Genomic DNA, 57,155 nt, shown 5'->3' with positions numbered 1-57,155 from the left:
GGCGGCGAAGGGCAATGCCGCCAGGACGATCGGCACGTTGATCAGGAACACGGCGCCCCAATGGGAATGCTCCAGCAGGGCGCCGCCGACCACCGGGCCGAAGGCGGCGCCGCCGGACGCGACCGACGACCAGATGCCGATCGCGATCGCCCGCTCGCGCGGATCGTCGAAGGCCAGGCGCAGGATCGACAGGGTGGCGGGCATCATCATCGCCCCGCCGAAGGCCAGGAAGGCGCGGCCGGCGATCAGCCATTCCGGGCCGGGGGCGAAGGCGCAGGCGGCCGAGGCGAGGCCGAACAGGGCCAGCCCCAGCAGCAGCATCCGCTTGTGCCCGATCCGGTCGCCCAGCGTGCCGGCGGCAGGCAGCAGCCCGGCCATCAGCAGCGGATAGATGTCGATGATCCACAAGAGCTGCGGCGCGCTCGGCGCCAGGGCGAGGGTCAGGGTCGGCACGGCGATGTGCAGCACCGTGGCGTCGATCGCCACCAGCAGCAGGGCGACCGAGACCACGGGCAGGATCGCCCAGCGGTTCACGGGTCTGCTCATGGTCAGGCTCCGGGGGCCAGGTAGCGGCGGACCATGCCGGGCAGGGCGGCGATGCCGGCGGCGATGTCGAAATCCGGGTCGGTCGCCACCCGGGCGCTGAAGCCGTCGATCAGCATGAGCAGCCAGATCGCCGCCTGGTCGGGGTCGAGGGCCGGATCGGCCTGGCCGCAGGCGGCGGCGCGGCCGACCAGATGCGCCAACGCCGGCCGGACCTCGGCGTCGCTGCGGTCCAGCACCGCCTGGATCTGCGGGTTGCGCGCGCCCTCCGACAGGATCTCCAGCCACAGCCGGTGCCCGGCGGCGTCGGTGGTCAGGGTCAGGAAGCGCTCCAGGAGGGCGATGATCGCGGCCAGCGGGTCGTCGCTGTCCGCCACCTCGCGGAACAGCGCCGCCGTCTCCTCGCGCTCGGCATCGACCAGGGCGGCGATCATCGCCTCCTTGTTCCGGAAGTAGCGGTAGAGATTGCCGGCGCTCATCCCCGCCGCCTCGCAGATCTCGGCCATGCCGGTGCCGTGGAAGCCGCGCCGGGCGAAGCAGTCGGCCGCCGCCTCCAGAATGCGGCGGCGCTTTCCCTCGCGGCGGGACAGGAGGTCGGTGATGGGCTCGGACATGGCTCGATTCGTGAGAATGAACGTTCATTCTCGCTAATCTGCCCAGGATGTCAACGCGGGGACCGCAGCCGGTCGTGCCGCGATATCGGCTGTAAAGAAGCCTGCTCTATCCTCGCCCCGGCGTGGAGAGGGGGCGGACATGCTCAGGATCTTCAGGGGGGTCGGGCCGGCGCTCGCGATCCTGGCCGTCGTGCCCGGCTGGGCATGGGGCGCCGGCTACAAGCAGATCCGCGTGGATCGGCAGGTGTCGGCCGGAAGCACCGTCGACATCACGGTGCCCTGCGACGTCCCCGGCTCGGTCCTCCTCGGCGGCGGGTTCAACAGCAACCCTGGCGTCGGCGTGATCCAGTACAACACGGGTGCCGTCGGCATCGGAACGGTGGCGATCCCCGTCATCGTGATCTATCGCAGCCAGCCCGAAGACAATGCCTGGCGTATCCTCGGCTACGCCAATGCGAACGCGACCGTGAGTGCCTTCGCGATCTGCGGAACGACCTAGGCCGCGGTCCGGCCTCCGCCGGCATTGCCGCGCCCTGCCGGGCGGTGACACACTCGGCCGCTCTCAGCCGAGGATGCGATGACCGAGACCCCGATCCGATGGTTCCGCGACGGCAGGCTGGCGCGGCTGCGGTTGCAGCGGCCGGCGCGTCACAACGCCATCGATGCCGCGATGTGGCGGGCGCTGCCGGAGCTGTGCCGCGAGATCGATGCCGATCCCGAGGTCGCGGCGGTGATCGTCGAAGGGGAAGGCAGCCAGGCCTTCTCGGCCGGGGCCGACATCGCCGAATTCGGCGCGGTCTTCGCCGACGCCGACTCGACCGCGCAGTACAACGCCGCGGTCCGGGCCGGACTGGCCGCGGTCGAGGCCCTGGACCGGCCGAGCATCGCCCTGGTCCGCGGCCTGTGCGTCGGCGGCGGCTGCGGCCTGGCGCTGGCCTGCGATTTGCGCTTCGCCGGCGCCACGGCGCGACTCGGCATCACCCCGGCGCGGCTCGGTCTGGCCTACGGCTTCGCCGACACGCGGCGGCTGGTGGCGACGGTCGGGCCCGCCCGGGCCAAGGACATGCTGTTCTCGGGCCGCCTGCTCGACGCCGCCGAGGCGCTGGCCATCGGGCTGGTCGACCGGGTGCTGCCGGACGATGCGGCCGAGCCGGCGGCGCTGGATTACGCCCGCGGCCTCGCCGACCGGGCGCCGCTCAGCCTGCGCGCGGCCAAGCGGATGATCGAGGCGGTCATGGCCGGCGCCGACAGCGACACGGCCGAGACCGCGGCGCTGTTCGAGGCAGCCTATCGCAGCGCCGATTTCCGCGAGGGGCAGGCGGCCTTCGCCGAACGCCGCCCGCCCCGGTTCCGCGGAGTCTGAGCCTATTCCGCCGGCCGCATCCGGCCGGTGGGCGGCGCGGGCGGCTGGTGGCGGCGCAGCGCGGCCTGGACCACGAAGGTCATCAGCGCGCCCAGCACCATGCAGGCGGCCAGGAACCACATCGGCGCCAGCTGGCTGCCGGTGACGTCGCCGATCCAGGGCACCGCGTTCTGGGCGATGAAGCCGCCGAGATTGCCGACCGAGTTGATCGCGGCGATGCCGGCCGCCGCCGTGGCGCCGGTCAGGAAGCTCGGCGGCAGCGACCAGAACACCGGCTGCGGCGCGAAGATGCCGGCGGCGGCGACGCAGAGCAGCGCGAACTTCAGGGCGTTGCCCGGCACCACCACGCTCAGCGCCAGGCAGACCGCGGCGATCAGCGCCGGGATCACGATGTGCCAGGTCTGGTCGCCGGTGCGGGCGGCGTTGCGCGGGATCCACCACAGCGCCAGGGCGACGCAGGCCCAGGGGATGACGTTGAGCAGGCCGTTGGCCGTGTTCGACACGCCGAAGCCCTTCACCACGGTCGGCAGCCAGTAGCTGAGGCCGTAGGCGCCGAGCGGGAAGGCGACGTAGAACAGCGCCAGCAGCTGCACCCGACGGTCCAGCAGCGCCGCGAAGGGGCTGCCGTGCTGGGTCTTGCCCCGGGCGTTCTCGCGCGCCAGCACGTCGTGCAGCCACTTCTTCTCGCCGGCGTCCAGGAACGTCGCCGTCTCCGGCCGGTCGGGCAGGAAGAAGTAGGTGACGACGCCCATCACCACGGCCGGGATGCCGGTGGCGATGAACACCCATTCCCAGCCCTTGAGGCCGAGCAGGCCGTCGAGGTCCAGCAGCGCCCCGCCGACGGTGGAGCCTACGGCATTGGCCAGCGCGCTCCAGGCCATGAACAGCCCGACCATGCGGCCGCGATACATCTGCGGGAACCACAGCGTCAGCGCGAACAGCACGCCCGGGAAGAAGCCGGCCTCGGCCGCACCCAGCAGGAAGCGCAGGATGTAGAACATCGTCGCGTTCTGGGTGAAGGCCAGCGCGATCGTGACCAGGCCCCAGGAGAAGATGATCCGGGCCAGCCAGCGCCGGGCGCCGACCCGGGCCAGGATGACATTCGAGGGCACCTCGAAGATGAAGTAGCCGATGAAGAACAGGGAGGCGCCAAGGCCGTAGGCGGCCTCGCTGAGGCCGAGATCGCCGACCATCTGCAGCTTGGCGTAGCTGACATTCTGGCGGTCGATATAGGCGATCAGATAGAGCAGGCCGAGGAACGGCATCAGCCGCCAGGTGATCTTGGCGATCGTCTGCGGGCGGGACTCGGGCAACGCGTTCTACTCCCTCAAATCGTATGATGATTTGCTGCCTTGGCGCGCAAAGAAGCCGCTTTGAGGGAGAACGTCAACCCGCGCGATGCGGTGCCGCGGTCTCGGGAGGTTCATCGAAACGAAACACGGGGATCACGCGACTGTAACCGGGCTCTGTTAGGCCGTTCACGCCGAACGGCCCGTGGCCTCCTGCCGCGCGCCGCCCCCGATTCCACCGGAGCGCGCCTCATGGCCGAACTCGTGATCGAAGGCCTGACCAAGAGCTTCCGCGCCGTCAACGCGGTCGATGACGTCAGCCTGTCGATCGCCCCTGGCCAGATGGTCGGCGTGATCGGCCGCTCCGGCGCCGGCAAGTCGACCCTGCTGCGCCTGGTCAACCGCCTGGCCGACCCGACCGGCGGCCGCATCCTGTTCGACGGCGTCGACGTCACTCGGCTGAAGGGCCGCGCCCTGCGCGACTGGCGCGCCCGCTGCGCCATGATCTTCCAGCAGTTCAACCTGGTCACCCGGCTCGACGTGCTGACCAACGTGCTGCTCGGCCGCATCTCTCAGCACTGGACGCTGCCGTCGCTGTTCAAGCAATTCGGCGAGCGCGAGCGGGCCTTCGCCATTCAGGCGCTGGACCGGCTCGACATGGCCCATGCCGCTCTGCAGCGCGCCGACACCCTGTCCGGCGGCCAGCAGCAGCGCGTCGCCATCGCCCGCGCCCTGCTGCAGGAGCCCGAGGTGCTGCTGGCGGACGAGCCGATCGCCTCGTTGGACCCGCGCAACGCCAAGATCGTGATGGACGCGCTGCGCGCCATCAACCGCGAGGACGGCATCACCGTCCTCGTCAACCTGCACACGCTCGACACCGCCCGGCACTACTGCGACCGGGTGGTCGGCATGGCCAAGGGCCGGGTCGTCTTCGACGGCGCCCCCGAGGCGCTGACCATGGATGTGGTTGAGCGGATCTACGGCGTCGACGGCATGCGCGAGGCTCTGGACGAGCGCATCACCTCGACCGCGATCGAGCCCCGGACCGGCGAGCGCGAGCTGGTTCCGGTCTGAGCTCCAACCGACGGCTTCCGGCACGGCGCCGGACGGCCGAACCAAGTGTTCAGCAAAGGGGAAGACCCATGTTCATGCGGCGCACCATCCTCGCGGCGGCCACGGCTGCCGTCGCCCTTGCCGGCCTGGCCGGCACCGCCCTGGCCGCGGATCCGAGCTGGAAGAAGGACGTTCCGGTCATCCGCATCGGCATCCTCGGCGGCGAGAACGACGCCGACCGGCTGGCCCGCTACGACGGCTTCCAGAAGCTGCTCGAGAAGACCTTCAATGTCGAGGTGAAGCTGTTCCCGGCCACCGACTATGCCGGCGTCATGCAGGGCATGGCCGCGGGCCAGCTCGACCTCGCCGAGTTCGGCGCCTCGGGCTATGCCGGCCTGTGGCTGGACTGCAAATGCGTCGAGCCGCTGGTGGTGCCGAAGGAAGACGATGGCTCGACCGGCTACTACTCGGTGCTCTACGTCAAGTCGAGCAGCCCGTACCAGAAGCTCGAGGACCTGAAGGGCAAGTCGCTGGCCTTCGCCGACCCGAACTCGACCTCGGGCTACCTGATCCCGAACTTCCAGCTCAAGGACCAGGGCTACGACCCGGCCAGCTTCTTCGGCTCGACCGCCTTCTCCGGCGGGCATGAGCAGGGCGTGGTCGCGGTGATGAAGGGCCAGTACGACGCCGGCGTGACCTGGATCTCCGGCCAGGGCGACCCGGCCCAGGGCTACAGCCGCGGGGCGCTGCGCAGCATGGTCGACAAGAAGATGCTCGACATGAAGGACCTGCGCATCGTCTGGCAGTCGACCTTGATCCCGAACGGCCCGTGGGCGACCCGCACCGCCCTGCCGGAGGCGTTCCGCAAGGACATGCTCGACTTCCTGTCGAAGCTGCCGACCGAGCATCCGGACATCTACGAGGCGGTCGAGAAGGGCGCCGGCTCCGGCTACGCCCCGGTCAACCACGACTTCTTCTCGGGCATCATCAAGATGCGCGAGACGGAGATGACCGGGCGCCGCAGCTGATCAACCGCGTAGGTTGGGTTCGCCTCCGGGCGAACCCAACCTGACTCCAGACTCCCTTTCATTGTCATTGCCGGGCTTGACCCGGCAATCCAGAGGATGTCGGCAGTCTCTGGATGCCCGGGTCAGGCCCGGGCATGACAGTCTGGGGAAGACGTGCCGTAGACAGTTGCCGCGGTTGATTCCTCAATGACCTTTCTGTCCGAACACCGACCCGCCGATCCGGTCGCGGCCTTCGAGGCCGGGCGCCGGGCGCTGCTGCGCCAGCGGCGCCGCGCCTCGCTGATCGGCCTGGTGCTGTTCCTCGCCGCCGTCGTCGCCGGCGGGTGTATCGGCGAGTTCTACCCGTCGAAGCTGGCCGCCGGCCTGCCGCGGATCGGCGAGTATTTCGAGCGCACCCTGCCGACGCCGCACTGGGGCGAGCTGCTGTCCGACAGCAAGACCCAGGGATCCTTCGCCTATTGGTACTACCGCGCCGGCAGCTACCTGGTGCTGCTGTGGCAGACGGCGCAGATGGCGATCCTGGGCACGGTGCTGGGCGCCGCCGCGGCCCTGCTGCTCAGCTTCCCGGCCTCGCGCAACCTGGTGCGCAGCCACCTGATCTACCATCTCAGCCGTCGCTTCCTCGAGATCTGCCGCAGTGTGCCGGACATCGTCTACGCGCTGTGCTTCGTCTGGGCCTACGGCGTCGGGCCGCTGGCCGGCATCCTGGCCATGGCCGTGCACACCACCGGCGCGCTGGGCAAGCTGTTCTCGGAGGTCAACGAGGCGGTCGACGACAAGCCGCTCGAGGGCATCCGCGCCGCCGGCGGCACCTGGGTCCAGATCATGCGCTTCGGCGTGCTGCCGCAGGTGCTGCCCAACTTCCTCTCCTACGGGCTGCTGCGGCTGGAGATCAACATCCGCTCGGCCTCGGTGCTGGGCTTCGTCGGGGCCGGCGGCATCGGGCAGGAACTCTACTACATCGTCAGCTTCAACTATTACGAGGAGCTGAGCGCGCTGGTGCTGATGATCGTTGCGGCGGTGACGCTGATCGATCTCGGCTCGGAGCGGCTGCGCTCGCTCTTCCTGCCGCGGGAGGCGCATTGATGGGAGCCCGCTTCGCCCGGATCCGCCCGATCGACGTCGACCACGCCCGCGCCGCGATGCCGCGCGCCTTTGGCCGGCCGCCCGGCGAGCGGCTGGTCCGCGCCGCCCTGCTGCTGCTGGCCGCGGGCTATCTCGGCTACCTGCTCTGGACCTTCGATTTCTCGCCGGGCCGGCTCTATGAGGGGCTGGTCAGCCCGAACGGCCTGTTCGTCATCGCCGCGCAGATGGTGTCCTGGCAGGGCATGGACGAGTGGCAGTACGGCGAGATCTTCACCGCGCTCGGCCAGACCGTCGCCATGGCCTTCATCGGCACGCTGCTCGCCTCGGTGATCGCGATCCCGCTCGGCTTCCTCGGCGCCCGCAACATCGTGCCGATCGGCGTCCTGCGCTTCGGCTTCCGCCGGCTCTTCGACGGCCTGCGCGGGGTCGACCAGCTGATCTGGGCGCTGGTGTTCGTGCGCGCGGTCGGGCTGGGGCCCCTGGCCGGCATTCTCGCCATCTGCGTCTCGGACATCGGCTCGCTGTCCAAGCTCTATGCCGAGGCGATCGAGACCGCGGAGAAGAAGCAGATCGAGGGCGTGCGCTCGACCGGCGCCTCGACGCTCGCGGTGTTGCGCTTCGGCGTTCTGCCGCAGGCGATCCCGCTGTTCCTGTCGCAGGCGCTGTACTTCTTCGAATCCAACACCCGCTCGGCCACCATCCTCGGCATTGTCGGCGCCGGCGGCATCGGCCTGCAGATCTCCGAGCGCATCAAGATCCTCGCCTGGGACCAGGTCGCCTTCATCCTGATCCTGGTGCTGGCCGTGGTCGCGCTGATCGACACCCTGTCGAAATGGCTGCGGCTGAAGCTGATCGGGCGCGAGGCCGCGCGGGGTTAGTCCTCGACCTCCGCCGGTCTGGCGGCGGCGTCGCCCGGCGCTGCCGTCGCCGTCTGCAGCCCGGCCAGCCGGCGGGCGACGCTGGCCGTGGCCTCCTGCTCGATGGCGCGGAACTGCTCGACCAGCCACTGCCCGAAGGGGGTCAGCGCGGCGCCGCCGCCCTGCGGGCCGCCGTGCCGGGTCTCGATCACCTTCTCGCGGAAGCAGCCGTTCAGGCTGTCGATCAGCAGCCAGGCGCGGCGATAGGACATCCCCATCGCCCGCCCGGCGGCGGAGATCGAGCCGGTCTCGGCGATGTGCTCGAGCAGCCCGATCTTGCCGGGGCCGAGCTGCCGGTCCGGGCCGGCGGGGTCGAAGTCGATGCGGATGCGCAGCCTGGGCATGATCATGTCATGATACGGGCAGGCGGGGCCGGTTGGAACTCGGCACTGCCGGGTCCGTTATGACGGAAGGCGACCAAGGGAGGCCACGATGTCTGCTGCCGAGCCGCGCCAGGCCGAACCGGTGCCGGACGACAAGGTCGACGAGGCGGTCGAGGAAAGCTTCCCGGCCAGCGATCCCCCGGCCTATCCGACCGCCGCGACCAGCGGCGCCCCCAGCCACGAGGCCGCGGCCGGGCCGAAGCGCAACGCCCCGGTGGTGGCGGTCGTCGTCGTGGCGGCGGTGATCGCCCTGCTCTGGCTCCTGTTCGGATAACCAGCGATCAATTCCCCGGCAGCACCTTGCCGGGATTGAGGATGCCGGCCGGATCCAGCGCGCGCTTCAGCGCCTGCATCACCGCCACGCCGTCGCCGTGCTCCTGCTCCAGGAAGCGGATCTTGCCGTAGCCGATGCCGTGCTCGCCGGTGCAGGTGCCGCCCATCGCCAGGGCCCGCATCACCAGCCGATCGTGGAAGGCCTCGGCCCGGGCGATCTCGTCCGGGTCGTCCGGGTTCAGGATCATGCAGGTGTGGAAGTTGCCGTCGCCGACATGGCCGACGATCGGCGCCACCAGCCCGCTGGCCGTAATATCGGCCTTGGTCTCGACCAGGCAGTCGGCCAGGCGGCTGATCGGCACGCAGACGTCGGTCGGCATGCCGCGGCAGCCGGGGCGCAGGGCGATGCCGGCGTAATAGGCCTTGTGCCGCGCCTCCCACAGCTTCGTGCGATCCTCGGCCTTGGTGGCCCAGCGGAACTCGCCGCCGCCATTCTCCTGCGCCAGGGCCTTGACCGTCTCGGCCTGCTCGGCCACCCCGGCCTCGGTGCCGTGGAACTCGAAGAACAGCGTCGGCGCCACTTCGAGGTCCAGCTTCGAATAGGCGTTGCTGGCGCCGATCTGCACCTCGTCCAGCAGCTCGATCCGGGCCACCGGGATGCCGAGCTGGATGGTGGCGATCACCGTGTTCACCGCGTCGGCCACGGTCGGGAAGGCGCAGACGGCCGAGGAGATCGCCTCCGGGATGCCGTACAGCTTCAGCGTCCCCTCGGTGATCAGGCCCAGCGTGCCCTCCGAGCCGACGAAGAGGCGGGTCAGGTCGTAGCCGGCGGAGGATTTGCGGGCCCGGCCGCCGGTGCGGATGATGCGGCCGTCCGCCAGCACCACGGTCAGCCCCAGCACGTTGTCGCGCATGGTGCCGTAGCGCACCGCGTTGGTGCCGGAGGCGCGGGTCGCCGCCATGCCGCCCAGGCTGGCGTCGGCGCCGGGGTCGATCGGGAAGAACAGGCCGGTGTCGCGCAGATGCTCGTTCAGCTGCTTGCGCGTCACCCCGGCCTCGACCGTGCAGTCGAGATCCTCGGCCGAGACCCGCGTCACCCGGTTCATCTGCGACAGGTCGATGGTGACGCCGCCGCGCAGCGCCGCGATGCCGCCCTCGAGCGAGGTGCCGGTGCCGTAGGGCACCACCGGGACCTCGTGCTCGGCGCAGATCCGCACCACCGCCGCGACCTCCTCGGTCGATTGCGGGAAGGCGACCGCGTCCGGCGGCATGGTCGGGTGCCAGGTCTCCTCCCGCCCATGCTGCTCGCGCACCGCCGCGGCGGTGGAGAAGCGGTCGCCCAGCAGGGCGCTCAGCGCGGCGGCGGCGCGGTCGGAGAGGGCGGGGCGGGCGACTGGGGGGCGGCCATGATCGGGTTCAAAGATCGGACATAACGGAGGCCGTCGACCTTAGGCCTGCGCCCGCCGCGCGGCAAGGCCGCGCCGCCGGGGCCTCGCTGCCGCAATCCCGTGGCAGGGACGCCGTCAAGGCGACACAAAGACGGGGCATTTGACTTCCCGCACACGACAGATCAGCATTTGATGCAATTTTAGGTCCGGGATTGGCCGATATGAATAAGCTTGTTGCGATATGCGCTGCCGCCCTTTTCTCGATCCTCCTTTTCCCCTCCACCGCCTCCGCCCAGCTCGAAGGCCTGCTGCAGGACATCCTGACGACAGCCGCCGGTACCGGGGCCGGCAGCGCCCCCAGCCCGGTGACCGGCAGCGAACCGTCAGCGCGGGTGACGGCGATCAGCGGCGCCTCCGCGGCCGGGGTCGAGGTGACGGACGGCGTCTATCCCGGCCAGACCATCGATCTCGGCCGCAGCGGCCGGCTGACCTTGGCTTATGGTGACGGCTGCACGGTCGAGACCATCCGCGGCGGCATCGTCACGGTCGGCACCGCCTCCAGCCGCGTCGTCGGCGGCCAGGTGCAGACCAGCAGTGCCGCCTGCGGCCGCACCCAGGTCGCGGTCAACGCCCGTTCGGCCGAGGCCGGGGCAGGGGTCGGCCGGCTGGTCGGGGCGGAAGGCCGCCACGAAAGCCCGTTCGACGCGCAGCTCTGGGCCGAGACCACCGTCTCCTCCGCCCGGCCGCAATTCTCGGGCGCCGAGGGCGTGGTCCGCGTCGTGATGCTCGACGCGCCGGCGCCGCAGACGGTGTGGGAGGGCCAGGGCGGCAGCGGCTTCCGCTATCCCGCCGATGCGCCGAAGCTGCAGACCGGCGTGCCCTACCGGGTCGAGGCCGGCGGCCGGTCCGCCGTGTTCTCGGTCGATCCCGGCGCCAAGGGGACAGGCGGCACGGTGGTGCTGCGCTGACGCGCGGCCGGCGGCTCTTCCTCTCCCTCGATCATGCGAAGGCTCCGCCGCCTGGGTGTGGCGCTCGGCATCGGCATGGCCCTGGGCAGCGGCCTGCTGCTGCCCGGCGCCGACCTGCTGCAGCGCCAGGGCATCGACCTGCTGCTGTGGCTCGACCGTCCGCTCGGCTGGACCCGCCGGCCGCTGCCGGACCGGCCGCCGGTGGCCGTGGTGGCGATCCGGGAGGAGACGTATCGCACCCCGCCGCTGCAGAACCGGCCGAAGGTCGCCTGGACGCCGGAGCTCGGCTTCGTGCTGGCCGGGCTGGCGGAAGGCGGGGCGAGGGTGATCGGCCTCGACGAGATCTACCCGACCACGCTCGATCGGCCGGAACTCAAGCCCAACCACGACCGGCCGCTGCTGCGGGCGTTGGCCGCGCTCGGGCCGGAGAGGAAGATCGTGCTGGGCTTCGCCCAGTCGGGCGACCTCGCGCTGCGGCCGGACCAGGGGCAAGTGATTGCGGCCGGCGAGGCCAATCTGCGGCCGCTCAGCCTGCTGCGCGACCGCGACGACGTGGTCCGTCTGTATCCGGCCCGGCTGCCGCTGCGGGAGGGCGGCGACATCCCGACCTTCGCGGCGGAGCTGGCGTCGCGCGCCGGCCACGCGGTGCCGGACGGCGAGACGCTGGTCGACTTCACCATCGGGCCGCGGGACGTGCCGATCTACGAATTCGCAGACCTGGCCGCCTGCGCCAAGGCCGGCCGACTCGACTTCTTCCGGGGGCAGTTCGCCGACCGCATCGTCGTCATCGGCCCCGTCCTCGACGTCGAGGATCGCCACACCACCCCGCGCCGCGGGCTGGAGGAGGCCGCCGACCACGAGCCCGCGGCCCGCTGCACGGCGGCGCCGGCGCAGCCGGTGTCGATGCTGGGCCGCCGCACCACGCCGGGGGCGCAGATCCACGCCATTGCCGCCCTGACCTTCGCCCTCGGCCGGGCGCCGCAGATGCTGCCGCCGCCGATCGCGGCCGCGGTGGTCGGCGCCGCCTCGGCCGCGCTCGGGTCGGTGCTGTTCCTGCTGGCGCCGGTCTGGGGGCTTCTGGCCGCGCTGGCCGCGGCGGCCGCCGCAGTCCTGGTCTCGCTGCCGGCGCTCGGCGGCGGCATCGTCCCGCCGCTCTTGCCGCTGCTGCTGGCCTTCGCCCTGACCTACACCGCGGTCTATGTCTATCGCTTCGTGGTGGAGGATCGCACCCGGCGCCGGGTGGTCCACGCCTTCCGCCACTACCTCGCCCCGGCGCTGGTCGAGCGGCTGGCCGAGAATCCCGATGCCCTGACTCTCGCCGGCGAGACCCGGCCGATCACCATCGCCTTCTACGACATCGCCGGCTTCACCGATCTGAGCGAGAGGCTGGAGCAGGAGCCGGAGCGGCTGGTCGCCGCGGTGAACGGCCTGCTGGCCCGCGTCGCCGATGCGGTCGAGCGCCATGGCGGCTATGTCGACAAGTTCATCGGCGATTCGGTGATGGCGGTGTGGGGTGCGCCGCTGCCCGATCCCCGCGCCGCGGAGCACGCCGTCGCCGCGGGGATGGACGCCTTCGTGGCGCTCGGCCGGTACAACCGCGTGGTGATGCACGACGAGGGGCTGCCGCCGCTCGGCCTGCGCGCCGGCATCAACTCCGGCCTTGCCGTGGTCGGCAATGTCGGGTCGCCGACCCGGCTGAACTACACGGTGCTCGGCGACGCGGTGAACCTCGCCTCGCGGCTGGAGGGCGCCAACAAGCTGTACGGCAGCCGGCTGATGATCGGCGAGGCGACCTATCGCGCCCTGCCGCGGCGCTGGCTGGTGCGGCGGCTCGACTACCTGGCGGTCAAGGGCAAGCAGCGGCCGGTCCGGGTGTACGAGCCGATCGCGCCGCTGGCCGATGCCACGGCCGAGCAGGTCCAGGCCGTGCGGCGGGTCCACGCCGCGCTTGCCCTCTACTACCGCCGCCGCTTCGCCGAGGCGGCGGAGCGCTTCGCCGAGCTGGCCGGCACCGATCCGGCCGCCGCGCTCTACCGCGACCGCGCGCAGGCCTATGCCCGGACGCCGCCGCCGGCCGGTTGGGACCGCAGCCACAGCTTGACCACGAAATGAGGGGGAAATCTTGAGCACGCCATCCACAATCCTGGCCCGCCGCGGCTTTCTCGCCGCGGCCGGTGCCGGCCTCGCGACGCTCGCGCTCGGCGGCTGCCAGACCGCACAGGACTATGCCAACGATCCGGTCGGCGCGGCGAACACGCTCGGCCGGCTGCTCGCCTCCGACAACAAGGCGGCCTCGGTCGACGAGGCCGCCCTCGGCGAAGGGTTGTATCCGCGCCTGATCGCGCAATCGGGCGGTGCCTATTCCAACGCCAGGGTCCAGTCGGCCGTGCGCAGCTTCGCCGAGCCGCTGTTCCGGGTGTCCCGGCGCGGCTTCCGCTGGGAGATCACGGTGCTGGACGACAACAGCCCGAACGCCTGGTCGCTGCCGGGCGGCAAGCTGGGGATCAACAAGGGCATGCTGCGCTATGTCGCCGGCGAGGCCGAGCTGGCGGCGGTGATCGCGCATGAGATGGGCCATGCCGAACTCGGCCACCAGGTGGCGGAGCTGGACGGCAAGGGCTTCGCCGACAGGTTGAGCGACTTCTTCAAGGAGGTGGCCCAGCGCGAGATCGATGCCAAGGTCTCCGGCCTGCGCGAGATCACCGGCCCGGCGCTGGATGCGATCGCGCCGGAGATGGGCCGGCTGATCACCTCCGGCTATTCGCGCGGGCATGAGCGCGAGGCCGACGCCTATATCCTGACCGTGTTCCGCGCTACCGGCTACGATCCGCGCCAGGCCTCGGCGGTGTTCCGGACCCTGGATTCGCTGGTGCCGCCGGGAACGGAGAAGACGACCTCGCTGTTCTCCACCCATCCCGACACGCGAGAGCGGATCGAGCTGCTGGACGAGCAGGCGGCGCGGCTCCCGGCCGGCGGCGGGTCAGCCGGATCGGCGGATTTCGCCACGATCAAGGCGGTGTTCCCGACCCGGCGCTACTACCTGCGCAACCCGGCGGAGGCCAGCTGAACTGCAGGATCCGCGTCATCGCGGCCCCTCCGTTCCGCCGCGCGACCTGTTATCATGACGGCCAAGGGGCGGCGTATCGGCGGACGGAACGAGGGATGAGCGGCATTTGGGGCAAGATCGTCGGTGCGGCCGCGGGGCTGGCCATCGGCGGCCCGATCGGGGCGCTGCTGGGCGCCGTGGCCGGCCATGCGGTCGACTGGTATCGCGGCCAGCCGCCGGCCGACGGCGACGCCACCCAGCACATCGCCTTCACCATCGGCGTGATCGCGCTGGGCGCCAAGATGGCGAAGGCCGACGGCGCGGTGACGGCGGCGGAGGTGACGGCCTTCCGCCAGGTCTTCCGCGTGCCGCCGGAGGAAGAGGCGAATGTCGAGCGCCTGTTCAACCTGGCGCGCCGCGACTCCGCCGGGTTCGAACCCTATGCAAGGCAGCTCGCCGGCATGTTCAAGGACCGGCCGGAGGTGCTGGAGGAGCTGCTGCAGTGCCTGTTCACCATCGCCAAGGCCGATGGCGACGTGAAGCCGGCGGAGCTCGACTATCTGCGCGCCGTGTCCGGCCTGTTCGGCCTCGCCCAGTCCGACTTCCACCGGCTCTGCGCCGAGGAATGCGCCGGCTGCGACGTCGATCCTTACGGCGTGTTGGGGGTCGAACCGCAGATCGACGACGAGAGCCTGAAGGCGGCCTATCGTCGGCTGATCCGCGAGCACCATCCGGACCGGCTGGTCGCCCGCGGCATGCCGGCCGACTTCATCGCCGTCGCCACCGACAAGATGGCCCGGATCAACGCCGCCTACGACATCATCCGGCGCGAACGGAAGCTGGCCTAGCCCGGATCTCTCACACCCCCTACGCCCTGCGTCGCCTTGCGGCGAGTCGGATGCGGGGGCGGGACGCGAAAAGCGTATAGGGACATACGGTTGAGCGGCCCGCCCCCGCAGGCGGCCGCCGCAAGGCGACCCTTCGGGCCGGTTGAACATGCCGACAGGGTGCGTCGAACGGCTTGCCCGATGCAAAGGCATCGCGCTGCGCCGCTCTCCTGCCCCGTCGGCATTTTGAACCGGCGCAGGTCGCAGGGGGTGTGAGAGATCCGGGCTTGGGGCAAGACGGCCGACTCGCACCTGGAGCGGTTACACCACCGGCTTCGTCAGCATCAGCCAGAAGATCACCAGGACGGCGATGAAGGCGGGCCAGCCGAGCAGGAACCAGAGGCGGAGAATGCGGTGATAGGCCGGCGGCAGCGGCTGCCCGGCCGCCGCGGCCTGTTCCGCCAGCCTCGCGGCCCGGACCTGAAGCCAGACCACCGGCAGCCAGCACGCGCCGGTCAGCACATAGAGGCCGAGCGAGAGGGCGAGCCAGCCGTCGCTGGCCTGAAAGCCGGCCAGGTGCATCATCGCGGCCCCCGACAGCGGCTGCACGATCACGGCGGGCGTGGTGAAGATCCAGTCGGCGCGGACGACATTCCGCGCCACGACTGCGATGGCGCGCACGTCGCCGCGCCGATGCGCCATCCACATCTGGAAGGCCGTGCCGAGACCGGTGCCGAAGATGATCGTCGAGCTGATCACATGCACATATTTGAGGGCCATGTAGAGGTCCATCGGGTCAGCCCTTTCTCGGGGAGTCCGCCTTGGCCAGCATGGCCACGCCGAGCGCCGCGGCCGCCAGCGGCAGCCCCTTCGCCGCCGGCCCGAGCGGGTGCAGCCACAGCTCCGGCGCGCCGAAGGTCATGACCGCGACATAGGCGACGGTCACCGCGACCGCGGCGAGAGAGGCCGGGTACTGCGTCGCGCGCGGCAGCATCGCGGCGCCGATGACGATGTCGAGGACGCCGCCGGCATAGACCGAGGCGACGGCGAGGGCGTCGGGCACGCCGGCCTGCCTTGCCATCTCGGCGCTCTGGTCGACCGGCCACAGCCAGACCGAACAGAGCCCCGACCAGATCCAGAACGGCGCGAGGCCGAGGACCAGGAGCCAGCGCAGCACCGGCGACGCCGGCATCAGGCCGCCCGCGGCGGCTGCCAGAGGCCTCGGCGTCACGCCGGTTCGCCGGGGCAGCGCCTTGGGATCGCCATCCGCGCCGGCGCGGAGGAGCTGGAGCATCGCATCGCCGGCGAGCGGCAGGCGAAGCCGGCCGGCGAGCCGGAAGAGCAGCCGCTCCAGCCCGTTCGGGACCGGCAGCGGCCACGCGCGCCGGCCTTCCGGCTCGAAAGCGCGGAGATAGCCTTCGAGATCGACCCGGTCCGGACCGCAGGCGTCGACCGCGGCCTCCCCGGTCCGCGGCGAGGCCAGCAGCCGGACCACCGCCTCGGCGAGATCGTCGACATGCACGGGCCGGATCGGGCCGGACCGGATCCGCGGGCGCAGCGGCAGGCTCGCGAGGCTGGCGAGCAGGCGCGAGCTCGCGCCGCCCGGCCCGCAGACCAGCGATGGCCGGACGATCGTCCAGTTGGGCGAGGGGTTGCCGCGCCGATGGTCGAGCAGGGCCTGTTCCTGCGCGGCCTTCCCGCGCAAGGATGCGAGCGGCGCCTCGGGATGGGCGCCGATGCTGGAGATCAGCACGAGGTTGGGGACCCGGGTCGCCGCGGCCCGGTCGAGAAGGGCGGCGATGCCCTCGGTCATCCGGGCTGCCCTCCCGCTGTCATCGGTCAGATCCCCGGCGGCGATGACGATGCCTTCGGCGCCTGTAAGCCGCGGTGCCGCGCGATCGAACGAGGAGGCATCTTCGAGGTCGTAGCCCTGGTCCCGGCCGAGCGGGGCGACCTGATGGCCGCCACGCGCGAGGGCGGCGTGGATCGCCTTCCCGAGAAATCCGGTGCTGCCGACGAGGAGAACGCGCATGGCTGTCGAAGTCCTTTGAGGCACAACGGCGTCAGCGATGCCGTCGGTCCCTCGACGCTCCGGAATTGACGGGTCGAACTCGGCCTTGCCGGTCGTATCCGGCTTTTGCGGCCGCCGCATGGCGCTGCTTGTGGTCTCCAAGGCATCAAGCCTCTCGCCCACCGGCGTATATCGCTCTATATAACGAAGCGGCACGGGAGCTGGAGGTCCGCATGGTGCGCGAGGACGAGATCCGGGCGGCCGAACGCGCCGTCGAATGGTCCGGGGCAGGCGATGCCGGCCTCGTCTTCATCGGCCGCATCCGCACGCCCTGGACCGACCGCATGGACTGCCCGCGCCAGGGCCGGCGGGACGGGCCGACCTGCCGGATCGAGGTGTTCCCGCCCTGGGATCAGGCGCTGGCCGGCGTCGGCGAATACCAGACGCTGGAGATCCTGTACTGGCTGCACCGCTCGCGTCGCGACCTGGTGCTGCAGAGCCCGAAGGACGACGGCACCACCCGCGGTACCTTCTCGCTGCGCTCGCCGGTGCGGCCCAACCCGATCGGCACCGCGATGGTGGCGCTGCTCGGGATCGAAGGCTCAACCCTGCTGGTGCGCGGGCTCGACTGCCTCGACGGCACGCCGCTGATCGACATCAAGCCGGACCGCTGCGCCTTCACGCCGCTGGCCCCGCCGACGCCGGGCGATTCCGATGTGGGGGACCCGTGACCATGTTCCGCCGCCGCGGCGCCCTGGCCGCCCTGCTCGCCGCTCTGGTCCTTGCTGTCGCGCCGGCCTGGGCCCGCACCGTCACCGATTCCGCCGGCCGCCAGGTCGACATCCCGGATCACGTCACCAGGGTCTTTGCCGCCGGCCCGCCGGCCTCGGTCCTCCTCTATATGCTGGCGCCGCAGACCATGACCGGCTGGGTACGCGCGCCGCGGCCGGAGGACAAGCCGTTCCTGCTGCCCGCGGTGCGCGACCTGCCGGAGACCGGCCGCCTCACCGGCCGGGGCGACACGGTGAACCTCGAACAGCTGCTGGCCGCCAGGCCTGACCTGATCGTCGATTTCGGCACCATCGGCGACACCTACATCTCGCTGGCCGACCGGGTGCAGCAGCAGACCGGCATCCCGTATCTGCTGATCGACGGCAGCTTCGGCAACACCCCGGCGGCGCTGCGCCTGTTGGCCGGCATTCTGGGCGTGCCGGAGCGGGGCGAGGCGTTGGCCAAGGCGGCGGAGGAGATCTTCGGCCAGCTCGACGCCGTCCTGGCCAAGGTGCCGGCCAACCAGCGCCCGAAGGTCTATCTCGCCCGCGGCCCGGAAGGGCTGGAGAGCGGATCGCGCGGCTCGATCAACACCGAGATCATCGAGCGCGCCGGCGCCGTCAACGTGGTCGAAGGCCTGCGCGACAAGGGCGGCCTGGTCACCGCCTCGCGCGAGCAGGTGATCGCCTGGGCGCCGGACATCATCATCGCACTCGACCGCCGCTTCGGCCACGGTGTCGCGGCGAATCCGGACTGGCAGCCGGTGCCGGCGGTGAAGGCCGGGCGCGTGTTCCTGTCGCCGGGCCTGCCCTTCGGCTTCGTCGACGTCCCGCCCTCGGTCAACCGGCTGATCGGCCTGACCTGGCTGCTGCACACCCTCTACCCGGAGCAGGCGCCGGGCAGCCTGCGCGACCAGGTCCGCGGCTTCTACCGCCTGTTCTACCAGGTCGACCTGACCGATGCCGACCTGGATCGCCTGCTCGACGGTGTCGGGGGCTGAGGCCGGCTTGGTGCGCACGGCCACGGTCCTTCTGGTCCTCACGCTCCTGCTGATCGCGACGGCGCTGGCCGCCGCCGGCATCGGCCCCTACCGCATCCCGCCGCAGGAGGTGGTGGCGGCGCTCTGGCGCCGGCTGGCCGGCGCCGCGGTCGACCCGACGGTGGAGACGGTGCTGTTCCGCATCCGCCTGCCGCGAGTGCTGGCGGCGATGCTGGTCGGCGCCGCGCTCTCCGCCGCCGGCGCCGCCTATCAGAGCCTGTTTCGCAACCCGCTGGTGTCGCCGGACATCCTCGGCGTTTCGACGGGCGCCGGCTTCGGCGCGGTGCTGGGCATCCTGCTCGGCCTGCCGGTCGTCGCGATCCAGCTGCTCGGCTTCGGCGGCGGGCTGGCCACAGTGGCCGCGGTCGGCGCCCTGGCCCGCGCGCTCCGGGGCGGCGGCGACGTGCTGGTGCTGGTCCTGGCCGGAATCGTGGTCGGCGCCCTGGCCGGCGCCGCCATCTCCCTGGTCAAGGTGCTGGCCGACCCCTACGACCAGTTGCCGGCGATCACCTTCTGGCTGCTCGGCAGCCTGGCCGGGGTGAAGGTGGACGACGTGGCGGCAGTGCTGCCGGCGGTGCTGGTCGGCCTCGTGCCCCTGCTGCTGCTGCGCTGGCGCATCGGCGTGCTGTCGCTGGGCGAGGACGAGGCGCGGGCCCTCGGCGTCGACGTGCCGCGGCTGCGCCTGCTGGTGATCGGCGCGGCGACGCTGGTTACGTCCGCGGTGGTCGCGATCTCCGGCGTCATCGGCTGGGTCGGGTTGATGGTGCCGCATATGGCGCGGCTGTTGGTGGGCCCGCGCTTCGACCGGCTGCTGCCGGCCGCGATCCTGCTGGGCGCCGCCTTCATGCTGGCGATCGACACGCTGGCGCGCTCCGCCGCCGAGATCGAGATCCCGCTCGGCGTCCTGACCGCCGCGATCGGCGGCCCGATCTTCGTCTGGCTGCTGGCGCATGGCCGGCGGAGGCGGCTGCCGTGACCGCGCTGTCCGCCGAAGGGCTCACCATCGGCTATGGCGGCACCGCCGTCGTCGCCGGCATCGACCTGGCGCTCGAGGCCGGCACCGTCACCTGCCTGCTCGGCCCCAATGGGGTCGGCAAGACCACCCTGTTCAAGACGCTGCTCGGCCTGATCCCGCCGCTGGCCGGCACCGTCCGGGTCGGCGGAGAGGCGCTGGACCGGCTGCGGCCGGCAACCGTCGCCCGCCGCGTCGCCTATGTGCCGCAGGCCTATCCCGGCGACTTCGCCTACACCGTGCTCGACCTCGTGGTGATGGGGCGGACGGCGGCGCTCGGCGCCTTCGCCGTGCCCGGCAAGGCCGATCTCGACATCGCCATGCGGGCGCTCGGCGCCCTCGGCATCGCCGCGCTGGCGCCGCGGGACTCGACCCGGATCTCCGGCGGCCAGCGGCAGCTGGCGCTGATCGCCCGCGCCTTGGCCCAGCAGGCCGGGGTGGTGGTGATGGACGAACCGACGGCCAGCCTCGACCTCGGCAACCGCCTCATGGTTCTGGACCGCATCCGCGCCCTGGCCGCGGACGGGCTGGCGGTGCTGGTCTCGACCCATGAACCGGAGCACGCCTTCGCCGTCGCCGACCGGGTCGCGGTGCTGGAACCGGGCGGGCGGTTCGAGGCAGGGCCGGTCGAATCGGTGCTGACGCCGGACCGGCTGACCCGGCTCTACGGCGTGACCCTCACGGTCGAGCGCACGGCGACCGGCCGCTTCGTCGTGAGTCCGGTATGTCCAAACCGGGGTAGCCAAGCCCGGTCATAGTTGCGACAAGGGCGGCCTCTCTCGGATCCTCGGCGCATGACCCTTCTGATCGGCCTCCGCAACGCCGCCGTCACCTTCGGCGGCACGCCCCTCTGGACCGGCGTCGACCTGGCGCTCTCGGCCGGCGACAAGGCCTGCCTGGTCGGCCGCAACGGCAGCGGCAAGTCGACCATCCTGAAGGCCCTGGCCGGCGCCATCGACCTCGACGGCGGCGAGCGCTTCGTCCAGCCCGGCGTCCGCATCGCCTATCTGGCGCAGGAGCCGGACCTGTCCGCCCACGCCACCGTGGCCGACTATGTCGCCTCGGCCCTGCCCGCCGACCGCGCCCATGACCATTGGCGGGTCGACCAGGTGCTGGCGGCGGGCAAGCTCAAGGGCGACCGGCCGACCGGCACGCTGTCGGGCGGGGAGGGGCGGCGCGCCGCCATCGCCGCCGCCGTGGTCGGCGAGCCCGACGTGCTGCTGCTGGACGAGCCGACCAACCATCTCGACCTGCCGACCAGCGAATGGCTGGAGGGCGAGCTGAAGGCCTGGCGCGGCGCGCTGCTGCTGATCAGCCACGACCGCGCCTTCCTGAACGCGCTGGTGCAGCGCGCCTGGTGGATCGACCGCGGCGTGCTGCGGCAGATGGACAAGCCCTTCGCCCAGTTCGAGGAGTGGACCGAGACCATCCTGGCGCAGGAGGAGGCGGAGCGGGCGCGGCTGGACAAGAAGATCGCCACCGAGACCACCTGGTCGCGCCAGGGCATCAGCGCCCGCCGCAAGCGCAACCAGGGCCGGCTGCGCGCGCTTTATGCCATGCGGGCCGAGCGGCGGTCGCAGATCGCCCGCCAGGGCGTGGCGGCGCTCGGCATCGCCGAGGCCGCCCGCGGTGCCGCGAGGGTGATCGAGGCCGAGGGCGTGTCCAAGGCCTTCGGCGACACCGTCATCGTCCGCGACTTCTCCACCCGGGTGCTGCGCGGCGACCGGATCGGCGTGATCGGCCCGAACGGCGCCGGCAAGTCGACCCTGGTCAAGGTGCTGACCGGGGCCGAGCCGCCGGATTCCGGGACGGTGCGGCTGGGGCCGGGGGTGGAGGCCGCCTATTACGACCAGACCCGCATCGCGCTCGACCCCGAGGCGACGCTGCGCGACGTGCTGCTGCCGCATGGCGGCGACCACGTCCAGGTCGGCGACCAGAAGCGGCACATCGCCTCCTATCTCGGCGACTTCCTGTTCGATTCCTCGCGGATGTTCAGCCCGGTGAAGAGCCTGTCGGGCGGTGAGCGTGGCCGGCTGCTGCTGGCCAAGCTGTTCGCCCGGCCCAGCAACCTGCTGATCCTGGACGAGCCGACCAACGACCTGGACCTGGAGACGCTGGACCTCCTGGAGGAGGTGCTGGCGGATTTCCAGGGCACGCTGATCCTGGTCAGCCACGACCGCGACTTCCTCGACCGGCTGGTGACCTCGGTGATCGCGGTCGAAGGCCAGGGCCGGGTTACGGAGTATGTCGGAGGCTACACCGACTATCTGCGCCAGCGCCCGGCGCCGGCCGCGGCGCCCGCTCAAGCCGCCAAGCCGGCCGCGGCGGCCAAGCCGTCGGCCCCGAAGCCGCGCACCAAGCTCAGCTTCAAGGATCAGCGCGAGCTCGACCTGCTGCCCGGCAGGATCGAGGCGCTGACCGTCGAGATCGCCCAACTCGGCAAGGCCCTGGAGGATCCGGCCCTCTACGCCCGCGACCCCGACGGCTTCGCGAAGAAGACCGCCCGGCTGGCGGCGGCGCAGGCGGAGAAGGAGGCGGCGGAGGAGCGCTGGCTCGAGCTCGCTTCCCTGGCGGAGGAGCTCGGCGCCTGATGATGCGTCCGCTCGACCTGCTGCTGGCCCTCGGCGTCATGCTGATCTGGGGCTACAACTTCGTGATCGCCAAATACGGCCTCGCGGAGCTGCCGCCGCTGCTGTTCATGGCGCTGCGCTTCGGCCTGGTGGCGCTGCTGCTGGTGCCCTTCGTGCGCATGCCGCGCGGGCGCTGGCGCGACGTGCTGATCCTGTCGGTGATGCTGGGGCTGACCCATTTCTCGCTGATGTTCACCGGCCTCGCCCATGTCGACGCGGCGGTGGCGGCGATCGTCATCCAGGTCCAGGTGCCGGCCTCGGCCGCCATGGCCATGCTGTTCTTCGGCGACAGGATCGGCTGGCGCCGGGCGCTCGGCATGGCGGTCGCCATCGGCGGCGTCGCCATCCTGGCCGGCGAGCCGCGGCACAGCTCCGCCCTCTGGGCGATCGGGCTGATCGTGCTGGCGGCGATCGTCTGGGCGGCCGCCAACATCCAGATGAAGCGGATGGCGGATCTCGACCCCTCCACCATCAACGGCTGGATGTCGCTGTTCGCCGCGCCGATGCTGCTTTGCGTCTCGCTGCTGCTCGAAGACGGGCAATGGCAGGCGGTGACCCAGGCCAGCATGTGGGCGTGGATCGCCGTCGCCTTCCAGGCCGTGGTCGTCGTCATCCTGTCCTACGCCGTCTGGTACAGGCTGCTGCGCACCTATTCCGTCAACCAGACCATGCCCTATACCTTGCTCGTGCCGGTGTTCGGCGTGCTGTCGGGTGTGCTGTTCCTGGGAGAGCCGGCCAGTTGGACCCTGCTGCTCGGCGGCATCGCCACGCTGATCGGCGTCGGCATCATCATCCTGCGCCGGCCCAAGGTGGTCGAAGCCCAGGCGCAGGTCACGTGAGAGGAGAGCCATGGCCAAGCTGACGCAGATCGCACCCGACCTCTACGCGGCGGCGCAGGTGGACCGCGCGGCGATCGCGGAGATCGCGGCCTCGGGTGCGCGCACCCTGATCAACAACCGGCCGGACGGCGAGGAGCCGGGCCAGCTGCCGGCCGAGCAGGCGCGGGCGGAGGCCGAGCGGCTGGGCCTGACCTATATCCACATCCCGGTCACCTCCTCCTCGATCGCGCCGGGCGATGTCGAGGCGATGCAGCAGGCCCTGGCCGCGGCGCCGAAGCCGGTGGTGATGCATTGCCGCAGCGGCACCCGCTCGACCCTGCTCTGGGCCGCGGGCGAGGTGCTGGCCGGCCGTCGCGACGCCGGCGCGCTCGTCGCCGCGGCGGCGGAGAAAGGCTTCCAGATCGCCTCCCTGCCGGACCTGGTGGCACGGCTGCGCCAGGGGTGACGCGATGGCTGGCCGGCAGCCGGTCCGCGACCGCCCGGTCTCCTGGATCGACCTGATCGAGATCGGGCTCGACCCGGAGGACGGGCGGCCGTTGTTCCAGCAGCTCCACCTGGCGCTGCGCGACCTGATCGCCCGCCGGGTGGTGCCGGCCGGCACAAGGCTGCCGGCAACGCGAAGCCTGGCCGACCGGCTCGGCGTGTCGCGCACCACTGTGGTCGCCGCCTATGACCAGCTGCAGGCCGAGGGCGTGGTCGCGGGCCGGGTCGGCGCCGGCACCTATGTCGCCGCCGGGATCGAGGCGGAGGACCAGCCCGCCGCTCCGGTGAAGAGCCTCGACAAGGCCGCCGCGGCCCCGGCCTGGCGCGGCGAGACGGTGCCCTTCGCCGCCGGCTTCTGCGGCATGCACCCGGCCACCGAGCGCGCCTGGGGCCGGCTGGTGCAGCGCCATCTGCGCGGCATCGGCGTGCGCCAGCGCGGCTATGGCGACCCGATGGGCCACCGGCCGCTGCGCGAGGCGCTGGCCGAGTATCTGCGGGTGTCGCGCTCCGTCGCCTGCGACGCCGACCGCATCGCCATCGTCTCCGGCAGCCAGCAGGGGCTGGACCTGGTGCTGCGCGGCATAGCCCAGGCCGGCGACCCGGCCTGGATCGAGGACCCGTGCTACCCGGCGGCTCTGGCCTGCCTGCGCCAGCACCGGCTGCGGATCGTTCCGGTGCCGGTGGACGGGCAGGGGCTGGACGTCGCCGCCGGCCTGGCGCTGGAGCCGGAGGCGCGGCTGCTCTACTGCACCCCGACGCACCATTACCCCCTCGGCGTGGCGATGAGCCTGCCGCGGCGGCTGGCGCTGCTCGACTGGGCGCGCGACGGGCGCTGGGTGATCGAGGACGACTACGACAGCGAGTTCCGCTTCTCCGGCCGGCCGCTCTCGGCCCTGCAGGGCTTGGACCGGCACGGCCGCGTCATCTACATCGGCACCCTCAGCAAGGTGCTGTTCCCGGGCCTGCGCGTCGGCTACGTGGTGCTGCCGCCCGATCTGGTCGGCCGCTTCGCCGCGATCCGCAACGCCGCCGACCGCTTCCCGTCGACCATCCTCGACGACGTGCTGGTCGACTTCATCAACGAGGGCCATTTCACCCGGCACATCCGCCGCATGCGCCAGGAATACGCCGAACGGCGCGAGCGGCTGGCGGCGGCGCTGGCGGCGGAGGCCGGCGACGACCTGACCGTCGCCCCGGTCGACCGCGGCATGTATCTGGTCGCCGATCTGCGGCCGGGGCTGGACGACGTCGCGGTGGCGGAGGCGGCACGCCGGCGCGGCATCGTGGTGAGGCCGCTGTCGCCGATGCACATCGCGGCCCCGCCGCGCCGGGCCCTGATCCTGGGCTTCACCGGCTTCCCGCCCCAGGCCCTGGATGACGCCGCCCGAACGTTCGGGGCCGTGCTGCGCGGATTCCGCTGAGGATTGGTCGGGCCGGCCGCGCAGAATTGGACCTTTCCACATGCCGCGGAACGCGGCATCGGGAAGGCCAATGCCGTTCCGAGGATCGCCATGACCGAGATCGTCCCCTCCGCCCGCGCCCGGCTGAAGCGCCTGGCCAAGCGCGGCGCCTATGACCGCGCCACGGTCCACGCCGTGCTCGACGCCAGCGTGGTGTGCCACATCGCCTATGTCCTCGACGGCCAGCCCTATTGCACGCCCACGGCCTATTGGCGCGAGGGCGACCGGCTGTACTGGCACGGTTCTTCGGTCAGCCGCATGCTGCAGGGGCAGGGCACCGGCCTGCCGGTCTGCCTGACCGCCACCCATATCGACGGGCTGGTCCTCGCCCGCTCCGGCTTCAACTGCTCGATGAACTACCGCTCGGTGATGGTGTTCGGCACCGCGTCGAAGGTCGAGGACGAGGCGCATAAGCGCGAGGCGCTCGACGCCTATGTCGAGCGGCTGTTCCCCGGCCGTGTGGCGGAGATGCGGCGCCCGACCGACAAGGAGGTGCGGGCCACCACGCTGATCGCGATGGAGATCGAGGAGGCCAGCGTGAAGATCCGCAGCGGCCCGCCGCATGACGACGAGGACGACCTCGCCGCCGGCATCTGGGCCGGGGTGATCCCGATCGCGGAGACCATCGGCGCGCTGCAGCCCTGCTCGCTGCTGCCGCCCGGCATCGCCCCCGGCGCCGGCACCGAACCCTATGCCAGGGACGCCCGCTTCGACGAGATCCTGCGGGCCAATGTCGGGGCCAGCCTCGCCCCCGTCGAAGCCGGCGAGTAAGTGGGGACGACATGACCACCGAACTGACCAACCCCCTGGGCCAGCCGATAGGCGCCCCCGTTCCCGGCTGGGAGAGGCGGCCGCTGCCGCCGCGCACGCCGATGGAAGGCCGCACCTGCCGGCTCGAACCGCTCGACCCCGCCCGCCACGCCGAGGATCTCTACGAGGCGATGGGAAGGGACGCGGAGGGCCGCAACTGGACCTATCTCGGCGTCGGGCCGTTCTCCGATCTCGAGAGCTTCCGCGCCTGGCTCGACAGGATGGCGGCCGGCAGCGACCCGCTGTTCCACACGGTGATCGACCGCACCACCGGCCGGGCGGTCGGCGTCGCCTCCTATCCCCGCATCGACCCGGCGAACGGGGTGATCGAGGTCGGGCACATCCTTTTCTCGCCGCTCTTGCAGCGCACGCCGATGGCGACCGAGGCGATGTTCCTGATGATGCGGCGGGGGGTCGACGAGCTCGGCTACCGCCGCTACGAATGGAAATGCGACAGCCTGAACGCGCCGTCGCGCGCCGCGGCCGCCCGGCTCGGCTTCCGCTACGAAGGGCTGTTCCGCCAGGCCGTGGTGTACAAGGGCCGCAACCGCGACACCGCCTGGTTCTCGATCATCGACAGCGAATGGCCGCGGCTGCGCGCCGCCTTCGAGCGCTGGCTCGACCCGGCGAATTTCGACGCCGAGGGACGGCAGAAGGAGCGTCTGTCCGACCTGACGCGCGGTTTGTCCTTGCCGCCCGGATCGGACTGACGTTTGCTGGCGTGGCGGACGATCGGGCCGGGACGGCTTCGATCCTGAATAGTCCCGTTCCTCCGGAGGAAGCCCGCCATGTCCGATACGATTTTTTCATCCTTTCCGACGATCCGATTCGAGGGGCCTGGGTCGGACAACCCGCTGGCCTATCGCCACTACGACCCGGACCGGGTCGTGCTCGGCAAGCCGCTGAAGGACCATCTGCGGCTCGCCGTGTGCTACTGGCACAGCCTGGTGATGAACGGTTCCGATCCCTTCGGGGCGCCGACCATCGACCGGCCGTGGATGCACGGCGAGCCGATGGCGGCAGCGCGGGCCAAGGCCGACGCCGCCTTCGACCTGTTCCGCGTGCTGGGCGTGCCCTTCTATACCTTCCATGACCGCGACGTCGCCCCGGAAGGCGCCGGCCTGTCCGAGACCCTCGCGAACACCCGGGAGATGGGCGAGTATCTGGGGCGGAAGCAGGCGGAGACCGGGACCCGGCTGCTCTGGGGCACCGCCAACCTCTTCAGCCATCCCCGGTTCATGGCCGGCGCCGCCAGCAACCCCGATCCCGAGGTGTTCGCGTGGTCGGCCGCCACGGTGAAGACCGCGCTCGACGTCACCCACGCCCTCGGCGGCGCCAACTACGTGCTGTGGGGCGGGCGCGAGGGCTATGAGACGCTGCTGAACACCGACCTGAAGCGCGAGATCGACCAGATGGGCCGGTTCCTGTCGCTGGTCGTCGACTACAAGCACAAGATCGGCTTTCAGGGGCCGATCCTGATCGAGCCGAAGCCGCGCGAGCCGACCAAGCACCAGTATGATTTCGACGCGGCGACGGTCTACGGGTTCCTCAAGCATTTCGGCCTGGAGCGGGACGTCAAGCTGAACCTAGAGGAGAACCACGCGATCCTGGCCGGCCACACCTTCGAGCACGAGATCGCGGTGGCCAACGCGTTCGGCATCTTCGGCTCGCTCGACATCAACCGCGGCGACCCGCTCCTCGGCTGGGACACCGACCAGTTCCCGAACGACGCGCCGCAGCTGGCTCTGGCGTTCTATCAGGTGCTGAAGGGCGGCGGGCTGACCACCGGCGGGCTCAATTTCGATGCCAAGATCCGGCGCCAGTCGATCGAACCCGACGACCTGGTCCATGCCCATATCGGCGGCATCGATACCTGTGCCCGGTCGTTCCTGACGGCGGCGGCGATGATCGAGGACGGCCGGCTGGCCGCCCACGTCGCCGACCGCTACGCCGGCTGGGATCGGCCCGACCATGCCGCGGCCGGGCACAGCCTGGAGGAGATCGCCGCCGCCGCCGAGGCCCGCGCCATCGCGCCGAAGCCCCGCTCGGGCCGGCAGGAGATGCTGGAGAACCTCGTCAACCGCTTTTGAGGCCGACGCCGCCTTGCGGTCCGGCCGGCCAGTTCCTATACACTGCGCAGCAGCAGATGGCCGGATGGCCGCTCTGCCGGGCTTCGGTCCGGCGGGGAGGAAAGTCCGGGCTCCACGGAAACACGGTGCCGGGTAACGCCCGGCGGGGGCGACCCCAGGGACAGTGCCACAGAAAGCAAACCGCCCGGCTCCGGCCGGGTAAGGGTGAAAGGGTGCGGTAAGAGCGCACCGCGCGGCCGGCAACGGTCGCGGCACGGTAAACCCCACCGGGAGCAAGACCGAATAGGGGCGGGCCGGCCCGTGGGAAACCATGGGCCGACGGGCGTTTCCGCCCGCCGCCCGGGTTGGTCGCGCGAGGCGACGGGCGACCGTCGTCCCAGAGGAATGGCCATCCCCCGGCCCGCCGTCCGCAAGGATACGGGGCCGGGGACAGAACCCGGCTTACAGGCCATCTGCCGCCTTCTCCGATATCGCCGTCGAGCGGCCGGACAGCGTCCGGGCCGCATTTTTCTTGTCTCCAGATGAGAACAAAAGAAAAACGCTCCGAAGATCGGAGTCGAAAGAAGCGCGCCGACTTCGGTTTTGTTCCGGCGGCGGACGAAGACTCCCCTCAAAGCGGCAGAAAAGCCACGGATCACAGAAAATCCATTGATTTCCCATGATTTGACCAGTCCGTCCCATTGTGTTCCATCGTTGCCCATGATATCCCATGAACTCCCATCGGATGGGATCGATCGTCCACTTCCGGGGTGTGGGCGACGGGGGTGTTGAGGCGGCGGACGCGCCGCCAGGGGGATGGATGGCTCGGTTCACGGGCACCTACGTCAACAAGGTCGACAGGAAGGGGCGGGTCAGCGTGCCCGCTCCCTTCCGCGCGACCTTGGAGGCGCTGGGCGCCCCGGTCGTGAACGTGAAGCCTTCCCCGGACCGCCAGGCCCTGGACGGGGTCACCGAGGCCTACATGGACGAGGTTCAGCGCCGGCTCGACGCGATGGACCTGTACTCGCCGGAGCGCGAGGCCCTGGAAATCCGCGAATTCTCCGAGACGCAGCAGCTGCAGATGGATCCGGAGGGGCGGATCATCCTGCCGCGGCACATGCTGGATCTGGCGGGCATCACCGAGAGCGTCGCCTTCATGGGCATGGGCAGCCGCTTCCAGATCTGGGAGCCGAACGCCTTGAAGGCGCATCAGCAGGCCCGCCTGGCCGCCTCGCGCGACCTGACCCTGGCCCGCGCCGGCACCAATGGCCCCGGGACTCACGGAGGTGCGGCATGAGCGGCACCCATATCCCGGTCCTGCTGAACGAGGTCGTGGCGGCGGTGGCGCCGCGCGACGGCGACCTGATCGTCGATGGCACCTTCGGCCGCGGCGGCTATGCCCGCGGCCTGCTGGCGGCGGCCGATTGCCGGGTGGTCGGCATCGACCGCGACCCCGAGGCGGTGGCGGAGGGGCGCCGCCTGGAGGCCGAGCAGCCGGGCCGGTTCCGCATCGTCGAGGGCCGCTTCGGCGCCATGGACTCGCTGGTCGGCGAGCAGGCGGACGGGGTGGTGCTGGATCTCGGCGTGTCCTCGCCGCAGCTCGACGACCCGGCGCGCGGCTTCTCCTTCCGCGCCGACGGCCCGCTCGACATGCGCATGGGACGGGATGGGCAGAGCGCCGCCGACGTGGTCAACGCCATGCCCGAGGCCGAGCTGGCCGACGTGATCTACGAATACGGCGAGGAGCGCCTGTCGCGCCGCGTCGCCCGCGCCATCGTCGCCGCGCGCAAGGAGGCGCGGATCGAGCGCACGCTGCAGCTGGCCGAGATCGTGCGCCGGGTGGTGCCGCGGTCGAAGGACGGCATCGATCCGGCGACGCGCACCTTCCAGGCGCTGCGCCTGTGGGTGAATGAGGAACTGACCGAACTCGACCACGGCTTGAGCGGGGCCGAACGCCTGCTGAGGCCCGGGGGACGGCTCGCCGTGGTCACTTTCCACAGCCTGGAGGACCGTCGCGTCAAGCGCTTCCTGGCGGAGCGCAGCGGCGCCGGCGGCGGCGTGTCCCGTCATGTCGCGGCGCCCGGCGGCGAAGCCCGGGCGCCGAGCTTCCGCCTGGCGGCCAAGCGGTCGGTCACGCCGGGCGAGGCCGAGACCCGCAGCAACCCGCGCGCCCGGTCGGCGCGGCTGCGGGCGGCGATCCGCAGCGAGGCTCCGGCTTGGCCGCCGGTTGGCCATGGGGGCGGGGATAGGGGGAGGGTGGCAGCATGATCCGCGTCGGCACGATGATCTGGCTCGGCCTCATCGGGGCGTCGAGCGCGTTCCTGTTCAAGACCAGCTACGAGGTGCAGGCGCTGGAAGGCGAGCTGCGCGGCCTCAACCGGTCGATCCTGCGGGAACAGGATTCGATCCGGGTGATGCATGCCGAATGGGCGTTCCTGAACCAGCCGTCGCGCTTGCAGGCGCTGACGGACCAGTTTACGAAGCTGCGCCCGATCGCGCCCACGCAGATGATCGCCAGCGCGGCGGACGTCCCGATGCCGCTGCCGTCGCTCGACGGCGAGCCCACGACGCCGCCGGCGTCGCTGGTCGCCCAGGTCGATGCGCTGCCCAGCTTCGGGCCCGTGCCCCTGCCCGGCCACCGGCCCGGCGAGGGCGGTGTCCTCCTTGCCGCGGCCGCGCCGATGCCCGTCCAGACCCCAGCCGTTTCGCCCCAGCCGGCCGTTGCCCCGGCCCAGCCGGCCGCGCCCGCCGCCCCGGTGCAGATGGCGGCGGTCGAGGTCCGGCCGGCGCCGGTGGCGGCCCCGGCCGTGGCCCCCTCGGCGCAGCCGCCGGTCTCGGCCCCTCCCGTCACCCGGGTCGCGACGGCCGATGTCCCGATCCGGCCGGTGGTGGCGCCGCGCCGGCCCACGGCACCGCTGGAGGCCGTGGCCCAGGCCCTGACCCCGACCCGGGCCGCCGCATCGGATGATCCGATCGGCGCCCTGCTCTCCGGCCTCGAGGCGCCACGGGGAATTCGATGACGGCCGACGCGCTGGATGGCTTCCCGACGAATGCACCGCGGCAGACGGAGCCGGCCCTTCGGCCGGCTCAACGGCTTTCCGCGGCCATCGAGACTGGCCGCCAGCGCGTCGTCATCAGCGCCCTCGTGTTCAGCCTGGCCTTCGCCGGCATCGGCCTGCGGCTGGTCGACCTGATGGCCTTCGGCAGCGATGCCGACAGCAGCCTCGCCAACCGCGCCGTCTCCGCCGTCGCCCCGGTCGCCGACCGGGCGGAGCTGCGCGCCCGCAACGGGCTGATCCTGGCCACCACGCTGCCCTCGGTGTCGCTCTATGCCGACCCGAAGCTGGTGCTGGACCCGATCGAGGCCGCGCTGCGCCTGAGCAAGGTGCTGCCCGCCCTGGACCAGACCAAGCTGCTGGCCGACCTGTCGGCCGACCGCCGCTTCGTCTGGTTGAAGCGGGGCCTGACCCCGACCCAGCAATACGAGGTCAACCGGCTGGGCATCCCCGGCCTCGCCTTCCAGAACGAAGAGCGCCGCTATTACCCGGCCGGCAATCTGACCTCGCATGTCGTCGGCTTCACCAACATCGACGCGCAGGGCATCGCCGGGCTGGAGAAGAGCCTGGACGACCGGCTGCAGAACGGCGAGTCGGTGGCGCTGTCGATCGACCTGCGGCTGCAGGAGATGGTGCGGAACGAGCTGCAGGCGGCGATCACCAAGTTCAAGGCGACGGCCGGCAACGTCCTGATCATGGACGTCAAGACCGGCGAGATCCTGTCCATGGTCTCGCTGCCGGACTTCAACCCCTACGACCCGACCGCCGCCTCCCAGGACGCCCTGTTCAACCGGAACACGCTCGGCGTGTACGAGATGGGCTCCACCTTCAAGATCTTTAACACCGCCCTGGCGTTGGAGAGTGGCACCTCGACCCTCCAGACCACCTATGACCAGAGCCCGATCCGGGTCGGCCGCTTCACCATCCGCAACTTCCGGGCCGAGCCGCAGTCCGGCCGGTGGAGCGTCTACGAGATCTTCCGCCAGTCGATGAACACCGGCTCGGTGCACATGTTCGAGGCGGCGGGGCTGGAACGGCAGAAGGAGTTCCTGGCCCGGCTCGGGCTGACGAAGCCGTCGCCGCTCGAGCTGCCGGAGGTCGGGTCGCCGATGGTGCCGCAGCCCTGGAGCCAGGTCAGCGGCATGACCATCTCCTACGGCCACGGCATGGCGGTCACCCCGGTCCAGCTCGTCACTGCGGTCGCCGCCGTGGTCAATGGCGGCATTCTCCATCCGCCGACGCTGTTCAAGCGCGACCCGTCCCAGCCGGTTCCGGGAAAGCGGGTGCTGTCGCCCGAGCTGTCGCGGACGATGCGGGCGCTGATGCGGGTCGTGACCGTCAGCGGCACCGCCACCAAGGCGGAAGTTCCCGGCTATTTCGTCGGCGCCAAGACCGGCTCGGCCAACAAGGCGGTGCGGGGCGGCTACAACCGCAAGGCCGGGGTGACCGACTTCGTCGGCATCTTCCCGGCCTATGATCCGAAATACGTCGTCATGACCATGCTGGAGGATGCCCAGGCGATCCCGGGCACTTACGGCTACAATACCGCCGGCTGGAACGCGGCGCCGCTGGGCGGCCAGATCATCGCCCGCATGGGGCCGATGATGGGGGTCGAGCCGAAGGACCCGAACGACCCGGCGATCCTGCAGCAGCTGGCGCTGCCCGTGGGGTCCGTTGCCGGCGGTGCCCAGCAGGCGGCGGTCGAGGAGGGATGAGCCATGCCCGGCGTTCCTGACTCCTCGCTCCTTCCTGCCGGCCTCAAGGGGCTGACCGCGGATTCCCGCGCCGTCCGGCCCGGCTTCCTGTTCGCGGCCCTGCCGGGCGCGCGCGCCGACGGCCGCGTCTTCATCGCCGATGCGCTGACCGCCGGCGCCGCGGCGATCCTGGCGCCGGAGGGTACGGTGCTGCCGCCGGGCGCACAGGCGACGCTGATCACCGATCCGAACCCGCGCCGCCGCCTGGCGCTGAGGGCCGCGGCGTTCTCGGGGCAGCAGCCGGCCACCATCGCCGCCGTCACCGGCCCCAGCGGCAAGACCTCGACCGTCAACTTCGCCCGCCAGCTCTGGACCCTCCTGGGCCACCAGGCGGCCAGCCTGGGCACGCTCGGGGTGATGGCGCCGGGCCGCGAACGCTACGGCTCGCTGACCACGCCGGACCCGGTGGCGCTGCATGCCGAGCTGGCCGACCTGGCCGCGGCCGGGGTGACCAGGCTGGCGATGGAGGCGTCGTCGCACGGCCTCGATCAGTTCCGGCTGGACGGGGTGCGGGTGACGCTGGCGGCGTTCACCAACTTCACCCAGGACCATCTCGACTACCACGCCACCATGGAGACCTATCTGGCGGCCAAGGCGCGGCTGTTCGACGAGGTGCTCCAGCCCGGCGGCACCGCCGTGATCAATGCCGACGTGCCGGAGGCGGCGGGGCTGGTCGCCCGCGCCCGTGCCGCCGGCCGAACCGTGCTGACCCTGGGCCGCGCCGGCCGGGAGTTCCGGCTGGACCGGGCCGAGCCGCTGCCGCACGGCATTGACCTGCGCTTCACCGCCGGCGGCAAGGCGTATCGGGCGGAGCTGCCGCTGGTCGGCGGCTTCCAGGCCTACAATGTCCTGACCGCGCTGGCGCTGGTGACGGCCGACGGCGCCGACCTGGATACTGCCGCCGGCCTCCTGGAGCAGCTGAAGGGCATCCCGGGCCGGGTCGAGCTGGTGGCCAGCCACCCGAACGGCGCCCCGGTCTATGTCGACTACTCGCACAAGCCGGGCGCGCTGGAGACTGTGCTGAACGCCCTGCGTCCTCACACCCGCGGCGCGCTGGTCGTGGTGTTCGGCTGCGGCGGCGACCGCGATCGCGCCAAGCGCCCGCTGATGGGCGAGATCGCGGCGCGCCTGGCCGACCGCGTGATCGTCACCGACGACAACCCGCGCAGCGAGGACCCGGCCGAGATCCGCCGCCAGGTGCTGGCCGGCTGCCCCGGCGCCGCCGAGATCGGCGACCGGGCCGAGGCCATCCGCGCCGCGGTCGGCGGGCTCGGCCCCGAGGATGTCCTGGTCGTGGCCGGAAAGGGCCATGAGACCGGCCAGATTATCGGCGATGACGTACGCCCGTTCGACGATGCGGAGCAGGCGCGCGCAGCCGTGACCGATGTGAAGAGCGACCCGCGATGGAGACGAACGCCATGACCACCCCTGCGCTCTGGCCGGCCGCGGAGGCGGCCGCCGCAACCAACGGGATGCAGGTCGGCGAGTGGGCGGCGACCGGCGTCTCGATCGACAGCCGCTCGGTCGTGGCGGGTGACCTGTTCGTGGCGCTGCGCGGGCCGAACTTCGACGGCCACGACTACGTCAAGGACGCCCTGGCCAAGGGCGCCGCGGCGGTGATGGTCGACCGGGTGCCGCAGGGCGTGCCGCATGATGCGCCGCTCTTGGTGGTCGAGGACACCATGGACGGGCTGACCGACCTGGCGCGCTTCGCCCGCATGCGCAGCGAGGCTCGGGTCGTCGGCGTCACCGGCTCGGTCGGCAAGACCAGCACCAAGGAGGCGCTGAAGCTGGCCCTGTCGGCCACCGCTCCGGCCTATGCCTCCCAGGGCAATCTGAACAACCAGTGGGGCGCGCCGCTCAGCCTGTCGCGGATGCCGGAGCAGGTCGCCTATGGCGTGTTCGAGCTCGGCATGAACCATGCCGGCGAGATCGCGCCGCTGTCCCGGCTGGTCGAGCCGGACGTCGCCATCATCACCAATGTCGAGGCGGTGCACGCCGCGCATTTCCATTCGGTCGAGGGCATCGCCGACGCCAAGGCCGAGATCTTCCGCGGCATGGGGCCGGAGAGCACGGCGATCCTGAACCGCGACAACCCGTTCTTCCCGCGCCTGGTCGCCCATGCCCGGACCCAGGGCGTCGGCCGGATCTGGAGCTTCGGCGAGCATGCCGAGGCCGACGCCCGGCTGGTCGACTGCTCGCTGCACACCGCGGCCAGCGCGGTCGACGCCGTGATCCTGGGCGAACCGGTGCGCTACACCCTGTCCGCCCCGGGCAGGCACTGGGTGCTGAACAGCCTGTCGGTGCTGCTGGCGGCCAAGGCGATGGGCGCCAACATCGGCGGCGCCGCCCGCGCCATGGGCCGGATCACGCCGCTGCGCGGCCGCGGCGCGCGGATCACGATCGAGCTGCAGCGCGGCGGCCAGGCCGGCAAGCTGCTGCTGATCGACGAGAGCTACAACGCCAGCCCGGTCTCGGTCGCCGCCAGCCTCCAGGTGCTGGGCGGGGTCGACAGCGGCCCCGACGGGCGCCGCATCGCCGTGCTCGGCGACATGCTCGAGCTCGGCCCCGACTCGCCGGCCCTGCACGCGGCGCTGAAGCAGCATGTGCTGGCCAGCGACATCGACCTGGTCTTCACCTGCGGCCCGGACATGAAGCAGCTGCACGACGCGCTGCCGGAAGGCCGGCGCGGCGCCCATGCGGCCGACAGCGCCGCCCTGGCGCCGGTCCTGGCCGAGGCGGTGCGCCCGGGCGACTGCGTCATGGTCAAGGGCTCGCTCGGCAGCCGCATGGCCGTGATCGTCGAGGCGCTGGAAAATCTGCACGTGGCGCGCGAGAACCGGGCCTCCCACACCCAGCCCTCGGCGAAACGCGTCGCCAACGGCCTCTGAAAAGGACAGGTCCCCGGTGCTTCCGGCCCTCTTTGCCCCGCTCGCCGACCAGGCGCTGATCTTCAACCTGTTCCGGTACCTGACCTTCCGGACCGGGGCCGCGGTGATGACGGCGCTCGTCATCGCCTTCGTCATCGGGCCGGCGATGATCCGGTGGCTGAAGTCGCGGCAGGGTGCGGGGCAGCCGATCCGCGAGGACGGGCCGGAGGGCCATTTCAAGAAGCGCGGCACGCCGACCATGGGCGGGCTGATGATCCTGATCGCGATCGTGGTTTCGACCCTGCTCTGGGCCGATCTGCGCAACGCCTTCGTCTGGATCGTCCTGCTGGTGACGATCGGCTTCGGCCTGGTCGGCTTCGGCGACGACTACCTGAAGCTGACCAAGCGCAACCCCAAGGGCCTTTCCGGCAAGCTGAAGCTGGTGGTGCAGGGGGTGATCGCGCTGGTCGCCGTCTACTGGTACCTGCAGGTGACGCCGGAGGTGCGGGAAACCGCGGTCGCCATCCCGTTCCTCAAGGATGTCATGGTCGAGCTCGGCATCCTGTTCTTCCCCTTCGCCATGCTGGTCATGGTCGGCGCCTCGAACGCGGTCAACCTGACCGACGGGCTGGACGGCCTCGCCACCATGCCGGTGATCATCGCCGCCACCTGCTTCGGCCTGATCGCCTATCTCGCCGGCAATGTCGTGTTCGCCGGATATCTACAGATCCACCACGCCCCGGGCGCCGGCGAGCTGGCGGTGTTCTGCGGCGCCCTGATCGGCGGCGCGCTGGGGTTCCTCTGGTTCAACGCGCCCCCGGCGATGGTGTTCATGGGCGACACCGGATCGCTGTCGATGGGCGGCGCGCTCGGCGCCATCGCCATGATCACCAAGCACGAGATCGTGCTGGCCATCATCGGCGGCCTGTTCGTGCTCGAGGCGGTGTCGGTGATGGTGCAGGTCGCCAGCTTCAAGCTGACCGGCAAGCGGGTGTTCCGCATGGCGCCGCTGCACCATCATTACGAGAAGAAGGGCTGGGCCGAGCCGACCATCGTGATCCGGTTCTGGATCATCGCCGTGATCCTGGCCCTGATCGGCCTCTCCAGCCTGAAGCTGAGGTGATCGGATGATCGACCTCTCGCATCTCAAGGGCCGCAGCGTCGCCGTCCTCGGCCTCGGCAAGTCGGGCACCGCCGCGATCCGGGCGCTGAAGGCCGCAGGGGTCGAGGTCGCGGCCTGGGATGACAAGGTCGCCGGCCGCTCCTTCGCCGAGCGCGAGGGCGTGCCGGTGCGCGACTTTGCGGCCGAGGGGATGGCCGGCATCGATCTGGTGATGCTCAGCCCTGGCATCCCGCGCACCCATCCCCAGCCGCATCCGGCGGTGGCCCGGGCGCTGGAGGCCGGCAGCCGCCTGGTCGGCGACATCGACCTGCTGGCCGAGGCGCTGCCGGATGCCGGCTTCCTCGGCGTCACCGGCACCAACGGCAAGTCGACCACCACGGCGCTGCTGCAGCACGTGTTCCAGGCGGCCGGCTTCGATTCCGAGGCCGGCGGCAATCTCGGCCCCGCCGCGCTCGGTCTCCGCCCGGTCGGGCCGGGCGGCTGGTACGTGCTCGAGGTCTCGTCCTACCAGCTCGAGACCATCACCGAGGTGCCCTGGTCGATCGGCGTCTTCATCAATATCACCCCCGACCATCTCGACCGCTATCCGGACATGGCCGGCTACGTCGCCGCCAAGCAGCGGCTGCTCGACGGCATCCGCCCGGGCGGCACCGCGGTGATCGGGGTCGACGACGACTTTTCCCGCGCGGTGTTCGAGAAGACCAAAGCGCGGCCGGAGATCCGGGCGATCCCGATCTCGGCCGAGCGTGCGCTCGAGGGAGGGGTCTTCGTCCGCGATTTCGTGCTGCACGATGCAACCGAGGGCGAAGCCCGCGCGGTGCTCGACCTGCGCCGGGCGCCGGCCCTGCCGGGCGCCCATAACGGCCAGAACGCCGCCTGCGTCTGGGCCGCCGCGCGGGCGGCCGGCGTGCCGGAAGAGGTGCTGGCCGCGGCGATCCGCACCTTCCCCGGCCTGGCCCATCGCCAGCAGCTGGTCGGCACCGTTGCCGGCATCCGCTTTGTCAACGACAGCAAGGGCACCAACCCGGACGCGGCGGCCAAGGCGCTCGGCTCCTACGACACGATCTACTGGATCGCCGGCGGCCGGCCCAAGGAGGGCGGGCTGGAAGCGGTCGACCCCTACCTGCCGCGGGTGCGCCAGGCCTTCCTGATCGGCGAGGGCGCGCCCAAATTCGCCGCGCATCTCGAGGGCCGGGTGCCGTATCAGCGCTCGACCGACCTCGACGCCGCGATCGAGGCCGCCTACCGGGCCGCCAAGGCGGACGGCGCTGCCGATGCCGTGGTGCTGCTGTCGCCGGCCTGCGCCTCCTTCGACCAGTTCGCCAATTTCGAGGCGCGCGGCGAGGCCTTCGCCGCCTCGGTCAAGGGGCTGCAGGTCCGGGTGGAGAGGGGGGAGCTCTAGATGGTGACCCTGGATCGCGCCGACAGCTCGGTCATCGGCCGCTGGTGGTGGACGGTCGACCGCTGGATGCTGCTGCTGCTCGGCATCATCATGGGCATCGGCGCGATCCTGATCCTGGCCGCCAGCCCGGCCGTCGCCCAGCGCATCAATCTCGGCGAGTTCTACTTCATCGAACGCCATCTGATGATGCTGCTGCCGGCCATCGTGCTGACCTTCCTGGTCTCGCTGATGAGCCCGCCGGCGATCCGGCGCACCGCGGCGATCGTGCTGCTCCTGTCGATGCTCGGGGTCTTCGCCACGCTGTTCGTCGGCGTCGAGATCAAGGGCGCGACCCGCTGGATCCAGCTGCCCGGCATGTCGCTGCAACCCTCGGAATTCGTCAAGCCGGCCTTCGCCGTGGCCGCCGCCTGGCTGTTCGCGCAGCAGAAGACCCGGCCAGGCTTTCCCGGCTACATCGCCTCGACCGTGCTCTACGCGCTGATCGTGGTTCTGCTGCTGTCGCAGCCGGATCTCGGCATGACCGTGGTGGTCACTGCGGTCTGGTTCATCCAGTTCTTCATCGCCGGGCTGCCGATGTTCCTGGTGGTCGGGCTGATCGGCATGGGCGCCGGCGGCCTGGTCGGCTCCTACTTCCTGTTCGAGCATGTGCGCAGCCGCATCGACCGCTTCCTCGACCCCTCGACCGGCGACAACTACCAGGTCGACCGCGCGATCGAGGCCTTCACCAATGGCGGGGTGTTCGGCACCGGGCCGGGCGAGGGCTCGGTCAAGCTGTACCTGCCGGACGCCCATGCCGACTTCATCTTCGCCGTCGGCGGCGAGGAGTTCGGCCTGTTCTTCTGCCTGCTGCTGGTGGCGCTGTTCGCCTTCATCGTGGTCCGCGGCCTGTCGCGGGTGATGAACGAGACCAACCTGTTCATCATGCTGGCGGTGGTCGGCCTCGTCACCCAGTTCGGGCTGCAGGCGGCGATCAACATGGCCTCGACCCTGCACCTGATCCCGACCAAGGGCATGACGCTGCCCTTCGTCAGCTACGGCGGCTCCTCCCTGATCGCGCTGGGCTACGGCATGGGCATGGTGCTGGCGCTGACCCGCAGGCATGCCGGGAGCGGGATCCGGTGAGTGATGCCCGCCCCATCCTGCTGGCCGCGGGCGGCACCGGCGGCCATGTCTTCCCGGCCGAGGCGCTGGCCCGCACGCTGATCGCCCGCGGCCATGCCGTGCGCCTGGCCACCGACCCGCGCGGCCGCGCCTTCGGCGACCGGCTGCCCGAGGTGCCGGTCGATCCCGTCCGCTCCGCCACCGTGGCGCCGGGGCTGCTGGGCAAGCTGAAGGCCGCGACCCTGCTCGGTCTCGGCTATCTCGACGCCAGCGGCGTGCTGCGCCGGCACCGGCCGGCCGCCGTGGTCGGCTTCGGCGGCTATCCCTCCGCCCCGACCGTGCTGGCCGCGTCCCGCGCCGGCATCCCGGTGCTGCTGCACGAGCAGAACGCCCTCCTGGGCCGGGTCAACCGCTGGCTGGCCGGCCGCGCCGCCGCCATCGCCACCGGCTTCCCGCTGCAGTCGGCAGGCCAGGAAAGCCGGCGAGTCGAGGTCACCGGAAACCCGGTCCGCCCGGCGATCGCGGCCAAGGCCGACGCGCCCTATCCGGCGCCGACGGAGGACGGCCGGCTGACCCTGCTGGTGCTCGGCGGCAGCCAGGGCGCGCGGGTGTTCAGCGAGCTGATCCCGGCCGCGGTGGCGCTGCTGCCGGACGGGCTGCGGAACCGCCTGTCGATCGTGCAGCAGTGCCGGCCCGAGGACATCGAGGCCTGCCGCGGCCGCTACGCCGCGATCGGCGCCGACGCCACGCTGTCGACCTTCTTCGACGACGTGCCGGAGCGGCTGGCCGCCGCCCAGCTGGTGATCTGCCGGTCCGGCGCCTCGACCGCGGCGGAGCTTGCGACCATCGGCCGCCCCGCCATCCTGGTGCCATATCCCTTCGCCATGGACGACCACCAGACCGCCAATGCCAGGGCCATCGCGGCCTCCGGCGGTGGGTGGCTGATGCCGCAGTCGGACCTCACGCCGGAAGTGCTGGCATCGCGTCTCGAACACCTGTACACCCGCCCCTCCGTCCTGGTGGAGGCCGCCGGCGCCGCGCGCGCCGCAGCCCATCCGGATGCCGCCGACCGACTCGCCGACCTCGTCCTTGCCCTCGCCGGGCAGGCGGCGGGCCTTCGCGCGTCGGCCGCAACCGGAGCGTAAGTTAAGGAGTACCGCCGATGAGGCAGATGCCGCTCGACATTGGGATGATCCACTTCGTGGGGATCGGCGGCATCGGCATGAGCGGGATCGCCGAGATCCTGCACAATCTCGGCTATTCCGTGCAGGGCACCGACGTGGCCGAGAGCGCCAATGTCCAGCGCCTGCGCAAGGCCGGCATCGACGTCAAGATCGGCCATGCCGCGGCCCATCTGGGCGACGCCGCGGTGGTCGTGATCTCCTCAGCGGTGAAGAGCGACAACCCCGAGGTCAAGGCCGCCCGCGCCGCCCTGATCCCGGTGGTGCGCCGGGCCGAGATGCTGGCCGAGCTGATGCGGCTGAAATGGTCGATCGCGATCGGCGGCACCCACGGCAAGACCACCACCACCAGCCTGGTGGCGGCGATGATCGACGGCGCCGGCATGGACCCGACCATCATCAACGGCGGCATCATCAACGCCTACGGCACCAACGCCCGGCTCGGCCAGGGCGACTGGATGGTGGTCGAGGCGGACGAGAGTGACGGCACCTTCACCCGGCTGCCGGCGACCATTGTCGTGGTCACCAACATCGATCCCGAGCATCTCGACTTCTACGGCGATTTCGACTCGGTGAAGGCGGCGTTCGAGCAGTTCGTCACCAACACGCCGTTCTACGGATTCGCGGTTCTCTGCATCGACCATCCGGAGGTGCAGGCGCTGATCTCGCGGGTCACCGACCGGCGCATCGTCACCTACGGATTCAGCCCGCAAGCCGACGTCCGCGCGGTCGATTTCTCGATCGAATCGCGCGGCTCGCGGTTCACCGCCGTGCTCCAGGACAGGCAGTCCGGAAAAAGCCGAATGATCCGCGATATTGTGTTGCCAATGCTCGGGCAACACAATATCCAGAATGCATTGGCCGCTATCGCCGTGGCCCATGAGATGGGAATGGACGACGGGCAGATCATCGAAACGCTTGCGCGCTTCAGCGGTGTGAAGCGCCGGTTCACCAAGACCGGCGAGTCGGGCGGCGTGACGGTGATCGACGATTACGGCCACCACCCGGTGGAGATTGCGGCGGTGCTCAAGGCGGCCCGGGCCGCGGCCCAGAAGCACAAGGTGATCGCCGTGGTGCAGCCGCACCGCTACAGCCGCCTGGCCAGCCTGTTCCAGGAATTCTGCACCTGCTTCAACGACGCCGACATCGTCGTGGTCGCGGATGTCTATGCCGCCGGCGAGGCGCCGATCGAGGGCGCCACCCGATCGGCCCTGGTCGAAGGGCTGCGCGACAGCGGCCACCGCCGGGTGATCCCGCTGCCGGGGCCGGAGGCGCTGCCGCAGCTCGCCTACGACCTGGCCCAGCCGGGCGACTTCGTGGTCTGCCTCGGCGCCGGCAACATCACCGCCTGGGCCAACGCCCTGCCCGCCGAGCTCGACGCGCTGCGCGCGAAGGCGGGCCGATGACGAAATCGGTTGCGGTCCTCTACGGCGGCTGGTCGGCGGAGCGCGAGGTCAGCCTCGTCTCCGGCAAGGCCGTGGCCGTGGCGCTGCGCGGGCGCGGCCACCGGGTCGAGCTGATCGATGTCGGCCGCGACCTCGACGCGCTGCTGCGCGCCCTGCGGCCGGCACCGGACGTGGTGTTCAACGCCCTGCACGGCAAGGGCGGGGAGGACGGCACGATCCAGGGCGTGCTCGACATGCTGGGCCTGCCCTACACCCATTCCGGCGTGCGGCCCTCGGCGATCGCTATGTCCAAGCCGGCGACCAAGCAGGTGGTCGGCGCGGTCGGCATCCGCACCGCCCGCGGCGTGGTGGCGCCGCCGGAGCAGGTGGCCGAGCGCCACCTGATGGAGCCGCCCTATGTGGTCAAGCCGGCGGCCGAGGGCTCCAGCGTCGGCGTCCGCATCGTCCGCGCCAACGACAACGTGCCGCCGATCGACCTGGCCGCCTGGGGCTACGGCGACGCGCTGGTCGAGGAATACGTACCCGGCCGCGAGCTGACCGTCGGCGTGATGGGCGACCGCGCCCTGACCGTGACCGAGATCGCGCACACCCACGCCTTCTTCGACTACGACGCGAAGTACACCGAGGGCCACGCCGTCCACACCCTGCCGGCGCAGGTGCCGGACGACGTCTCCGCGGAGGCCATGCGCCTGGCGCTGCTGGCGCACCGCACGCTCGGCTGCCGCGGCATCAGCCGCACCGATTTCCGCTGGGACGACACCCGGCCGGGGACCGAGGGACTGTATTTCCTCGAGATCAACACCCAGCCGGGCTTCACCCCGATCTCGCTGGTGCCGGAGCAGGCCAGGCATGTCGGCGTCGACTTCGCCGATCTCTGCGAATGGCTCTTGGAGGACGCCGCATGCGCCCGCTGAGCGCCGAGCCCGACTCCGCGCGACGGCGCGGCGGCGGCGGCACCTCGGTGCGCCGCAAGCCGATGGCCCGGCGCCAGGCGGCGGCGCTGCGCCTGGGCGGCATGGCGCTGGGCGGCATCGCCGTGTTCGGCCTCCTGGCCGCGCTGTGGACCAGCGGCACGCTGACCGCCGCCGGGCGCGGCATCCACGGCGCCGTGATGGGGCTGACCGTGGCGGCCGGCTTCTCGGTGCAGGAGGTGCTGGTCGAGGGCCGGCGCTCGGTCGATGGCGGCGTGATCATGGCGGCGCTCGGCGTCGGCCGCGGCGACCCGATCTTCGACCTCGACCCCGACGCCGCCCAGGCCAAGCTGCTGGACATCCCCTGGATCCGTTCGGCCAGCGTCGAGCGGCGGCTGCCGGACACGGTGTTCGTGCGGATCGAGGAGCGGATGCCGCTGGCGCTGTGGCAGAACAACCAGAGCTTCAGCCTGATCGACCGCGAGGGCCATGTCCTGCCGGTGCCGTCGGTGGCGGACTACCCGGACCTGCCGATGGTGGTCGGCGGCGATGCGGCCGCGACCGCGGCGGCGCTGATCGACGCCCTGTCGAAGACGCCGGACATCGCCCGCCGGATCCGCTCAGCCATGCGGGTCGGCGGCCGGCGCTGGGACCTGGTGCTGGACAACCACGTCACCGTGAAGCTGCCGGACGGCGACATCGCCCCGGCGCTGGCCCGGCTGGACGAGGCGCAGCGCAAGGATTCGGTGCTGGACCGCGACATCGTGGCGGTCGATCTGCGCCTGGGCGACCGGATGGTGCTCCAGCTCACCCCCGCGGCGGCGGCGCAGCGGGCGCCGACCAAGGACAAGACGTGATGGGCGGCGCGGATGGCTCTCATGGGATTTAACGCGATGCGCCGCCCCCGCACCCGCGCGAGGGGCTCGATCGTCGCCGCGGTCGATCTCGGCACGACCAAGGTCGTGTGCTTCATCGCGCGCGTGGCCGACGAGGGCAAGGCGCAGGTGATCGGCATCGGCCACCAGGCCAGCCGCGGCGTCCGCGCCGGCGCGATCGTCGAGCTCGACGCGGCGGAGAAGACCATCGCGCTCGCGGTCCAGGCGGCGGAGCAGATGGCCGGCGAGACCGTCAACGAGGTGATCGTCAACCTCTCCGGCGGCCATCCGGCGTCGCAGAGCCTGTCGCTGCAGGTGCCGGTCGGCGGCCGCGAGGTCACCGACAACGACCTGCGTCGCGCCGCCCGCGCCTTCAACGGCAGCGTCGCCACCGACGCCGAGGTGATCCACGCCGTGCCGATCAGCTACGGCCTCGACGAGGTTCGCGGCGTGCGCGATCCGCGCGGCATGGTCGGCGAGTCCCTCAGCATCGATCTGCACCTGATCACCGCCAACACCGGCGCGGTGCGCAACCTGACCAGCTGCGTCAACCGGGCCCATCTCGAGGTCGAGAGCGTCATCCTCTCGCCCTACGCCTCGGGCCTGGCCTGCCTGGTGCCGGACGAGCGCGAGCTGGGCTGCACCGTGATCGACATGGGCGGCGGCACCACCTCGCTCGCCGTGTTCATCGAAGGCCGGCTGGTCTTCGCCGACTGCCTGCCGGTCGGCGGCGCGCATGTCACCAACGACATCGCCCGCGGCCTGACCACGCCGGTGGTGCACGCCGAGCGGATGAAGACCCTCTACGGCTCGGCCCTGCCGTCCGTCGCCGACGACCGCGAGGTGATCGACGTGCCGCAGGTCGGCGAGGAGGAGGACAGCCAGCCGACCCATGTGCCGAAGAGCCTGCTGACCGGGATCATCCAGCCGCGGATGGAGGAGATCTTCGAGATGGTGCGCTCGCGGCTCGAGGCCAGCGGCTTCGACAAGGCCTTCGGCCGCCGCGTGGTGCTGACCGGCGGCGGTTCGCAGCTGCAGGGCGCGCGCGAACTGGCCCAGCTGGTGCTGGACAAGCAGGTCCGCATGGGCCGCCCGCTGGGCCTCGACGGCCTGGCCGAGGCGACCGCGGGGCCGAGCTTTTCGACGGCGACGGGCCTCCTGGCCTACGCCATTTCGGGGCCTGCCGACCTGGTCGGCTCGGGCCCGGGGCTGGAGGAGAGCGGCGCCTCGGGCGGCGGCTTCTTCAGCCGGATCGGGGGGTGGTTCCGTGACAACCTCTGAGCAGAGACCAGTCAACCCGGCACGCCTGGCCATCCGGGGCGATGCCGGGAGCACGGACCGGACGGGTGGGAAGCGGACAGGGTGAATAGGGGACAGTAGGGGAGCATCGACATGATCAATCTCAGCATCCCGCAGGGCGATGTCAGCCTCCAGCCGCGGATCACCGTGGTTGGCGTCGGCGGCGCCGGCGGCAATGCCGTCAACAACATGATCCGGGCCAACCTGGCCGGGGTCGAGTTCGTGGTGGCCAACACCGACGCGCAGGCGCTGGCGGGCTCCGCGGCGCAGAAGCGGATCCAGCTCGGCGCCGGGCTGACCCAGGGCCTCGGCGCCGGGTCGCGGCCCGACATCGGCCGGGCCTCGGCCGAGGAGGCGATGGAGCACATCGTCGCCCATCTCGAAGGCGCGCACATGGTGTTCATCACCGCCGGCATGGGCGGCGGCACCGGCACCGGCGCCGCGCCCGTGATCGCCCGCGCGGCGCGCGAGCAGGGCATCCTGACGGTCGGCGTGGTGACCAAGCCCTTCCACTTCGAGGGCGCGCACCGCATGCGCATGGCCGAGCAGGGGCTGCAGGAGCTGCAGCAGTACGTCGACACCCTGATCATCATCCCGAACCAGAACCTGTTCCGCATCGCCAATGAGAAGACGACCTTCGCGGACGCCTTCCGGATGGCGGACGAGGTGCTGCATTCGGGCGTGCGCGGCGTCACCGACCTGATGGTGCAGCCGGGCCTGATCAACCTCGACTTCGCCGACATCCGCACGGTGATGGCCGAGATGGGCAAGGCGATGATGGGCACCGGCGAGGCCGAGGGCGAGCGCCGCTCGATCAGTGCCGCCGAGGCCGCGATCTCGAACCCGCTGCTCGACGACATCTCGATGAAGGGGGCCAAGGGCGTCCTGATCAACATCACGGGCGGCCTCGACATGACCCTGTACGAGGTCGACGAGGCGACCAACCGCATCCGCGACGAGGTCGACCCCGACGCCAACATCATCTTCGGCTCGACCTTCGACGAGAGCATGGAGGGCCGGGTGCGCGTGTCGGTCGTTGCCACCGGCATCGACATGGCGGTCAACCAGGCGCCGCGGCCGCAGACCTACAGCACCACCACGCTGCCCGGTGCCGATCGCGCCAAGCCGCAGCAGCCGGCGGGCGCCCCGGCGCCGCAGCCGATGATGCCGGCGCGTCCGGCGGCGGGGACGCCGCAGCGCTTCGCCATGGCCCAGCCGGCGCCGAAGCCGGTCGCCCCGGCCCCGGTCGAGCCGCAGGCCCCGGCGGCCCCGGCCCCGGTCGAGGCGGCGCCGGAGCCGGACTACGCGGCCGGGGACCAGGCCGAGCCGGCGGTGGCCGAGGTGCAGGAGCCGGCGGTCCAGCCGGCTGCGGCCCGGGCCCCGGCAATGTCGGCGGGCGCGCGCCCCGGCTTCATGGCGCCGCGCCCGGCCCCGATGGCCGCCCCGCAGCCGGCGGCGGCACAGCGTCCGGCCGAGGCGGCCCCGGCCGCGCCGGCCGAAGGCCGCAAGAAGCTGGGCCTGTTCCGTCGGGTGACCGGCCTGCTGCGGGAGGAGGAGCAGCCGCAGCCGGAGGCGCATCACGAGCCGACCCTGCGCCAGGAGCAGGCGCCGCGCGCCGCCGCGGAGCCGCCGCGGGCCCCCGAGGCGCCGCGCCCGGTGGCGCAGCAGCGCCTGGCGATCGATGCCGGCCGCGCCCCGCTGCCGCGCAGCGACGAGGACGCGCTCGACATCCCGGCCTTCCTTCGCCGCCAGGCGAACTGAGGCCGGACCTGCCGCTTCATCCACCGGCCGCACGCTCCCCTCGCGGCCGGTGGGGATTTCTGCCGATCTGATCTTGCCGCCCGCCTCGCGCGGGCGGCTTTTTCTTGTCGCGGCCAAGCCTTGCCTTGCGGCGCGCCCTGGCCTATCAGCGGGTATGCGATGCCCCGGCGCCATGGCGCCGAGTCGATCGGCCGCCGAGATCCTGGGGGCCGCGGCGCCAGCGCCCGGCGGAGCCAAGGTCGCCGGCTAAGCCCTTGCTCCGGCTGGGATCCAACCGGAAATGCGGCGCGTAACAGTCCGAAACAAAGTGTGATTTTTTCTGGCGTGCCGAGGGGGCTAGGGTGCCTTCGTCCCGAAAGGGGCGCTCCATCAGCACTTTGCGCTGCGAAGTGCATGTAAGCGAAGCGAAGGACATCTCCATCGTGGCTCACATCTCGGCGGAATCGGGCGCGGCGACGCAGAAGACGCTGAAGACCGCGATCAAGTGCACCGGCGTCGGCCTGCATGGCGGCCAGGACGTCACCATGGTGCTGCGCCCCGGTGAGATCAACACCGGCATCGTCTTCGTGCGCACCGACGTCCCCCAGGGCCGGCGCAGCATCGTCGCGCGCTGGGACAAGGTCTCGGACACCCGTCTGTGCACCGTCGTCAGCAATGCCCAGGGCGTGTCGGTCGGCACCATCGAGCATCTGATGGCGGCGCTGCGCGGCTGCGGCGTCGACAATGCGGTGGTCGAGCTGAACGGCCCGGAAGTGCCGATCATGGACGGCAGCGCGGCCCCCTTCGTGTTCCTGATCGAATGCGCCGGGCTGGTCAGCCAGCCGGCATTGCGACGGAGCATCCGCGTGCTGCGGCCGGTCGAGGTCGCGGCCGAGGACCGCTGGGCCCGGCTGACGCCGTCGGCCAGCACCACCTTCAGCTTCGAGATCGACTTCCAGAGTCGCGCGATCGCGCATCAGGAAGGCCTGATCCGGCTGGCGAACGGCAACTTCAAGACCGAGATCGCCCGCGCCCGCACCTTCGGCTTCGCCCAGGAGGTGGAGGCGCTGCGCCGCCACGGCCTCGCGCTCGGCGGGTCGCTGGAGAACGCGATCGTGGTCAATGGCGACCGGGTGATGAACGCCGAGGGGCTGCGCTACGAGGACGAGTTCGTGCGCCACAAGATTCTCGATTCGATCGGCGACCTGTACCTCGCCGGCGCCCCGATCCTCGGCCATTTCCACGGCTACAAGGCCGGCCATGCGCTGAACAACCAGCTGCTGCGGGCCCTGTTCGCCGACGACACCGCCTGGTGCTACGACACCAGCTTCGGCGCCGAGACCGCGGCCGAGCCCTGGACCCGGCCGGCGGCCGCCGCCGCTGCGCTGCCCACCGCCAACGCGGCCTGATCCCGTTCCGCTTGCCGCCGTCGCCCCTCCCTGGATTCCCGCGGAGGGGCGACGTGCGTCTGCCCGCGGGAAGGCGTCTCGCCATTCGCGTTCGGGGTGGGTATATAGGGGCCCGGACAGAACCGAAGGCGATGATCGAGTGAACAAGCGTCTGCAGTTTCGCCACTTGGCGCGGGTCGGGCTCGTCCTGCCGGCCGTTCTTCTCACCGCCTGCGGCGGTTCCTCCTCCGAAGATGCCAAGCCGGCCGCGGACCAGCCGCCGGAGGCGCTCTATTCCCAGGCGCAGCAGGCCTTCGACGACAACGACTTCAAGACGGCGTCAACCCGGTTCGACGAGGTCGAGCGGCAGCACCCCTATTCCAGCTGGGCGACCAAGGCCCAGCTGATGTCGGCCTATTCCAGCTACAAGCGCGGCGACTACGACGGCGCGATCGTGGCGCTGGACCGCTTCATCAGCCTGCATCCGGGCAGCGAGGAGCTGGCCTACGCCTATTATCTGAAGGCGCTGTGCTACTACGACCGGATCTCGGATGTGGAGCGCGACCAGCGCATCACCCAGCTGGCGACGAACGCGCTGAACGACGTCATCACCCGCTTCCCGACCAGCGACTACGCCCGCGATGCCAAGCTGAAGCTGGACCTGACCTACGACCAGCTCGCCGGCAAGGACATGGCGATCGGCCGCTTCTACCTGAAGCGCGGGGAATACAACGCGGCGATCAACCGCTTCCGCAGCGTGGTCAAGAACTGGCAAACCACCAGCCAGGTGCCGGAGGCGCTGGAGCGGCTGGTCGAAGCCTATGTCGCGCTCGGGCTGAAGGACGAGGCGCGGCACGTCGCGGCGGTGCTCGGCCACAACTACCCGGGCGATCCCTGGTACCAGGACGCCTATGTGCTGCTGACCGGGTCCGGCATCCGCCCGCCCGACGACAAGGACTTCTTCGACCGCACCCTCGGGTCGATCCTCTGATCCCATGCTGGCCGGACTTTCGATCAGGAATGTGGTTCTGATCGAACAGCTCTCGCTCGGCTTTGCCGAAGGCCTGTCGGCGCTGACCGGCGAGACCGGGGCCGGCAAGTCGATCCTGCTCGACGCGCTCGGCCTCGCCCTCGGCGGCCGCAGCGAGTCCGGGCTGGTGCGGCACGGGGCCGAGACCGCGACCGTCAGCGCCGAGTTCCTGCTGCCCGACGGCCATCCGGTGAAGGATCTCCTGGCCGGGCAGGATCTGCCGGTCGACGACACGCTGGTGCTGCGCCGCAGCGTCGGCGCCGACGGGCGCAGCCGCGCCTTCGTCAACGATCAGCCGATCTCGATCGGCCTGCTGCGCCAGATCGGCGCCGGGCTGGTCGAGGTGCACGGCCAGTTCGACACCCAGGGGCTGCTCGATCCCAAGACGCATCGCGACGTGCTCGACGCCTATGCCGGCGCCGAGACGCTCGCCGCCGCCTGCGCCGCCGCCTGGGAGGCCTGGCGCGGCGCCCGGCGGCGGCAGGAGGAGGCGCTGGCCGAGGCCGAGCGTGCCCAGGCCGAGGAAGGCTTCCTGCGCCATTCGGTCGAGGAGCTGGAGGCGCTGGCGCCGGAGCCGGGGGAGGAGGCGCAGCTGACCGAGCGCCGCGCCCTGCTGCAGCACCGCGAGAAGGTGATGGAGGGCGTCGCCGCGGCGCTGGCCGAGTTGTCCGGCGATCGCGGCGCCGAGCGGGCGCTGGTGGCGGCGCAGCGGGCGCTGCAGCGCATCGCCGACCGCGTGGCCGGTCGCCTCGACCCGATCCTGGAGCAGCTGGGCCGCGCCCTGGATGAGGCGGCCGAGGCGGCGACCGCGATCGAGCGCTTCTCCGCCGACATCGATCTCGACGCCGGCGAGCTGGAGCGGCTCGAGGATCGGCTCTACGCGCTGCGCTCCCTGGCCCGCAAGCATGGGGTGGAGACTGAGGCGCTACCCGATCTGCGCCGGCAGTTCGCCGAGCGGCTGGCCCTGGTCGAGGACCGGGCGGCGGTGCTGGCGCGCTTGGCCTCGGCGGCCGCCGAGGCCCGTACCGCCTATGTCCAGGCCGGCGAGGCGTTGTCCAAGGCCCGGCGCAAGGCGGCGTCCAAGCTGGATGCCGGGGTGAAGGCCGAACTGCCGCCCCTGAAGATGGAGCGGGCCCGCTTCGTCACCGAGGTCGAGCGGCTGGCGGAGGCCGATTGGGGCCCGGCCGGGCTCGACCGCGTCACCTTCCTGGTCGCGGCCAATCCCGGCAGCCCGCCCGGGCCGATCGGCAAGATCGCCTCGGGCGGCGAGCTCGCGCGCTTCATGCTGGCGATCAAGGTGGTGCTGGTGCATCAGCGCGGCACGCCCGGCACCCTGCCGTCGATGATCTTCGACGAGGTCGATGCCGGCATCGGCGGTGCGGTCGCCGATGCGGTGGGCGAGCGGCTGAAGCGGCTGGGGCAGCAGGGGCAGGTGCTGGTGGTGACCCACAGCCCGCAGGTGGCGGCCCGCGCCGATCATCACTGGCAGGTGCGCAAGGCCGAACGCGGCGGCAGCGTCGTCACCCAGGGGGCGCCGCTGACGGCGGGGGAGCGGCGCGAGGAGATCGCCCGGATGCTGTCCGGCGCGAAGATCACGGCGGAGGCGCGCGCCGCGGCAGACAGCCTGCTCGCCGCCCGATCCTGAGAGCCCGTTTGGAAATGCTACTGGCGCGGCCGTCTGACGGCGGACTCGAAGCTTCCGGTGCTCACGCACCAAATGTGCGCTGCGCTCCGGTTCTCGAAACCACCGCCAGCCAGCTCACGCCAGCGCGTTTCCAAACGGTCTCTGAGCCCGATCGAACGGATCTCGCGTGACCCGGGCTGCAGACGCTAGGATTTTCGGATGAGTCGGCGAGCGGAAGCCGCGCTGCGGCGCGCCCGGGCCGCCGCGTGAGGGAGGCGGGGATGAGCGATCAGGATCTGCGCGGCCGGCCGGTGGACGCGCTGACGCCGGAGGAGGCGGCGGTGGAGCTGGAGGCCCTCGCCAGGGAGATCGCGGGCCATGACATCGCCTACCACCAGCACGACGCCCCGACCATCTCGGACGCCGAATACGACGCGCTGCGCCGCCGCAATGCCGAGCTGGAGGCGCTGTATCCCGAGCTGATCCGGCCGGACAGCCCCTCGGCCAGGGTCGGCGCGGCGCCCGCCGGCGGCTTCCGGAAGATCCGCCACGCCATCCCGATGCTGTCGCTGGGCAACGCCTTCACGGCGGAGGACGTGCACGATTTCCTGAGCTCGGTCCGCTCCTTCATCAAGGAGCTGCGCGACGATCCGGAGCGGCCGGTCGCGATCATGGCCGAGCCGAAGATCGACGGCCTGTCCTGCTCGCTGCGCTACGAAAAGGGGCGCTTCGTCCAGGCCGCGACCCGCGGCGACGGCAGCGAGGGCGAGGACGTCACCGCCAACGTCAAGACCATCAAGGACGTGCCGCAGCGCCTGAACGGCGACGCGCCGGACGTGCTGGAGATCCGCGGCGAGGTCTACATGGAGCGCAGCGACTTCGCCGCCCTGAACGCCCGCCGGGCCGAGGCCGGGGAGCCGATCTTCGCCAATCCGCGCAACTCCGCCGCCGGGAGCCTGCGCCAGCTCGATCCGTCGATCACCGCGTCGCGGCCGCTGCGGTTCTTCGGCTACACCTGGGGCGAGGTGTCGGCGCCGCTGGGCAAGACCATCGAGGAGATCCGCCGGCGCTTCGCCGGCTGGGGTTTCCGCCTGAACGAGCCGTCGCGGCTGTGCCATACGGCCGAGGAGCTGCTGGCCTATTACGACGAGATCGCGGCGCTGCGGGCGGAGCTGCCCTTCGACATCGACGGCGTGGTCTACAAGGTCGACCGGCTGGACTGGCAGGAACGGCTGGGCTTCGTCAGCCGGGCGCCGCGCTGGGCCACCGCGCACAAATTCCCGGCCGAGCAGGCGCAGACCGTGCTGAAGGCGATCGACATCCAGGTCGGGCGCACCGGGTCGCTGACCCCGGTGGCGCGGCTGGAGCCGATCACGGTCGGCGGCGTCGTCGTCTCCAACGCCACGCTGCACAACGAGGATGAGATCCGGCGCAAGGACGTCCGCATCGGCGACACGGTGGTGGTGCAGCGCGCCGGCGACGTCATTCCCCAGATCGTCCGGGTGATCCTCGAGCGGCGGCCGGAAGGCGCGGCGGAATATGTCTTCCCCGAGACCTGCCCGGAATGCGGCAGCCTGGCGGTGCGGGAGGAGGGCGGCGCCATCCGCCGCTGCACCGGCGGTCTGATCTGCCCGGCCCAGGCGGTGGAGCGGCTGCGCCACTTCGTGTCCCGCAACGCCTTCGACATCGAGGGGTTGGGCGACAAGCACATCCGCGCGTTCCACGCCGACGGGCTGATCCGGACGCCGGGCGACATCTTCCGGCTGGCGGAGCAGGACAAGGCCAGCCTGACGCCGCTGCGCAACCGCGAGGGGTGGGGGCCGAAGAGCGCGCAGAAGCTGTTCGAGGCGATCGAGAGCCGGCGCACCATTCCGCTCGACCGCCTGATCTACGCCCTCGGCATCCGCCAGGTGGGCGAGGCGACGGCCAAGCTGCTGGCCCGGCACTACGGCAGCTTCGCGGCCTGGCGGGCCGGCATGGAGGCGGCGCAGGACCGCGACGGCGAGGCGTATCGCGACCTCACCGCGATCGACCAGATCGGGCCGTCCGTGGCCGACGACCTGCTGGCCTTCTTCGCCGAGGAGCACAACCGGACGGTGCTGGACGATCTGGCGGCCCAGCTGACGGTCGAGGATTTCGTGCGGCCGCGCGCCACCGCGAGCGCCGTGGCCGGCAAGACCGTGGTGTTCACCGGCACGCTGGAGACGATGACGCGGCCCGAGGCGAAGGCGCGGGCGGAATCGCTCGGCGCCAAGGTCGCCGGATCGGTCTCCGGCAAGACCGACTACCTGGTGGTCGGCGCCGATGCCGGTTCCAAGGCCGCCAAGGCGCGCGAGCTCGGCGTCACCACCCTGACCGAACAGGAATGGCTCGACCTGATCGGCGGGGCGGGGGGGGAGAGGGCGCCCGACAAGACCGAGGCCTGAAGGGTATGCGCCCCTCAGGCCTCGCGAGTTACGGATCTTTCCTAGATCTCTTCAGCTTGGCTCACAGCACGAAGTCGGCCGCCACGAGGGCGATCGAGCCGTTGAGCTGGATCTGGAAATCCGAGGCGCCGTCGCCGTTGACGTCGCCGGCGATGACGGTCTGGCCGCCCGAGACGGCGAAGCGCAGCTGCCCCGCCACACCGGTATAGGCGGCGGTGCCGATGAAGGCGAAGGCCTGGTTGCCGGCCACGCCGGTGTTGGCATCGATTCCGGACAGATCGATCCGGTCAGTCTGGGCATGGCTGAAATCGGTGACGACGTCGCGATTCGCGCCGACCGTGCTGGCGCCGACCGAACCGTAGACGAAACGGTCCGCCCCGCCGTTGCCGGTCAGCGTGTCTTTGCCATTGTAGCCTTGCAGGACATTGGCGCCGGCGCTTCCGGTCAGCGTATCGCTGTACTGGCTGCCGTAGAGGTTCTCGATGCTGATCAGGGCATCGCCGTTGGAATAGCCCCCCGAGCCGGTTCCGGAGGTCAGGTTCACATTCACCGCGGCGATGCTGTTGTAGTAGCTGGCGAGATCCGTACCGCCGTCGCCGTTCATGGTATCGGCACCGGCACTGCTCCGGAGGATGTCGTTGCCGTTCATGCCGCGCAGCACGTTGGCGGCCCCATCCCCGGTCAGCGTATCGTTGCCCTGGCTGCCGTTGACGTTTTCGATGCCGGCCAGGGTGTCACCCTGGGCGTTGCCGCCGATGCCGATGCCGGCGGTCAAGTCGATCGTGACCCCGATGGCGCTTTCGGAGTAGGTGGCCGTGTCGACGCCCACCCCGCCGTTGAGCGTGTCGGCGCCGGCCGCGCCCCGGAGCACGTCGTTGCCGTTCGTGCCGCGCAGCACATTGATGCCGGCGTTGCCGGTCAGCGTGTCGTTGTACTGGCTGCCGTTGACATTCTCGATGTCGACCAAGGTATCGAGGTTGGAATAGCCTCCCGCGCCGGTTCCGGTTGCCAGGTCGACCGCCACCGCGGCGATGCTGTCGGTATAGGTGGCCGTATCGATACCGGCCCCGCCGTAGAGTGTGTCGGCGCCTGCGCCGCTCCAGATCAGGTCGTCGCCGTCACCGCCGTAGATGACGTCGTTCCCGGCGCCACCCTGCAAGGTGTCCGCGCCGCCGTTGGCCACGATTGTGTTGCTGGTGCCGTCGCCGATGATTGTGTCGGCGAGCTGGGTGCCGCTGACGTTCTCGACCCCGGTGATGGTGTAGGGGCCGCCGAAACTCGGAGAGAAGTCATAGCCTCCCCCCGCGAGATTCACAGTCGCGCCCATCGAGCTATAGTTGCTGAGGTCGAGCCAGTCGATCCCCGCGCCACCGGTGGTGTTGTCGCCGAACTCGCCGTCGCGGACATAGAAGACGTCGTCGCCGTCGCCGCCGTCGACCGTGTCGGTGGAGAAGCCGCCCTCGATCCAGTCGTTGCCGGCGCCGCCGTAGAGCACGTCGATGCCGGAGCCGCCATAGAGGACGTCATTGCCGTCGTTGCCGTACAGCGTGTTGTTGGCGAAGTCGCCGGTGATCGTGTCGGCGAGCTGGGTGCCGCTGACGTTCTCGACCCCGGAGATGCTGTAGGGGCCGCCGAAGGTGGCGACGAAATCATAGGTGTTCGTGCCGAGATTCACGGTCGAGCCGCGCGACGTGTAGTTGCTGAGATCGAGCGTGTCGATCCCCGCGCCACCGGTGGTGTTGTCGCCGAACTCGCCGTCGCGGACATAGAAGACGTCGTCGCCGTCGCCGCCGTCGACCGTGTCGGTGGAGAAGCCGCCCTCGATCCAGTCGTTGCCGGCGCCGCCGTTGACGACGTCAATCCCCACGCCACCCAGCAGGACGTCATTCCCGTCGCCGCCGTTGAGGGTGTCGTTGCCGCTGTTGCCGTTGAGGGTGTCGACGCCGGCATTGCCGTTCAGCAGGTTGCCGATGGCATTGCCCTGGATGGTGTCGTTGCCGCTGCCGCCATTGGCGTTCTCGATGTAGGATCGGGAATCCCCGTTGAACAGCAGCGCGTTGAAGATGTTGCCGCGGGCATAGCCGCCGTTCGGGCCGCCGCCGAGATAGGCGAGCTGGGCCGAGGAGAAGACGGAATGGCTGCCCGGGTTGAGGTCCAGGGTGAGATTGGTGGTGTAGTTCGACAGGTCGTAGGTGTCGACGCCGCCGCCGTCCCAGATCGTCGCGAAGATGCGGTTGCCGCCCGGGGCGATGGCGATGCTGCCGTTGACGAAGGTCGCGCCGTCGGTCGGGCTCCAGCTGTAGACCGTGTCGCCGCTATTGGTGCTGAAATCCGCGCCGTACATGTATTGCAAGGCGGCGATGTCCAGCATCATGAAGGTCTGGGGCGCGCCCCAAGTCTCGTAGTTGTAGCCGCTCGAATCGTCGCCGATGAAGGTGCGGTACGTCATCACCGAGTATTCGAGCGAATCGCGATCGGCCGGCAGGGCGCCGAAGACATTGGTCTCGTGGCCGTGCTTCAGGCCCAGCGCGTGGCCGAGCTCATGGATCACGGTGTGCCAGTCGTAGTTGCCGGCGGTCGGCAGGTCGCCGCTGGGCCCGAAGAAGGCGTCGCCGCCATAGACCTGGTTGGCCGGGTAGTAGGCATAGGCCGTGCTGGGGTTTGTGGTGTTGACGACGCGGATCGTGCCGAGCCCCGAGCCGCTGCCGGCATAATCGATGCCGAGATTGGTGAACCCCTCGACCGAGAAGCCGAAGGAACCGACGGGCTGTGTATAGATGACCGAGTTCAGCGCGAAGTGGACGGCGATCATCTGCTGCGCCGTCATCTGCGCGAAGCCGCTGAACGCTTCGGGGTGGCCGGCCTGGTAGTCGCTCACCGCATCCGGATCGCTGTAGGTGATGAAGCCGTCCGACCAGCGGACGCCGCTCAGCAGCCCGTCGATCTGCTGGTTGCCGGAGGCGACCACGGCCGCGGTGGTGTCGCCCGAACCGTTCTCCTCGGGCTTCGGCGCGCCGGACGTGGCGCCCGAGACGGGGGCAGGAACGACGGCCCCGTCGGATCGGTCGCCGAGTTCCGCGCGAATGGCGTCCGCGAGAGTTCTGCCGTTGGCCAGGACCGCGTCCAGACGGGACACGTCGGAGAAGGTCTGATGGTACAGCAGGTCGCTCGACCATTTCCGCTGCAGCGACCAGGCCAGGGGGTCGTGGAAAGGATCGGCTTCCGAAAACAGGGCGTCATATGCAGGAATTTGTGACGATTTCATATCGGGTCTCCCCTACATGGTGAAGAACCGCAACCTTTCAGTGAGAATCCGCAACTTGTTATGATTGAAGAAGACGATCGTTCAGGCTCCGAAGTTGCGTTCGATGCGCATAGATTCGGGCCCACGTTGACCGTGGCATGAGATGATGTTGCGAAAGTGTCCTGATTTTGGCTTTGTTGGTCAAAAATTCGTGCCGATCTCCCGGATTCTCGCAAGCAATCCCAATGGAAACGATCTTTTCCTATTCGGGAAATTATGCATTTGATTTTCTATAAAGTCAAGAAGCGTAACAAAAGTCAGAATTGTATGATTTAAGATCGTATGCTGGTCAAGAAAAGGAGTTTGAATAATTTCCTAAATTCCTCATTCCGATCTTGCCCATGGATTTGCCATATTTTTGAGATCCAATTCGGATCGTTCCGATCCGGAGAAGTCAGGCGGCAGGACATTGGTGATACGTGTGATCGAGGCGGCGAGGACAATGGAAGCGCGACGTCGGGTGTTCACCTGTCTTGCCCTGTCCTTGTCGTTCGCCGTGCTGCCCTGGCGGACCGGCATCGGCATTGCCGGTGCCTTGCCGCGGGAGGACGGGTGGATGTCGGCGCAGACCGACATGGCGCGGCCGCCGGACGAGCAGGCGGTGATCGCGCGGGAGTTTCGCGGGGCCGTCGACCAGGGCTCGAACGCGGCGCTGATCCGCTTCATCGCGCGGCATCCCGGGCATGCCCTGGCGGACGAAGCCCGGCTTCGGCTGCAGCGCCGGACCGCGCCGGACGACAAGCCGCTGGCCCATGATCCGGAC

General features: G+C 70.8%; 50 protein-coding genes and 1 other RNA gene (2 of these 51 only partly in view). 43 read left to right on the top strand and 8 right to left on the bottom strand.

What is annotated here, in order from left to right; all coding sequences use genetic code 11:
• Positions 1–546: the start of an MFS transporter gene (locus tag LG391_RS06915; protein WP_225767236.1), read on the bottom strand. Its footprint begins 960 nt before the window's first position; only the first 546 of its 1,506 coding nucleotides appear in the window; its start codon is at positions 544–546; its stop codon lies beyond the left edge, outside the window.
• 2 nt (positions 547–548) lie between these two features.
• Positions 549–1,157, bottom strand: coding sequence for a TetR/AcrR family transcriptional regulator (locus LG391_RS06910; protein WP_225767235.1), 609 nt, complete (start codon positions 1,155–1,157; stop codon positions 549–551).
• 139 nt (positions 1,158–1,296) lie between these two features.
• Between LG391_RS06910 and LG391_RS06905 the strand changes: the two genes are divergently transcribed.
• Complete coding sequence (locus LG391_RS06905) at positions 1,297–1,656, top strand: hypothetical protein (RefSeq protein ID WP_225767234.1); 360 nt, start codon at positions 1,297–1,299, stop codon at positions 1,654–1,656.
• Between the two features lie 78 nt (positions 1,657–1,734).
• Positions 1,735–2,520, top strand: coding sequence for an enoyl-CoA hydratase-related protein (locus LG391_RS06900; RefSeq protein WP_225767233.1), 786 nt, complete (start codon positions 1,735–1,737; stop codon positions 2,518–2,520).
• Between the two features lie 2 nt (positions 2,521–2,522).
• Here LG391_RS06900 and LG391_RS06895 read toward each other — a convergent pair whose 3' ends face one another.
• On the bottom strand, positions 2,523–3,833 hold the full coding sequence (locus LG391_RS06895) for an MFS transporter (RefSeq protein ID WP_225767232.1): 1,311 nt from the start codon (positions 3,831–3,833) through the stop codon (positions 2,523–2,525).
• Between the two features lie 228 nt (positions 3,834–4,061).
• Between LG391_RS06895 and phnC the strand changes: the two genes are divergently transcribed.
• The 4 genes from phnC (at position 4,062) to phnE (LG391_RS06875) (ending at position 7,854) form a co-directional block, all read left to right on the top strand.
• Positions 4,062–4,883: a phosphonate ABC transporter ATP-binding protein gene (gene phnC, locus LG391_RS06890; protein ID WP_225767231.1), complete on the top strand. Its 822-nt coding sequence runs from the start codon at positions 4,062–4,064 to the stop codon at positions 4,881–4,883.
• A gap of 68 nt (positions 4,884–4,951) precedes the next feature.
• Positions 4,952–5,890 (top strand): phosphonate ABC transporter substrate-binding protein, encoded by a 939-nt coding sequence (phnD, locus tag LG391_RS06885; RefSeq protein ID WP_225767230.1) that lies wholly within the window; start codon positions 4,952–4,954, stop codon positions 5,888–5,890.
• A gap of 186 nt (positions 5,891–6,076) precedes the next feature.
• Entirely contained in the window at positions 6,077–6,976 is a 900-nt protein-coding gene (phnE, locus tag LG391_RS06880) for a phosphonate ABC transporter, permease protein PhnE (protein ID WP_225767229.1), read from the top strand.
• Positions 6,976–7,854, top strand: a complete 879-nt coding sequence (gene phnE / locus LG391_RS06875) for a phosphonate ABC transporter, permease protein PhnE (protein ID WP_225767228.1) — start codon at positions 6,976–6,978, stop codon at positions 7,852–7,854. The genes phnE (LG391_RS06880) and phnE (LG391_RS06875) overlap by 1 nt, the downstream gene beginning before the upstream one ends.
• Here the strand turns inward: phnE (LG391_RS06875) and LG391_RS06870 are convergent.
• Positions 7,851–8,237: a winged helix-turn-helix domain-containing protein gene (locus LG391_RS06870; protein ID WP_225767227.1), complete on the bottom strand. Its 387-nt coding sequence runs from the start codon at positions 8,235–8,237 to the stop codon at positions 7,851–7,853. The genes phnE (LG391_RS06875) and LG391_RS06870 overlap by 4 nt on opposite strands.
• Before the next feature lie 88 nt (positions 8,238–8,325).
• On the opposite strand from LG391_RS06870, the gene LG391_RS06865 reads away from it, so the two are divergent.
• Complete coding sequence (locus tag LG391_RS06865; protein ID WP_225767226.1) at positions 8,326–8,550, top strand: hypothetical protein; 225 nt, start codon at positions 8,326–8,328, stop codon at positions 8,548–8,550.
• Positions 8,551–8,557: 7 nt separating this feature from the next.
• On the opposite strand, the gene LG391_RS06860 is transcribed toward LG391_RS06865, so the two are convergent.
• Positions 8,558–9,820, bottom strand: a complete 1,263-nt coding sequence (locus LG391_RS06860) for an FAD-binding oxidoreductase (protein ID WP_374200725.1) — start codon at positions 9,818–9,820, stop codon at positions 8,558–8,560.
• Positions 9,821–10,158: 338 nt separating this feature from the next.
• Between LG391_RS06860 and LG391_RS06855 the strand changes: the two genes are divergently transcribed.
• From LG391_RS06855 to LG391_RS06840, 4 genes are all read left to right on the top strand, one after another.
• Entirely contained in the window at positions 10,159–10,905 is a 747-nt protein-coding gene (locus tag LG391_RS06855) for a hypothetical protein (protein ID WP_225767225.1), read from the top strand.
• 33 nt (positions 10,906–10,938) lie between these two features.
• On the top strand, positions 10,939–13,017 hold the full coding sequence (locus tag LG391_RS06850) for an adenylate/guanylate cyclase domain-containing protein (RefSeq protein ID WP_225767224.1): 2,079 nt from the start codon (positions 10,939–10,941) through the stop codon (positions 13,015–13,017).
• Positions 13,018–13,027: 10 nt separating this feature from the next.
• Positions 13,028–13,972: a M48 family metallopeptidase gene (locus LG391_RS06845; RefSeq protein WP_225767223.1), complete on the top strand. Its 945-nt coding sequence runs from the start codon at positions 13,028–13,030 to the stop codon at positions 13,970–13,972.
• 95 nt (positions 13,973–14,067) lie between these two features.
• Positions 14,068–14,799 carry a TerB family tellurite resistance protein gene (locus LG391_RS06840; protein WP_225767222.1) on the top strand — a complete coding sequence of 244 codons (732 nt, stop codon included), beginning with the start codon at positions 14,068–14,070 and terminating at the stop codon, positions 14,797–14,799.
• A gap of 300 nt (positions 14,800–15,099) precedes the next feature.
• Here the strand turns inward: LG391_RS06840 and LG391_RS06835 are convergent, their stop codons facing one another.
• A complete protein-coding gene (locus tag LG391_RS06835; RefSeq protein ID WP_225767221.1) occupies positions 15,100–15,570 on the bottom strand; it encodes a DUF2269 domain-containing protein in 471 nt (156 codons plus the stop codon).
• Between the two features lie 4 nt (positions 15,571–15,574).
• Positions 15,575–16,972 carry an SDR family oxidoreductase gene (locus tag LG391_RS06830; RefSeq protein ID WP_225767220.1) on the bottom strand — a complete coding sequence of 466 codons (1,398 nt, stop codon included), beginning with the start codon at positions 16,970–16,972 and terminating at the stop codon, positions 15,575–15,577.
• A gap of 50 nt (positions 16,973–17,022) precedes the next feature.
• Here LG391_RS06830 and tsaA point away from each other — a divergent pair, with 50 nt between their 5' ends.
• The 31 genes from tsaA (at position 17,023) to ligA (ending at position 53,088) form a co-directional block, all read left to right on the top strand.
• On the top strand, positions 17,023–17,520 hold the full coding sequence (gene tsaA / locus LG391_RS06825) for a tRNA (N6-threonylcarbamoyladenosine(37)-N6)-methyltransferase TrmO (RefSeq protein WP_225767219.1): 498 nt from the start codon (positions 17,023–17,025) through the stop codon (positions 17,518–17,520).
• Positions 17,521–17,522: 2 nt separating this feature from the next.
• Positions 17,523–18,560 carry an iron ABC transporter substrate-binding protein gene (locus tag LG391_RS06820; protein ID WP_225767648.1) on the top strand — a complete coding sequence of 346 codons (1,038 nt, stop codon included), beginning with the start codon at positions 17,523–17,525 and terminating at the stop codon, positions 18,558–18,560.
• Positions 18,520–19,575, top strand: a complete 1,056-nt coding sequence (locus LG391_RS06815) for an iron ABC transporter permease (protein WP_225767218.1) — start codon at positions 18,520–18,522, stop codon at positions 19,573–19,575. Before LG391_RS06820 ends, LG391_RS06815 begins: the two co-directional genes overlap by 41 nt.
• Complete coding sequence (locus tag LG391_RS06810; RefSeq protein ID WP_225767217.1) at positions 19,572–20,369, top strand: ABC transporter ATP-binding protein; 798 nt, start codon at positions 19,572–19,574, stop codon at positions 20,367–20,369. Before LG391_RS06815 ends, LG391_RS06810 begins: the two co-directional genes overlap by 4 nt.
• 36 nt (positions 20,370–20,405) lie before the next feature.
• Positions 20,406–22,202 carry an ABC-F family ATP-binding cassette domain-containing protein gene (locus tag LG391_RS06805; RefSeq protein WP_225767216.1) on the top strand — a complete coding sequence of 599 codons (1,797 nt, stop codon included), beginning with the start codon at positions 20,406–20,408 and terminating at the stop codon, positions 22,200–22,202.
• A complete protein-coding gene (locus tag LG391_RS06800; protein ID WP_225767215.1) occupies positions 22,202–23,080 on the top strand; it encodes a DMT family transporter in 879 nt (292 codons plus the stop codon). Before LG391_RS06805 ends, LG391_RS06800 begins: the two co-directional genes overlap by 1 nt.
• Positions 23,081–23,090: 10 nt before the next feature.
• On the top strand, positions 23,091–23,525 hold the full coding sequence (locus tag LG391_RS06795; RefSeq protein ID WP_225767214.1) for a TIGR01244 family sulfur transferase: 435 nt from the start codon (positions 23,091–23,093) through the stop codon (positions 23,523–23,525).
• Between the two features lie 4 nt (positions 23,526–23,529).
• A complete protein-coding gene (locus LG391_RS06790) occupies positions 23,530–24,984 on the top strand; it encodes a PLP-dependent aminotransferase family protein (protein WP_225767213.1) in 1,455 nt (484 codons plus the stop codon).
• A 90-nt stretch (positions 24,985–25,074) separates the two neighbouring features.
• Entirely contained in the window at positions 25,075–25,794 is a 720-nt protein-coding gene (locus tag LG391_RS06785) for a pyridoxamine 5'-phosphate oxidase family protein (RefSeq protein ID WP_225767212.1), read from the top strand.
• Positions 25,795–25,805: 11 nt separating this feature from the next.
• Complete coding sequence (locus LG391_RS06780) at positions 25,806–26,543, top strand: GNAT family N-acetyltransferase (RefSeq protein WP_225767211.1); 738 nt, start codon at positions 25,806–25,808, stop codon at positions 26,541–26,543.
• A gap of 78 nt (positions 26,544–26,621) precedes the next feature.
• Positions 26,622–27,923 (top strand): xylose isomerase, encoded by a 1,302-nt coding sequence (gene xylA / locus LG391_RS06775; protein WP_225767210.1) that lies wholly within the window; start codon positions 26,622–26,624, stop codon positions 27,921–27,923.
• Between the two features lie 52 nt (positions 27,924–27,975).
• Positions 27,976–28,383: RNase P RNA component class A (rnpB, locus tag LG391_RS06770), an RNA gene on the top strand.
• Positions 28,384–28,722: 339 nt separating this feature from the next.
• Positions 28,723–29,199: a division/cell wall cluster transcriptional repressor MraZ gene (locus LG391_RS06765; RefSeq protein WP_225767209.1), complete on the top strand. Its 477-nt coding sequence runs from the start codon at positions 28,723–28,725 to the stop codon at positions 29,197–29,199.
• On the top strand, positions 29,196–30,170 hold the full coding sequence (gene rsmH / locus LG391_RS06760) for a 16S rRNA (cytosine(1402)-N(4))-methyltransferase RsmH (RefSeq protein WP_225767208.1): 975 nt from the start codon (positions 29,196–29,198) through the stop codon (positions 30,168–30,170). Before LG391_RS06765 ends, rsmH begins: the two co-directional genes overlap by 4 nt.
• Positions 30,167–30,922, top strand: coding sequence for a hypothetical protein (locus tag LG391_RS06755; protein ID WP_225767207.1), 756 nt, complete (start codon positions 30,167–30,169; stop codon positions 30,920–30,922). The genes rsmH and LG391_RS06755 overlap by 4 nt, the downstream gene beginning before the upstream one ends.
• Positions 30,919–32,673, top strand: a complete 1,755-nt coding sequence (locus tag LG391_RS06750; RefSeq protein ID WP_225767206.1) for a penicillin-binding protein 2 — start codon at positions 30,919–30,921, stop codon at positions 32,671–32,673. Before LG391_RS06755 ends, LG391_RS06750 begins: the two co-directional genes overlap by 4 nt.
• Positions 32,674–32,676: 3 nt before the next feature.
• On the top strand, positions 32,677–34,134 hold the full coding sequence (locus LG391_RS06745) for a UDP-N-acetylmuramoyl-L-alanyl-D-glutamate--2,6-diaminopimelate ligase (RefSeq protein WP_225767205.1): 1,458 nt from the start codon (positions 32,677–32,679) through the stop codon (positions 34,132–34,134).
• Positions 34,131–35,603 (top strand): UDP-N-acetylmuramoylalanyl-D-glutamyl-2,6-diaminopimelate--D-alanyl-D-alanine ligase, encoded by a 1,473-nt coding sequence (locus LG391_RS06740; RefSeq protein ID WP_225767204.1) that lies wholly within the window; start codon positions 34,131–34,133, stop codon positions 35,601–35,603. The genes LG391_RS06745 and LG391_RS06740 overlap by 4 nt, the downstream gene beginning before the upstream one ends.
• 16 nt (positions 35,604–35,619) lie before the next feature.
• Positions 35,620–36,705 (top strand): phospho-N-acetylmuramoyl-pentapeptide-transferase, encoded by a 1,086-nt coding sequence (mraY, locus tag LG391_RS06735; protein ID WP_225767203.1) that lies wholly within the window; start codon positions 35,620–35,622, stop codon positions 36,703–36,705.
• Positions 36,706–36,709: 4 nt separating this feature from the next.
• Positions 36,710–38,107 (top strand): UDP-N-acetylmuramoyl-L-alanine--D-glutamate ligase, encoded by a 1,398-nt coding sequence (gene murD / locus LG391_RS06730; RefSeq protein WP_225767202.1) that lies wholly within the window; start codon positions 36,710–36,712, stop codon positions 38,105–38,107.
• Positions 38,108–39,229 (top strand): FtsW/RodA/SpoVE family cell cycle protein, encoded by a 1,122-nt coding sequence (locus LG391_RS06725; protein WP_225767201.1) that lies wholly within the window; start codon positions 38,108–38,110, stop codon positions 39,227–39,229.
• Positions 39,226–40,353: an undecaprenyldiphospho-muramoylpentapeptide beta-N-acetylglucosaminyltransferase gene (gene murG, locus LG391_RS06720; RefSeq protein ID WP_225767200.1), complete on the top strand. Its 1,128-nt coding sequence runs from the start codon at positions 39,226–39,228 to the stop codon at positions 40,351–40,353. The genes LG391_RS06725 and murG overlap by 4 nt, the downstream gene beginning before the upstream one ends.
• 17 nt (positions 40,354–40,370) lie before the next feature.
• Positions 40,371–41,795, top strand: coding sequence for a UDP-N-acetylmuramate--L-alanine ligase (gene murC, locus LG391_RS06715; protein WP_225767199.1), 1,425 nt, complete (start codon positions 40,371–40,373; stop codon positions 41,793–41,795).
• Positions 41,792–42,709, top strand: a complete 918-nt coding sequence (locus LG391_RS06710; protein WP_225767198.1) for a D-alanine--D-alanine ligase — start codon at positions 41,792–41,794, stop codon at positions 42,707–42,709. Before murC ends, LG391_RS06710 begins: the two co-directional genes overlap by 4 nt.
• A complete protein-coding gene (locus LG391_RS06705) occupies positions 42,697–43,563 on the top strand; it encodes a cell division protein FtsQ/DivIB (protein WP_225767197.1) in 867 nt (288 codons plus the stop codon). The genes LG391_RS06710 and LG391_RS06705 overlap by 13 nt, the downstream gene beginning before the upstream one ends.
• A 36-nt stretch (positions 43,564–43,599) precedes the next feature.
• A complete protein-coding gene (gene ftsA / locus LG391_RS06700) occupies positions 43,600–44,862 on the top strand; it encodes a cell division protein FtsA (protein ID WP_225767196.1) in 1,263 nt (420 codons plus the stop codon).
• Between the two features lie 111 nt (positions 44,863–44,973).
• Entirely contained in the window at positions 44,974–46,641 is a 1,668-nt protein-coding gene (gene ftsZ, locus LG391_RS06695; RefSeq protein ID WP_225767195.1) for a cell division protein FtsZ, read from the top strand.
• A gap of 422 nt (positions 46,642–47,063) precedes the next feature.
• Positions 47,064–48,029: a UDP-3-O-acyl-N-acetylglucosamine deacetylase gene (gene lpxC, locus LG391_RS06690; protein ID WP_225767194.1), complete on the top strand. Its 966-nt coding sequence runs from the start codon at positions 47,064–47,066 to the stop codon at positions 48,027–48,029.
• Between the two features lie 139 nt (positions 48,030–48,168).
• A complete protein-coding gene (locus LG391_RS06685; RefSeq protein WP_225767193.1) occupies positions 48,169–48,999 on the top strand; it encodes an outer membrane protein assembly factor BamD in 831 nt (276 codons plus the stop codon).
• A gap of 4 nt (positions 49,000–49,003) precedes the next feature.
• Complete coding sequence (gene recN, locus LG391_RS06680) at positions 49,004–50,683, top strand: DNA repair protein RecN (protein ID WP_225767192.1); 1,680 nt, start codon at positions 49,004–49,006, stop codon at positions 50,681–50,683.
• A gap of 260 nt (positions 50,684–50,943) precedes the next feature.
• The gene (gene ligA / locus LG391_RS06675; protein ID WP_225767191.1) at positions 50,944–53,088 is read left to right on the top strand and encodes an NAD-dependent DNA ligase LigA; all 2,145 of its coding nucleotides are present in this window, start codon (positions 50,944–50,946) and stop codon (positions 53,086–53,088) included.
• Between the two features lie 61 nt (positions 53,089–53,149).
• Here the strand turns inward: ligA and LG391_RS06670 are convergent, their stop codons facing one another.
• Positions 53,150–56,353: a M10 family metallopeptidase C-terminal domain-containing protein gene (locus LG391_RS06670; RefSeq protein ID WP_225767190.1), complete on the bottom strand. Its 3,204-nt coding sequence runs from the start codon at positions 56,351–56,353 to the stop codon at positions 53,150–53,152.
• A 460-nt stretch (positions 56,354–56,813) separates the two neighbouring features.
• On the opposite strand from LG391_RS06670, the gene LG391_RS06665 reads away from it, so the two are divergent.
• Positions 56,814–57,155, top strand: the 5' portion of a protein-coding gene (locus tag LG391_RS06665) for a hypothetical protein (protein ID WP_225767189.1). It continues 132 nt past the right edge of the window; 342 of the gene's 474 nt are visible here — the first part of the coding sequence; its start codon is at positions 56,814–56,816; its stop codon lies off the right edge, out of view.

This window comes from Inquilinus sp. Marseille-Q2685 (assembly GCF_916619195.1).
Classification (GTDB): Bacteria; Pseudomonadota; Alphaproteobacteria; order DSM-16000; family Inquilinaceae; genus Inquilinus.
This window is presented reverse-complemented; position numbering and strand designations above follow the sequence as displayed.

What these genes read in the sequence shown, in the direction of transcription:
- rsmH (WP_225767208.1), top strand. Translation starts at nt 29,196, where the DNA reads ATGAGCGGCACCCATATCCCGGTCCTGCTGAACGAGGTCGTGGCGGCG.
- murD (WP_225767202.1), top strand. Translation starts at nt 36,710, where the DNA reads ATGATCGACCTCTCGCATCTCAAGGGCCGCAGCGTCGCCGTCCTCGGC.
- ftsZ (WP_225767195.1), top strand. Translation starts at nt 44,974, where the DNA reads ATGATCAATCTCAGCATCCCGCAGGGCGATGTCAGCCTCCAGCCGCGG.
- LG391_RS06905 (WP_225767234.1), top strand. Translation starts at nt 1,297, where the DNA reads ATGCTCAGGATCTTCAGGGGGGTCGGGCCGGCGCTCGCGATCCTGGCC.
- LG391_RS06710 (WP_225767198.1), top strand. Translation starts at nt 41,792, where the DNA reads ATGACGAAATCGGTTGCGGTCCTCTACGGCGGCTGGTCGGCGGAGCGC.
- phnD (WP_225767230.1), top strand. Translation starts at nt 4,952, where the DNA reads ATGTTCATGCGGCGCACCATCCTCGCGGCGGCCACGGCTGCCGTCGCC.
- LG391_RS06855 (WP_225767225.1), top strand. Translation starts at nt 10,159, where the DNA reads ATGAATAAGCTTGTTGCGATATGCGCTGCCGCCCTTTTCTCGATCCTC.
- ligA (WP_225767191.1), top strand. Translation starts at nt 50,944, where the DNA reads ATGAGCGATCAGGATCTGCGCGGCCGGCCGGTGGACGCGCTGACGCCG.
- LG391_RS06785 (WP_225767212.1), top strand. Translation starts at nt 25,075, where the DNA reads ATGACCGAGATCGTCCCCTCCGCCCGCGCCCGGCTGAAGCGCCTGGCC.
- LG391_RS06800 (WP_225767215.1), top strand. Translation starts at nt 22,202, where the DNA reads ATGATGCGTCCGCTCGACCTGCTGCTGGCCCTCGGCGTCATGCTGATC.
- LG391_RS06815 (WP_225767218.1), top strand. Translation starts at nt 18,520, where the DNA reads ATGCCGACCTGGATCGCCTGCTCGACGGTGTCGGGGGCTGAGGCCGGC.
- recN (WP_225767192.1), top strand. Translation starts at nt 49,004, where the DNA reads ATGCTGGCCGGACTTTCGATCAGGAATGTGGTTCTGATCGAACAGCTC.
- LG391_RS06870 (WP_225767227.1), bottom strand. Translation starts at nt 8,237, where the DNA reads ATGCCCAGGCTGCGCATCCGCATCGACTTCGACCCCGCCGGCCCGGAC.
- LG391_RS06850 (WP_225767224.1), top strand. Translation starts at nt 10,939, where the DNA reads ATGCGAAGGCTCCGCCGCCTGGGTGTGGCGCTCGGCATCGGCATGGCC.
- LG391_RS06725 (WP_225767201.1), top strand. Translation starts at nt 38,108, where the DNA reads ATGGTGACCCTGGATCGCGCCGACAGCTCGGTCATCGGCCGCTGGTGG.
- phnC (WP_225767231.1), top strand. Translation starts at nt 4,062, where the DNA reads ATGGCCGAACTCGTGATCGAAGGCCTGACCAAGAGCTTCCGCGCCGTC.
- LG391_RS06795 (WP_225767214.1), top strand. Translation starts at nt 23,091, where the DNA reads ATGGCCAAGCTGACGCAGATCGCACCCGACCTCTACGCGGCGGCGCAG.
- LG391_RS06755 (WP_225767207.1), top strand. Translation starts at nt 30,167, where the DNA reads ATGATCCGCGTCGGCACGATGATCTGGCTCGGCCTCATCGGGGCGTCG.
- xylA (WP_225767210.1), top strand. Translation starts at nt 26,622, where the DNA reads ATGTCCGATACGATTTTTTCATCCTTTCCGACGATCCGATTCGAGGGG.
- LG391_RS06805 (WP_225767216.1), top strand. Translation starts at nt 20,406, where the DNA reads ATGACCCTTCTGATCGGCCTCCGCAACGCCGCCGTCACCTTCGGCGGC.
- phnE (WP_225767228.1), top strand. Translation starts at nt 6,976, where the DNA reads ATGGGAGCCCGCTTCGCCCGGATCCGCCCGATCGACGTCGACCACGCC.
- LG391_RS06865 (WP_225767226.1), top strand. Translation starts at nt 8,326, where the DNA reads ATGTCTGCTGCCGAGCCGCGCCAGGCCGAACCGGTGCCGGACGACAAG.
- LG391_RS06750 (WP_225767206.1), top strand. Translation starts at nt 30,919, where the DNA reads ATGACGGCCGACGCGCTGGATGGCTTCCCGACGAATGCACCGCGGCAG.
- LG391_RS06860 (WP_374200725.1), bottom strand. Translation starts at nt 9,820, where the DNA reads ATGCCGCCGGACGCGGTCGCCTTCCCGCAATCGACCGAGGAGGTCGCG.
- phnE (WP_225767229.1), top strand. Translation starts at nt 6,077, where the DNA reads ATGACCTTTCTGTCCGAACACCGACCCGCCGATCCGGTCGCGGCCTTC.
- murC (WP_225767199.1), top strand. Translation starts at nt 40,371, where the DNA reads ATGAGGCAGATGCCGCTCGACATTGGGATGATCCACTTCGTGGGGATC.
- LG391_RS06910 (WP_225767235.1), bottom strand. Translation starts at nt 1,157, where the DNA reads ATGTCCGAGCCCATCACCGACCTCCTGTCCCGCCGCGAGGGAAAGCGC.
- LG391_RS06835 (WP_225767221.1), bottom strand. Translation starts at nt 15,570, where the DNA reads ATGGACCTCTACATGGCCCTCAAATATGTGCATGTGATCAGCTCGACG.
- LG391_RS06820 (WP_225767648.1), top strand. Translation starts at nt 17,523, where the DNA reads ATGTTCCGCCGCCGCGGCGCCCTGGCCGCCCTGCTCGCCGCTCTGGTC.
- LG391_RS06705 (WP_225767197.1), top strand. Translation starts at nt 42,697, where the DNA reads ATGCGCCCGCTGAGCGCCGAGCCCGACTCCGCGCGACGGCGCGGCGGC.
- LG391_RS06740 (WP_225767204.1), top strand. Translation starts at nt 34,131, where the DNA reads ATGACCACCCCTGCGCTCTGGCCGGCCGCGGAGGCGGCCGCCGCAACC.
- LG391_RS06670 (WP_225767190.1), bottom strand. Translation starts at nt 56,353, where the DNA reads ATGAAATCGTCACAAATTCCTGCATATGACGCCCTGTTTTCGGAAGCC.
- tsaA (WP_225767219.1), top strand. Translation starts at nt 17,023, where the DNA reads ATGGTGCGCGAGGACGAGATCCGGGCGGCCGAACGCGCCGTCGAATGG.
- LG391_RS06780 (WP_225767211.1), top strand. Translation starts at nt 25,806, where the DNA reads ATGACCACCGAACTGACCAACCCCCTGGGCCAGCCGATAGGCGCCCCC.
- LG391_RS06765 (WP_225767209.1), top strand. Translation starts at nt 28,723, where the DNA reads ATGGCTCGGTTCACGGGCACCTACGTCAACAAGGTCGACAGGAAGGGG.
- ftsA (WP_225767196.1), top strand. Translation starts at nt 43,600, where the DNA reads ATGCGCCGCCCCCGCACCCGCGCGAGGGGCTCGATCGTCGCCGCGGTC.
- LG391_RS06790 (WP_225767213.1), top strand. Translation starts at nt 23,530, where the DNA reads ATGGCTGGCCGGCAGCCGGTCCGCGACCGCCCGGTCTCCTGGATCGAC.
- LG391_RS06840 (WP_225767222.1), top strand. Translation starts at nt 14,068, where the DNA reads ATGAGCGGCATTTGGGGCAAGATCGTCGGTGCGGCCGCGGGGCTGGCC.
- LG391_RS06900 (WP_225767233.1), top strand. Translation starts at nt 1,735, where the DNA reads ATGACCGAGACCCCGATCCGATGGTTCCGCGACGGCAGGCTGGCGCGG.
- LG391_RS06745 (WP_225767205.1), top strand. Translation starts at nt 32,677, where the DNA reads ATGCCCGGCGTTCCTGACTCCTCGCTCCTTCCTGCCGGCCTCAAGGGG.